General features: G+C 34.9%; 56 protein-coding genes and 2 other annotated features (1 of these 58 only partly in view). Of the genes, 14 read left to right on the forward strand and 42 right to left on the reverse strand.

The features are described from left to right. From rplL to pplA, 11 genes are all read right to left on the reverse strand, one after another. A protein-coding gene (rplL, locus tag BR52_RS09960) for a 50S ribosomal protein L7/L12 (RefSeq protein WP_034572192.1) crosses the window boundary here: on the reverse strand, positions 1 to 19 show its 5' end (the start). It extends 347 nt beyond the left edge of the window; only the first 19 of its 366 coding nucleotides appear in the window; it begins with the start codon at positions 17 to 19; its stop codon lies off the left edge, out of view. Positions 20 to 90: 71 nt separating this feature from the next. Further along, positions 91 to 591, reverse strand: a complete 501-nt coding sequence (rplJ, locus tag BR52_RS09965; protein WP_034572195.1) for a 50S ribosomal protein L10 — start codon at positions 589 to 591, stop codon at positions 91 to 93. Between the two features lie 136 nt (positions 592 to 727). Beyond that, positions 728 to 857, reverse strand: a sequence feature (ribosomal protein L10 leader region). A gap of 52 nt (positions 858 to 909) precedes the next feature. Continuing rightward, complete coding sequence (gene rplA, locus BR52_RS09970; protein WP_034572198.1) at positions 910 to 1,599, reverse strand: 50S ribosomal protein L1; 690 nt, start codon at positions 1,597 to 1,599, stop codon at positions 910 to 912. 107 nt (positions 1,600 to 1,706) lie between these two features. Beyond that, positions 1,707 to 2,132, reverse strand: a complete 426-nt coding sequence (rplK, locus tag BR52_RS09975; protein ID WP_034572199.1) for a 50S ribosomal protein L11 — start codon at positions 2,130 to 2,132, stop codon at positions 1,707 to 1,709. Between the two features lie 146 nt (positions 2,133 to 2,278). Continuing rightward, the gene (locus BR52_RS09980) at positions 2,279 to 3,157 is read right to left on the reverse strand and encodes an alpha/beta fold hydrolase (protein WP_034572201.1); all 879 of its coding nucleotides are present in this window, start codon (positions 3,155 to 3,157) and stop codon (positions 2,279 to 2,281) included. Between the two features lie 67 nt (positions 3,158 to 3,224). Further along, a complete protein-coding gene (nusG, locus tag BR52_RS09985; RefSeq protein ID WP_034572203.1) occupies positions 3,225 to 3,773 on the reverse strand; it encodes a transcription termination/antitermination protein NusG in 549 nt (182 codons plus the stop codon). Between the two features lie 156 nt (positions 3,774 to 3,929). Continuing rightward, positions 3,930 to 4,115, reverse strand: coding sequence for a preprotein translocase subunit SecE (gene secE / locus BR52_RS09990; RefSeq protein ID WP_034572206.1), 186 nt, complete (start codon positions 4,113 to 4,115; stop codon positions 3,930 to 3,932). A gap of 39 nt (positions 4,116 to 4,154) precedes the next feature. Then, on the reverse strand, positions 4,155 to 4,307 hold the full coding sequence (gene rpmG, locus BR52_RS12740) for a 50S ribosomal protein L33 (protein ID WP_074402359.1): 153 nt from the start codon (positions 4,305 to 4,307) through the stop codon (positions 4,155 to 4,157). 93 nt (positions 4,308 to 4,400) lie between these two features. Further along, positions 4,401 to 5,342: a 1,4-dihydroxy-2-naphthoate polyprenyltransferase gene (gene menA / locus BR52_RS09995; protein WP_034572208.1), complete on the reverse strand. Its 942-nt coding sequence runs from the start codon at positions 5,340 to 5,342 to the stop codon at positions 4,401 to 4,403. A 26-nt stretch (positions 5,343 to 5,368) separates the two neighbouring features. Then, positions 5,369 to 6,451, reverse strand: coding sequence for an FAD:protein FMN transferase (locus BR52_RS10000; RefSeq protein ID WP_115588656.1), 1,083 nt, complete (start codon positions 6,449 to 6,451; stop codon positions 5,369 to 5,371). A gap of 161 nt (positions 6,452 to 6,612) precedes the next feature. Then, positions 6,613 to 7,548 carry an extracellular electron transfer flavoprotein PplA gene (pplA, locus tag BR52_RS10005; RefSeq protein WP_034572214.1) on the reverse strand — a complete coding sequence of 312 codons (936 nt, stop codon included), beginning with the start codon at positions 7,546 to 7,548 and terminating at the stop codon, positions 6,613 to 6,615. 359 nt (positions 7,549 to 7,907) lie between these two features. On the opposite strand from pplA, the gene BR52_RS10010 reads away from it, so the two are divergent. From BR52_RS10010 to BR52_RS10020, 3 genes are all read left to right on the forward strand, one after another. Beyond that, positions 7,908 to 9,779, forward strand: coding sequence for an FAD-dependent oxidoreductase (locus BR52_RS10010; protein ID WP_034572216.1), 1,872 nt, complete (start codon positions 7,908 to 7,910; stop codon positions 9,777 to 9,779). Positions 9,780 to 10,092: 313 nt separating this feature from the next. After that, positions 10,093 to 10,650, forward strand: a complete 558-nt coding sequence (locus BR52_RS10015) for a Gx transporter family protein (protein WP_034572219.1) — start codon at positions 10,093 to 10,095, stop codon at positions 10,648 to 10,650. Then, entirely contained in the window at positions 10,650 to 11,630 is a 981-nt protein-coding gene (locus BR52_RS10020) for a polyprenyl synthetase family protein (protein ID WP_034572223.1), read from the forward strand. The genes BR52_RS10015 and BR52_RS10020 overlap by 1 nt, the downstream gene beginning before the upstream one ends. 151 nt (positions 11,631 to 11,781) lie before the next feature. Here the strand turns inward: BR52_RS10020 and BR52_RS10025 are convergent, their stop codons facing one another. The 11 genes from BR52_RS10025 to radA all read right to left on the reverse strand — a co-directional run bounded on the left by BR52_RS10025 (position 11,782) and on the right by radA (position 21,863). Beyond that, complete coding sequence (locus tag BR52_RS10025; RefSeq protein WP_034572226.1) at positions 11,782 to 12,372, reverse strand: sigma-70 family RNA polymerase sigma factor; 591 nt, start codon at positions 12,370 to 12,372, stop codon at positions 11,782 to 11,784. Positions 12,373 to 12,449: 77 nt separating this feature from the next. After that, a complete protein-coding gene (locus tag BR52_RS10030) occupies positions 12,450 to 12,977 on the reverse strand; it encodes an NYN domain-containing protein (protein WP_034572227.1) in 528 nt (175 codons plus the stop codon). A gap of 22 nt (positions 12,978 to 12,999) precedes the next feature. After that, positions 13,000 to 13,869, reverse strand: coding sequence for a 23S rRNA (guanosine(2251)-2'-O)-methyltransferase RlmB (gene rlmB / locus BR52_RS10035; protein WP_081890725.1), 870 nt, complete (start codon positions 13,867 to 13,869; stop codon positions 13,000 to 13,002). Beyond that, positions 13,859 to 14,278, reverse strand: a complete 420-nt coding sequence (locus BR52_RS10040; RefSeq protein WP_034572228.1) for a Mini-ribonuclease 3 — start codon at positions 14,276 to 14,278, stop codon at positions 13,859 to 13,861. Before BR52_RS10040 ends, rlmB begins: the two co-directional genes overlap by 11 nt. Further along, positions 14,271 to 15,686, reverse strand: coding sequence for a cysteine--tRNA ligase (gene cysS, locus BR52_RS10045; protein ID WP_034572229.1), 1,416 nt, complete (start codon positions 15,684 to 15,686; stop codon positions 14,271 to 14,273). Before cysS ends, BR52_RS10040 begins: the two co-directional genes overlap by 8 nt. Before the next feature lie 52 nt (positions 15,687 to 15,738). After that, the gene (gene epsC, locus BR52_RS10050; RefSeq protein ID WP_034572230.1) at positions 15,739 to 16,251 is read right to left on the reverse strand and encodes a serine O-acetyltransferase EpsC; all 513 of its coding nucleotides are present in this window, start codon (positions 16,249 to 16,251) and stop codon (positions 15,739 to 15,741) included. Between the two features lie 66 nt (positions 16,252 to 16,317). Beyond that, positions 16,318 to 16,532: a binding site (T-box leader), on the reverse strand. A gap of 24 nt (positions 16,533 to 16,556) precedes the next feature. Beyond that, entirely contained in the window at positions 16,557 to 18,029 is a 1,473-nt protein-coding gene (gene gltX / locus BR52_RS10055; protein WP_034572233.1) for a glutamate--tRNA ligase, read from the reverse strand. Positions 18,030 to 18,113: 84 nt separating this feature from the next. Further along, the gene (gene ispF, locus BR52_RS10060; protein WP_034572236.1) at positions 18,114 to 18,593 is read right to left on the reverse strand and encodes a 2-C-methyl-D-erythritol 2,4-cyclodiphosphate synthase; all 480 of its coding nucleotides are present in this window, start codon (positions 18,591 to 18,593) and stop codon (positions 18,114 to 18,116) included. Further along, positions 18,590 to 19,306 (reverse strand): 2-C-methyl-D-erythritol 4-phosphate cytidylyltransferase, encoded by a 717-nt coding sequence (ispD, locus tag BR52_RS10065; protein WP_034572238.1) that lies wholly within the window; start codon positions 19,304 to 19,306, stop codon positions 18,590 to 18,592. Before ispD ends, ispF begins: the two co-directional genes overlap by 4 nt. Positions 19,307 to 19,317: 11 nt before the next feature. Further along, positions 19,318 to 20,427 carry a PIN/TRAM domain-containing protein gene (locus BR52_RS10070; protein ID WP_034572240.1) on the reverse strand — a complete coding sequence of 370 codons (1,110 nt, stop codon included), beginning with the start codon at positions 20,425 to 20,427 and terminating at the stop codon, positions 19,318 to 19,320. A gap of 59 nt (positions 20,428 to 20,486) precedes the next feature. After that, positions 20,487 to 21,863 (reverse strand): DNA repair protein RadA, encoded by a 1,377-nt coding sequence (gene radA / locus BR52_RS10075; RefSeq protein WP_034572242.1) that lies wholly within the window; start codon positions 21,861 to 21,863, stop codon positions 20,487 to 20,489. A gap of 374 nt (positions 21,864 to 22,237) precedes the next feature. Here radA and BR52_RS10080 point away from each other — a divergent pair, with 374 nt between their 5' ends. Next, on the forward strand, positions 22,238 to 23,137 hold the full coding sequence (locus tag BR52_RS10080) for a helix-turn-helix transcriptional regulator (protein ID WP_034572244.1): 900 nt from the start codon (positions 22,238 to 22,240) through the stop codon (positions 23,135 to 23,137). A gap of 96 nt (positions 23,138 to 23,233) precedes the next feature. Here the strand turns inward: BR52_RS10080 and BR52_RS10085 are convergent, their stop codons facing one another. The 6 genes from BR52_RS10085 to BR52_RS10110 all read right to left on the reverse strand — a co-directional run bounded on the left by BR52_RS10085 (position 23,234) and on the right by BR52_RS10110 (position 29,360). Next, on the reverse strand, positions 23,234 to 23,521 hold the full coding sequence (locus tag BR52_RS10085) for a hypothetical protein (RefSeq protein WP_051915702.1): 288 nt from the start codon (positions 23,519 to 23,521) through the stop codon (positions 23,234 to 23,236). Between the two features lie 171 nt (positions 23,522 to 23,692). Continuing rightward, complete coding sequence (locus BR52_RS10090) at positions 23,693 to 24,085, reverse strand: hypothetical protein (RefSeq protein WP_034572246.1); 393 nt, start codon at positions 24,083 to 24,085, stop codon at positions 23,693 to 23,695. 94 nt (positions 24,086 to 24,179) lie between these two features. Beyond that, positions 24,180 to 26,477: a glycosyl hydrolase family 18 protein gene (locus tag BR52_RS10095; protein WP_034572248.1), complete on the reverse strand. Its 2,298-nt coding sequence runs from the start codon at positions 26,475 to 26,477 to the stop codon at positions 24,180 to 24,182. A gap of 435 nt (positions 26,478 to 26,912) precedes the next feature. Further along, positions 26,913 to 27,323, reverse strand: coding sequence for a VOC family protein (locus tag BR52_RS10100; protein ID WP_034572250.1), 411 nt, complete (start codon positions 27,321 to 27,323; stop codon positions 26,913 to 26,915). 131 nt (positions 27,324 to 27,454) lie between these two features. Further along, on the reverse strand, positions 27,455 to 28,204 hold the full coding sequence (locus BR52_RS10105; RefSeq protein ID WP_051915703.1) for a hypothetical protein: 750 nt from the start codon (positions 28,202 to 28,204) through the stop codon (positions 27,455 to 27,457). Between the two features lie 232 nt (positions 28,205 to 28,436). Further along, positions 28,437 to 29,360, reverse strand: coding sequence for a helix-turn-helix domain-containing protein (locus tag BR52_RS10110; RefSeq protein WP_034572253.1), 924 nt, complete (start codon positions 29,358 to 29,360; stop codon positions 28,437 to 28,439). Positions 29,361 to 29,799: 439 nt separating this feature from the next. Between BR52_RS10110 and BR52_RS10115 the strand changes: the two genes are divergently transcribed. Beyond that, complete coding sequence (locus BR52_RS10115) at positions 29,800 to 31,281, forward strand: AcpB/EbpR/MafR family transcriptional regulator (protein WP_034572256.1); 1,482 nt, start codon at positions 29,800 to 29,802, stop codon at positions 31,279 to 31,281. 36 nt (positions 31,282 to 31,317) lie between these two features. Here the strand turns inward: BR52_RS10115 and BR52_RS10120 are convergent, their stop codons facing one another. Then, positions 31,318 to 31,854, reverse strand: coding sequence for a dCTP deaminase/dUTPase family protein (locus BR52_RS10120; RefSeq protein WP_034572259.1), 537 nt, complete (start codon positions 31,852 to 31,854; stop codon positions 31,318 to 31,320). A gap of 124 nt (positions 31,855 to 31,978) precedes the next feature. Continuing rightward, a complete protein-coding gene (locus BR52_RS10125) occupies positions 31,979 to 32,701 on the reverse strand; it encodes an SDR family oxidoreductase (RefSeq protein ID WP_034572262.1) in 723 nt (240 codons plus the stop codon). Between the two features lie 127 nt (positions 32,702 to 32,828). Between BR52_RS10125 and BR52_RS10130 the strand changes: the two genes are divergently transcribed. Further along, positions 32,829 to 33,167 (forward strand): winged helix-turn-helix transcriptional regulator, encoded by a 339-nt coding sequence (locus BR52_RS10130; protein ID WP_034572265.1) that lies wholly within the window; start codon positions 32,829 to 32,831, stop codon positions 33,165 to 33,167. Between the two features lie 71 nt (positions 33,168 to 33,238). Here the strand turns inward: BR52_RS10130 and BR52_RS10135 are convergent, their stop codons facing one another. From BR52_RS10135 to BR52_RS10145, 3 genes are all read right to left on the reverse strand, one after another. Continuing rightward, positions 33,239 to 34,420: a NupC/NupG family nucleoside CNT transporter gene (locus BR52_RS10135; protein WP_034572268.1), complete on the reverse strand. Its 1,182-nt coding sequence runs from the start codon at positions 34,418 to 34,420 to the stop codon at positions 33,239 to 33,241. Positions 34,421 to 34,723: 303 nt separating this feature from the next. Beyond that, positions 34,724 to 38,659, reverse strand: a complete 3,936-nt coding sequence (locus BR52_RS10140) for a 5'-nucleotidase C-terminal domain-containing protein (protein WP_034573832.1) — start codon at positions 38,657 to 38,659, stop codon at positions 34,724 to 34,726. Positions 38,660 to 38,961: 302 nt separating this feature from the next. After that, positions 38,962 to 39,300 carry a zinc ribbon domain-containing protein YjdM gene (locus tag BR52_RS10145; RefSeq protein WP_034572271.1) on the reverse strand — a complete coding sequence of 113 codons (339 nt, stop codon included), beginning with the start codon at positions 39,298 to 39,300 and terminating at the stop codon, positions 38,962 to 38,964. Between the two features lie 318 nt (positions 39,301 to 39,618). On the opposite strand from BR52_RS10145, the gene BR52_RS10150 reads away from it, so the two are divergent. Continuing rightward, complete coding sequence (locus BR52_RS10150) at positions 39,619 to 40,329, forward strand: DNA alkylation repair protein (RefSeq protein ID WP_034572274.1); 711 nt, start codon at positions 39,619 to 39,621, stop codon at positions 40,327 to 40,329. Positions 40,330 to 40,372: 43 nt separating this feature from the next. Here BR52_RS10150 and BR52_RS10155 read toward each other — a convergent pair whose 3' ends face one another. Further along, entirely contained in the window at positions 40,373 to 41,809 is a 1,437-nt protein-coding gene (locus BR52_RS10155; RefSeq protein ID WP_034572277.1) for a 6-phospho-beta-glucosidase, read from the reverse strand. A 27-nt stretch (positions 41,810 to 41,836) separates the two neighbouring features. After that, positions 41,837 to 43,153: a PTS sugar transporter subunit IIC gene (locus BR52_RS10160; RefSeq protein WP_034572279.1), complete on the reverse strand. Its 1,317-nt coding sequence runs from the start codon at positions 43,151 to 43,153 to the stop codon at positions 41,837 to 41,839. A gap of 179 nt (positions 43,154 to 43,332) precedes the next feature. Here BR52_RS10160 and BR52_RS10165 point away from each other — a divergent pair, with 179 nt between their 5' ends. From BR52_RS10165 to BR52_RS10175, 3 genes are all read left to right on the forward strand, one after another. Then, entirely contained in the window at positions 43,333 to 44,037 is a 705-nt protein-coding gene (locus BR52_RS10165) for a GntR family transcriptional regulator (RefSeq protein ID WP_034572281.1), read from the forward strand. A 94-nt stretch (positions 44,038 to 44,131) separates the two neighbouring features. Next, entirely contained in the window at positions 44,132 to 44,851 is a 720-nt protein-coding gene (locus tag BR52_RS10170) for a YebC/PmpR family DNA-binding transcriptional regulator (RefSeq protein ID WP_034572283.1), read from the forward strand. A 103-nt stretch (positions 44,852 to 44,954) separates the two neighbouring features. Further along, entirely contained in the window at positions 44,955 to 45,803 is an 849-nt protein-coding gene (locus tag BR52_RS10175) for a PhzF family phenazine biosynthesis protein (protein WP_034573834.1), read from the forward strand. Between the two features lie 56 nt (positions 45,804 to 45,859). On the opposite strand, the gene BR52_RS10180 is transcribed toward BR52_RS10175, so the two are convergent. Next, positions 45,860 to 46,579 carry a pseudouridine synthase gene (locus tag BR52_RS10180; RefSeq protein ID WP_034572285.1) on the reverse strand — a complete coding sequence of 240 codons (720 nt, stop codon included), beginning with the start codon at positions 46,577 to 46,579 and terminating at the stop codon, positions 45,860 to 45,862. A gap of 103 nt (positions 46,580 to 46,682) precedes the next feature. After that, a complete protein-coding gene (locus BR52_RS10185) occupies positions 46,683 to 47,552 on the reverse strand; it encodes a class II fructose-bisphosphate aldolase (protein WP_034572287.1) in 870 nt (289 codons plus the stop codon). Between the two features lie 402 nt (positions 47,553 to 47,954). On the opposite strand from BR52_RS10185, the gene BR52_RS10190 reads away from it, so the two are divergent. From BR52_RS10190 to BR52_RS10205, 4 genes are all read left to right on the forward strand, one after another. Next, positions 47,955 to 48,650 (forward strand): ABC transporter ATP-binding protein, encoded by a 696-nt coding sequence (locus tag BR52_RS10190; RefSeq protein ID WP_034572290.1) that lies wholly within the window; start codon positions 47,955 to 47,957, stop codon positions 48,648 to 48,650. A gap of 15 nt (positions 48,651 to 48,665) precedes the next feature. Then, a complete protein-coding gene (locus BR52_RS10195; RefSeq protein WP_034572294.1) occupies positions 48,666 to 51,866 on the forward strand; it encodes an ABC transporter permease in 3,201 nt (1,066 codons plus the stop codon). A gap of 268 nt (positions 51,867 to 52,134) precedes the next feature. Continuing rightward, entirely contained in the window at positions 52,135 to 52,494 is a 360-nt protein-coding gene (locus BR52_RS10200) for a hypothetical protein (protein WP_034572296.1), read from the forward strand. After that, on the forward strand, positions 52,491 to 53,144 hold the full coding sequence (locus tag BR52_RS10205) for a hypothetical protein (RefSeq protein ID WP_034572298.1): 654 nt from the start codon (positions 52,491 to 52,493) through the stop codon (positions 53,142 to 53,144). Before BR52_RS10200 ends, BR52_RS10205 begins: the two co-directional genes overlap by 4 nt. 45 nt (positions 53,145 to 53,189) lie before the next feature. Here the strand turns inward: BR52_RS10205 and BR52_RS10210 are convergent, their stop codons facing one another. The 5 genes from BR52_RS10210 to BR52_RS10230 form a co-directional block, all read right to left on the reverse strand. Beyond that, positions 53,190 to 53,699, reverse strand: coding sequence for a QueT transporter family protein (locus BR52_RS10210; RefSeq protein WP_034572300.1), 510 nt, complete (start codon positions 53,697 to 53,699; stop codon positions 53,190 to 53,192). Positions 53,700 to 53,860: 161 nt separating this feature from the next. Further along, positions 53,861 to 54,619: a 3-oxoacyl-ACP reductase gene (locus tag BR52_RS10215; RefSeq protein ID WP_034572302.1), complete on the reverse strand. Its 759-nt coding sequence runs from the start codon at positions 54,617 to 54,619 to the stop codon at positions 53,861 to 53,863. A 61-nt stretch (positions 54,620 to 54,680) separates the two neighbouring features. Next, complete coding sequence (locus tag BR52_RS10220; RefSeq protein ID WP_034572305.1) at positions 54,681 to 54,902, reverse strand: DUF2829 domain-containing protein; 222 nt, start codon at positions 54,900 to 54,902, stop codon at positions 54,681 to 54,683. A 17-nt stretch (positions 54,903 to 54,919) separates the two neighbouring features. Further along, the gene (locus BR52_RS10225; RefSeq protein WP_034572309.1) at positions 54,920 to 55,882 is read right to left on the reverse strand and encodes a ribose-phosphate diphosphokinase; all 963 of its coding nucleotides are present in this window, start codon (positions 55,880 to 55,882) and stop codon (positions 54,920 to 54,922) included. A gap of 87 nt (positions 55,883 to 55,969) precedes the next feature. Further along, on the reverse strand, positions 55,970 to 57,394 hold the full coding sequence (locus tag BR52_RS10230; protein ID WP_034572311.1) for a helix-turn-helix domain-containing protein: 1,425 nt from the start codon (positions 57,392 to 57,394) through the stop codon (positions 55,970 to 55,972). Between the last annotated feature and the right edge of the window lie 277 nt (positions 57,395 to 57,671).

The raw sequence follows: 57,671 nt of genomic DNA on the forward strand, positions 1-57,671 counted from the left end.
GTTCAATGTTTAATGCCATTGTTAATTTCCTCCATTATTGGGTATATTTTTAGATTGCTTGTTTTGTTTCAAAAAAATTGTAACTCGTAATTAAGCCACTTCTTCTTTTGAATCTGCCACTGCTTTGAAAGCAAGTGCAGTATTTCTGACTGGTGCTTGTAGTACTGAAAGTAACATAGATAACAAACCTTCGCGATTTGGAAGTTTTGCAAGAGCTTCGATTTCTTCTTTTGAAGAAACTTTACCTTCAATAACGCCAGCTTTAATCTCTAATGCTTCAGCTTTTTCAGCAAATTCATTGATGATTTTTGCAGGTGCAATAACATCTTCATTACTGAATGCGATAGCAGTAGGACCTTTAAAGATATCTCCTAAACCAGATAAACCAGCTGCTTCAGCTGAACGGCTAAGAATAGAGTTTTTAATAACTTTCATCTCAACACCAGCATCACGTAATTGTTTACGTAATTCTGTAACTTCTTCAACAGTTAATCCGCGATAGTCAACAATGACGATTGAAGCTGCTGCTTCAAATTTCTTTGTTACGTCTTCAACGATTACTTGTTTTGTAGCGATTGCTGCTTGACTCATGTGTAAGTTTCACCTCCTGATAGATTGTCTGGGGATTTAAAAATAAGAACTATAAAAATCGTCTTAAGACCACTTCTATAAGACTCATTTTTTCACTTCTTTACCTACTCTGGCTTGCAAAACAAGTCATTATAGTCAAGAAAAGCAAAAAGCCCCATGTCACCTTAGACATAGAGGGATTATTGTATGTTTGCACATAGTATGATCCTCGGTAGGAAATTAAGACTTGCGTCACCTACTGTCTTCGGTAAATATTTATTAACCTAGATGATTGTAACAAGTACAATCATCTAGGTCAAGTAAAATTTTAATTAGTGATTATAAAGAACTTTGGTCAACTTTTACACCAGGACCAAAAGTTGTTGTTACAGTAATGTTTTTGATGTATTGACCTTTAGCTGAAGAAGGTTTAACTTTCAACATTGTATCGTTGATTGTTTTAAAGTTTTCAATTAATTTGTCAGTACTAAACGATACTTTACCAATTGGAGCTTGTACATTACCAGCTTTATCAACGCGGTAAGTTACTTTACCAGCTTTGATTTCGTTAACTGCTTTTGTAACGTCCATTGTAACAGTACCAGTTTTAGGGTTAGGCATTAATCCTTTAGGTCCTAGAACACGTCCTAGACGACCAACTTCACCCATCATATCTGGAGTAGCAACGATTACGTCGAAATCGAACCAACCGCCACTGATTTTTTGAACAAGATCAGATTCACCTACGTAATCTGCGCCTGCTGCTTCTGCTTCTTTAGCTTTTTCACCTTTAGCAAATACTAAAACGCGTTGTGTTTTACCTGTTCCATTTGGAAGAACAACTGCCCCACGAATTTGTTGGTCAGCTTTCTTAGGGTCAACACCAAGTCTATAAGCGACTTCTACTGTTGCATCAAATTTAGCAAAATCGATTTCTTTTACTAAAGCAACTGCTTCTTCTACTGAATAAGCTTTTGTAACATCAACTTGCTTAAGGGCAGTTTGATATTGTTTGCTTTTTTTAGCCATGTTCTTTTTCCTCCTTGATTGTGGTTATAACGGTTTTACCTCCCACTTAATCCTCAAAGCTAATAAATTAACTTATGAGTCGATACGTAAGAAGCGGTTAATGAAGATTAATCTTCGATTGTGATCCCCATGCTTCTTGCAGTACCTTCGACCATACGCATTGCAGATTCAACATTTGCAGCGTTTAAGTCAGGCATTTTTGTTTCAGCGATTTCTCTAACTTTATCGCGTTTAACTGTCGCAACTTTTTTAGTGTTTGGTTCGCCTGAACCAGATTCAATACCAGCAGCTTTTTTAAGTAAAACAGCAGCAGGTGGTGTTTTTGTAATAAATGTAAATGAACGATCTTCATATACAGAGATTACTACTGGAATGATTAGTCCAGCTTGATCAGCAGTACGAGCATTGAATTCTTTACAGAATCCCATGATGTTTACTTGTGCTTGACCTAATGCAGGCCCTACCGGTGGAGCTGGATTTGCTTTTCCTGCAGGAATTTGCAATTTAACTAATTTAACAACTTTTTTAGCCACGAGACATACCTCCTTGATTGAGTCCGTGATGTGGTTAATGGGGTTAATATTTCCCCTCCCACTTTCTTACATACGTAAAACGTACCTACATACTATATCAAATTCATTTGTGTTTTTCAACCTTTAAATTATTTTTTTTACGGTGTTTATTCTGACCATAAAAATTCGGCAACTGCCTTGTCAACGCCTGTATTTTCATGAAGCAGACTGTGGCTCGCTTTTATACCTGTAAATACCATTTCTCGGTAATCCGTCACTTGCGATTGATAAATGAATTTGGCTGACAATGCACTTGCAACTGAAACAGAGCCATCACTTTTCGTGCCATTTTCCTTATCACCAGCAATCGTCAAAACGGCTAGTTCGGATGGGATTTTTTCTTTTAAAGTATCGAAATTGGCAAAGCGCTCTGTCTGCATTTTGGGGCCGTTCTCTGTCAGGTCATAATCAGTTATGCCGTCTTCTCCAATTTCAAGACCGTTGATTGGCGCTGCAATTAGAACTAGTTTTTCTACCTCAGGATAAGCACCGTTTATCCCAACTGCCGTCACATAATTAGTTAATGCCACACCACCCATTGAATGTCCCACGGCGTTCACCTTTTCAATTCCATATTTTGTTTTTAAGGACTGCATTAATTCTTGTAGCCACCAACTTTGATTTTCTTCTGTACTTTTATTGTCCGCAAACAATATTTGAATCATTGGATTTTTTTCTTTTTTATTAAATTCTCCTTCATAAGTGATTTCTCCGTCACTTGTGATTGTTGCTATTAAAGAAGGAGTTGCTACTTTTTCTTTAGTCAGTCGCTTAATCATTCCACCGAATGAATTTTTGGTACCACTGTACCCATGAACAAAGATGGTAGGAATTGATTCGGATACCGTTTCTTTTTTTGCAACTTTTGCTCGTTCATTCTTTTGGGGCAATTTAGGTTGGCCTGTTGTGTCATTCCACTTTGAATAGAAAATAATGCTTCCAATTAAAATCATAAATACAAACAGAATTAAGCTTATTTTTTTCATAATGACCCTCCTTTTACAAATAGATAGAAAAAAAGTCCCTTTATTAAAAGGAACTTTCTTTATTCGTTTATAATTTGTCGATTTGTTCAAAATCAAGTTCGGTACTTGTTTCACGACCAAACATATCTACGTTTACTTTTAGTTTAGCGCGTTCCATGTCAATTTCAGTAATTTTACCCATCAATCCACTAAATGCACCTTCAATGATTGTGACTGTATCGCCCACTTCAAAGTCGATTTCTTGATGACGCGTGCTGATACCTAGACGACGTAAAATAACTTCAATTTCTTCTTTTAATAGTGGAGCGGGTTTACTACCTGCACCATGGGAACCAACAAATCCTGTTACTCCGGGAGTATTACGAACGACATACCATGAATCATCAGACATAATCATTTCTACAAGGACGTATCCAGGGAACGTTTTTTTCATGTTGATTTTTTCTTTCCCATTTTTTGTTTCTGTTTCTTCTTCTTCAGGAACTACTACGCGGAAAATGTAATCGTTCATTCCCATACTTGTTGCACGAGATTCGATGTTTGTTTTCACTTTATTTTCGTAACCAGAATACGTGTGTAAGACGTACCAATTTTTTTCTAATTCTACTGTTTCCACGATGAACACTCCTAAATTTTTATTTTTAATTTCATGGTATTATACCGATCATTTTAAATTCATACAAAAAAACCTTCAATATTATAAAGAAGGTTTCTTATCGCTTGTTTGTACAGTAAGTATACCATTACTACAGCATACTCGCTAGTAATTTAATTATTTTTTTAGAAATAAATCTAAAATTGATGTAATGCCATAATCAACAACCATAAAGAAGATTACAAAGAAAAACACAGTGCCGATAACGGTCATCATTGATTTTCTTAGTTCTTTTTTTGTTGGCCAAGTCACTTCATGCATTTCACGTTTAACGCTACCGAAATAGCCGAATAATTTCCCCATCTTTATACCTCCGAACGTTTAGTTTCATTTAAAAATAGTTTATTTTGTTTCACGATGTAATGTGTGTTGATTACAATATTTACAGAACTTTTTGATTTCTAGACGCTCTGTGCGATTGCCTTCATTTACTTTTTTAGCGTAATTTCTTGAACCGCATACTGAACATGCTAATGCTGTTTTCTTACTAGTCATTTTTCCACCATACTTTCTTTATGACCGATACTTATCATCTTATAATTTAACATTCCTTGTAAAATGTGTCAAATCAACTTTTATTATTTTTAGTTAAAATAACAAACTAAGGGCTAAAAATAACACTTGAGAACCATTTACTAGAATTAAATTTTTAATCGAGATGACGAAGGTTTCAGATTTCACTTGTTTTTTGCTAAAAATAGCTAGATTCTTTTTAACTGGAATAAAGCTGACTAATGCGCCTAGCATAATTGGATGATAGACACCGAAAATAACTGCTACAATAATCGCTACGTAAGATAAATAAATTAAAAAATCAAAAAGCTGAACCGCTAACTTTCTTCCTAAATAAAATGGCAGTGTGTAACGATGATTCGAAATATCCTCTTCTAAATCGCAAATATTGTTTGCTAGCATAATATTCGCAATCGTAAATACGGATGGCAATGACACCAGCAATACCGTCACTATTTCTAAATAATTACCACTTAAGATAAATTGATTATTTGGTAAAAATTCAAAAGCCAAAAGTGTGCCTTCTGTCAAATTGACATACACAGATATGAAAAAGATTCCAAACCCCATTGTCACTCCTGAGAACAGCTCTCCTAAAGGCATTCTTGACAGTGGGACAGGTCCAAAAGTGTAGAACACACCGATAAAGAAACAAATTCCGCCCATCAATAAGACTAAAATATCTGTGCGCCAAGTCAAAATAATCCCTAAGACAGCTGCAACCAACAACATCACCCATATCAACATGCGAACTAACTTTTCGGGTATTTTTTCTTGTCCAATCACATTAACGTTATCTTTATAACCTGCATTTTTCGCTTTTTGATAATCCATAAAATTATTGATTGCAGTCGTCGTCATATCAAATATCAACATTCCTGCAAAAAATAACAACGTATTAATTAGATTAAATTGCTTAAAATACACACTAGCAAATAATGTTCCTAGTAAAAATGGAAATAAACTTGCTAATTTTGTTTGAATCTCTACTAATTTTAAAAATGTTTTGAAGGACATAGATTTTCTCCCGTTCCTTTATTTTCTTATTTCAATGTGTCTCGTTTTTCTACCGTATAGGTGTCACTTGTTAATTTAAATACGCCATCTAATCCTTTTGAAAGATAGATTTTATTTTCTTTCGTCACAAAAATAGCTTCAACACCGTCTAACTTATCGACAAATTCTAAACCGCCTTTAACACCTTTTGAAAAGACAGCGGTTGATAACCCGTCACCATCAATTGATTTTTTTGAAACAATTGAAACACCTGCAATATCGTTATCAAATGGATAACCCGTTGTCCCATCCATTAAATGATCGTATTTTTTACCATCTGTTGGATCTTCATAAAAGCGCTCGTAAATGCCTGATGTTACAATCGAACGGTTGCTTTCTGGAATTGTGCCAATTGTTGTGCCTCGTGTTTCATTTGGATCTTGAATTCCGACATTCCAGTCTGCATCTGCTTTTCTTGGGCTGTGTCCTAAAACAAAAATATTTCCACCTAAATCGACAATTGCAGTGTCAACATCGTTTGCCTTTAAGACTTTCACTACTTCATCCGTAATATAACCTTTTGCAATAGCACCTAAATCCAATTGCATACCTTTTTCAGGTAAATAAACTGTTTTGTCTTTATCATTAAAAACAACTTTTTTGTAATCAATTAATGGTAGGACGGCATCAATTTCATTTTGTGCTGGTTTTCGAGCATCTGGAAAACCAATTCGCCAAAGATCCGTTAATGAACCAATCGTCATATCAAATCCGCCCTCTGACGTCTTGCTATAATGATAGGCTTCTTTTAATAAGTAATAGATGTCATCTGTTACCTTCACAGGAGCAACTCCCGCTTGATCGTTGATTTCATCAATTTCAGAGCCTTTTTCATTCACTGTAATTTTAGCAGCTAGTTCTTTTACTCGGTCAAATGATTTCTCTAAAACGTCTTCCTTGCCTTCGTTGTATATTTTCACATTGACAACTGTTCCCATTAAAAACTGTGTATCTGAATAAGGATCTTTAAGAATTGCAGCTTTTTTTTCTTCTTTTCCATCTCCACAACCTGCCAATCCGATTACTAAAACGAAGAAAAAGCTCATTAAAAGTAAGTGTTTGTTTTTCATCTTCATAATTGCCCCTTGTCTATCAGTCTCTATTTATCTTTTTCATTATAGTAGTGGCGCTATTATTTTACAAGTTTATCTACTAGCTGATTTCATAAGAAAAGGCCTTAGAGTGATCAATCCCCTAAGACCTTCAACTTTCATTCAATTAGTCGTTAGACTTATTTTTTTTCAGACATTACGATGTTATCTACAACGATTTTGTCTTGGCTTCCTTTTTCAGCAGCGTTGATTAATTGTGCTGCCCATAATTTGAAGCTTTCTGATGAGTGAGTTGCGCCACTTACGACTTCAACTTCACCTGGATTTTGTTTTTCAACTAATCCTTTGTTTAAAGCTGGGAAGTAATCTGCTGGTCCAACTTTAGCAATCTTAGACATGTTTTCTTGGTATTCTTTGTTTTCTGATTTTAATTCACCTTTATCGTTTGTACCATCGTATTTAGATTCAGTGATTTTGCCACCAGCAACTACCATTTCAAATGTTTCTGTCCAGCCGTTTGAAGCATTTTTAGTTTCTAATGAATACGTACCATCTTTAAGATCCGCATTGTTGTCGATTTCAATTTTATCAGTTTTACCAGCTTGAGCTGCTTGAACTAATTGTTGTGCGTAGTTTTTGAACGCTTCTGATGAGTGAGTTGCGCCACTTACAACGTCAACTGATGCTGCATCTTGAGCTTTAACTAATTCTTCGTTTAAAGCTGGAATGTAGTCAGCAGGTCCAATTTTTTCTTTTGTTTTTTCAGACATTGCTTTTTGGTAAGCTTTGTCTTCAGATTTTTTCTTGCCATCTTTATCTAAATAATCGTAATCAGATTTAGTAATTTTACCATCTTTAACAGTCATGCTGAAGTTTACTTTCCAGCCTTTATCGTCAAAGTTTTTTTCTTCAAGAGTGTAGGTACCGTCTTTTAACTCGCCACCAGCTGTTTTAACCATTTCTTTTGACTCTTCTTTAGAAGAATCTTTAGCTACTTCACTTGTTTTGCTATCTGAGCTGTCTTTTTTAGTATCGTTTCCGCCACCACAAGCTGCTAATACAAAAGTTGAAGCTAAAACCAATGACCCAATTGTCATTACTTTTTTGAATTCCATAATAAAATTCCCACCTTATCCTTTTTAGTTTACTTAAGGCTATTTGTAAACGCTATATGTTATGTTGTTCACAATGTCCGTAAGTACCTATTAACATCATACTCACTTTTTTATTTTTTGTCTATTTATTTCATCACGTTTTTAATTAGAATTTTATTATAATATTCGTTTTTTGTTCAAATTTGAACAATAGTTCACAAACTTTTTTAGATAACGAAAGTTTTATCTTTTATAACGAGATAATCATAGACTTAATTTATTAAATCTTGTATAATTAGTAAGGTTGTGAACCATTTAACTATAATTTATAGTTGCTATTATTATTTCTTAAAAATAACTATCTCAAAGGAGTGAAAAAAATGCCCGAAAAGAATATTGTTGTTATCGGCGCAGGTTATGCTGGAGTAGCTGCTACTAAAAAGCTAGCGAAAAAGTACAAAAAGAACAAAGATGTTACGATTACCTTGATCGACCGTCACTCATACCACACTATGATGACTGAATTACATGAAATAGCTGGTGCTCGTGTTGAGCCTAATGCTGTTCAATATGACTTACAACGTCTATTTTGTCGTTTGAAAAATGTTAAATTAGTAACAGATAATGTTACTGACATTAATCACGATACAAAAGTTGTTACAACTGAGCAAGGTTCATACAGCTATGATTACCTAGTATTAGGTATGGGTGGCGAACCTAATGACTTTGGGACTCCTGGTGTTAAAGATTTCGGCTTCACTTTATGGTCATGGGAAGATGCAATGAAATTACGTACTCATATCGAAGAAACAGTAGCTAAAGCTGCTAAAATTCGTGATGAAGCAACACGTAAAGCCATGTTAACTTTCACTGTTTGTGGTTCTGGATTTACTGGGATTGAAATGGTCGGAGAATTGCTAGAATGGAAAGAACGTCTTGCAAAAGACAATAAAATTTCAGCTGAAGAAATTACATTATATGTAGTTGAAGCTGCACCAACCATTTTAAATATGTTAGATCGTAATGATGCTGGTAAAGCAGAACGTTACATGACTAAAAAAGGCATTAAAATTTTAACTGACTCACCTATTGTTGAAGTGAAAGAAGATCACATCTTATTAAAATCAGGCGAAAGCATCCCAACTCACACATTGATTTGGACTGCTGGTGTTAGAGCAAACTCTGATACTGCTGAATTTGGTATGGAAGCAGCTCGCGCTGGACGTTTAGTTGCCAATCAATATATGGAAGCAAAAGATTTAAAAGACGTTTACGTTATTGGCGATCTAGTGTACTTTGAAGAGTTTGAAAATACTCCAACACCACAAATCGTTCAAGCCGCTGAATGCACAGCTCATACTGCAGCTGCTAACATCATTGCTGAAATTGACGGTACTGAAAAACATGAATACAAAGGAAATTATCAAGGATTCATGGTATCAATCGGTAGCCGTTATGGCGTTGCTTGTTTATTTGAAAAAATTCACTTAAGTGGTTTCTTAGCTATCTTAATGAAACATATTGTTAACTTGAAATATTTCTTTGATATTCGTTCAGGATACTATGCATTCCAATATATTATGCATGAATTCTTCCACATTAAAGACAAACGTAATATCTTCCGTGGTCATTTATCTCGTTATGGTAACGTGCTATGGAGTGTTCCACTGCGCGTATTCTACGGTAGCATGTGGCTCCTTGAGGCTGGTAAGAAAACCTTTGGATGGTTTGGTGGAGAATCATGGTTTGGCGATTCAGTAAAACTGCCATTTGCTTGGTTGCAAGAAGCTACGAGTGGTGCATCTGAAGCTGCCGGTGGCGCTGCTGATGCTGTTGTTGAAACTGCAAAACCTGTATTCGGTTTTAGTTATGCATATGGCGAAGAACCTATGATGGTCTTTGAGAAAGCTCCTAAATGGTTTGAATGGATGATGGAAAAAATGATTCCAACTCCTGAAGTTGCATTATTCTTCCAAAAAGCTATGACAATCATTGAGTTATTAATTGCACTTGCTATTATTGCAGGTCTATTCACTTGGTTAAGCAATGCTGCTACAATTGCATTAGTAATCAGCTTCGCATTATCAGGTATGTTCTACTGGGTAAATATTTGGTTTATTTTCGCCGCTATTGCATTAATGAATGGTTCTGGTCGTGCCTTTGGTTTAGATTATTATGTGATTCCATGGGTACAAAAAGTCGCTGGAAAATGGTGGTATGGTACACCTAAATCCTTATACGACGGAAAATAAGTCATTAATTAATGGTTTAAGGCAGATGAAAAATGCTGCCTTAACCATTCTTTTTTTTACAAAATCAACTAAAAAAATAGGAGAGAGAAAAGAAATGTATTTTTTTAATACCATAAAAAAAGCTTTTCATCATTTTCTTTTTTGCCTCTTGTTCTTTTTTATTTGCACCAAACTACTATGGAACTAAAATCATTTTGCTTTCATTCATCAACAACGAAAAATGAACTCTGTCTGTTATCACCCTGCAGATAGAAACCACAAGAGCGATTTGATAAACTAAAAGATGACTGTTCATTAAAGGAGGAAAAGCGAGATGACTCGAAATCAAAAGATTGTTTATATTGCTTTACTAGCCGCACAAGGAGTTGTAATTGGGCTTATCGAACGCAGCATTCCCTTTCCATTTGCTTTTGCTCCTGGAGCAAAACTTGGCTTAGCAAACTTAATTACGATTATTTCTATTTTTACATTGCCAGTTAAAGACAGCTTTACGGTTGTCTGGATGCGACTTTTACTGACCACATTATTAGGTGGAACCTTATCGACATTCATGTATAGTTGCGCAGGTGCGTTATTGAGTTACGTTGGCATGCTAGCAGTAAAACAATTGGGACCAAAACGCGTAAGTATTATTGGAATCAGTGCGACTGGTGGCATTTTACATAACGTGGGTCAACTGATGATCGCCAGTTGGATTGCTCAAACTTGGACAGTCATGCTCTATTTGCCTGTATTGGCCTTTTTAGGTATCTTATCTGGTATTGCCATTGGCATTGCAGCAAATTATTTAATAGAACATGTCCAAACATTACGCGATTTTAAAGCGATGTATCATCCATTTTCTGACCATCACATGAAAGGAGAATCGTAATGAAGATTCATCCACTATGGGAAGCTTACCCTGAACTTAAATCAGAATTAGAAGCGACCGTAAATTTAATGGAAAACAGCATCACAATCCGAAATAAAGATATTGAAAAAACAATTATTGAGTTGATTCATTCCGGCGGCAAGCTACTTCGACCTGCCTACACCATTTTATTTTCAAAATTTGGATCTAAGCCAGATTCAGAAAAAATTCAAGCCGTGGCTGCCGCACTGGAAATCTTACACATGGCGACATTAATCCATGATGATGTTGTTGATGACTCTCCCCTTCGACGTGGCACACCTACCATTCAAGCTAAGTATCGTAAAGACGTTGCTGTCTACGCAGGTGACTATTTATTTACCGTCTGCTTTAAATTATTATCAAAATATTCAAGTTCAATCGAAAGTATTCAAATCGATACTAGAGGTATGGAACGTATTTTGATGGGCGAGCTGGATCAAATGCATTTGCGGTACAATCAGAAAATCACGATGAGACAATATCTAACACAAATATCGGGTAAAACAGCTCAACTTTTTGCTTTAAGTTGTTTTTCTGGCGCGTTAGAAGGTGGTTCTACTGAAAAGTTTGCTCGTTCTTGTTATTATATAGGCAGCCATATTGGCATGGCTTTTCAAATTATGGATGACATTCTTGATTACTCGCAATCAGCTGAAATATTTGGCAAACCTGTTTTAGAAGATGTACGACAAGGTGTTTATAGCGCTCCATTGATTTTTGCACTTCGTAAAAACCCTAAAGCTTTTGCTCCTTATCTTTCAAAAAAAGCGGACATGACCAATGAAGACATCCAAACTGTTCACCAACTTGTAGTAACCCTTGGTGGTGTATCTCAAGCACAAGAACTCGCTGAAAAATACACACGTAAAGCTTTAAAGGGCATTGATAAACTTCCTGATATCCCTGAAAAAGAACAAATTAGCGAGATTACTAAAAGTCTTCTAGGCCGACATTTATAAGTCTATGACTCTATAAAAAAATAAAAATATCTTGATGAAATTCAGAAGAACTGAAAATCCTCAAGATATTTTTTCATATATATGGGAATCGTACTAGTCACGTTTTAGTGTTGGAAAGATATTTTTAAAGTAGACGAAACTATTCTTTTGATTATCCATCAAAACTTTTTCGTAATTTTTGCCGACATCGATCTAATGCATTTCGTACTTTCAATACCTCACAATCAAGATTTTTTGCGATCTTCTCTAATTCTAGGTTTGCTAAATAGCCATTAAACACTTGTCGTTCAAATGAAGAAAGTGTGTCATAATAAGCTGTCACATTTTCACTTATCATCATCTTATCGTATGCTGTCACTTGTTCTTCTTGGTTGGCTATGTACTTGGGTGCATGATTATTTTCCAACATTTCATCTAAAGAATCAGATAGCCGATCTGCTCCTCTTTTTTTAGCATTTTCTTTACGAATCAAACTAAATAAATGATGCTTTAAATTAAGTTTATAAAAATTCCCAAATGTATGACCCTTACCTTCCACAAATTGCTGAATGGCTTTAAAAAATACCATTCGTGCTTCTTGTAAATAATCCTCTTCTTCTAAGTATTTAAAATAGTACATGTTGCTTAGCTTTTTTGTTAATGGTAAATAACGGAGGAACAATTGCTCAAATTCTTCTGTCTGGCCTCTTTTTATTGCTACAATCAGTTCCCCATCACTCTTTCGTTCATTGTTACTGTTCATTTGAATGCCCCCTTTTAATTCAACACTAGAAGGGAACGATTACATATTATTAATAGAAAATAACGTTTCGTTAACAATCACTCTTTTTTAGAAAGATTTTCACGCAACTCTTCTAGCGTTGTTAGTTGTTGGGAATCCCAAGGTGTATTGCGACGCATTGTTTTAGAATGAAAACTTACAGTTTCTGCTTTAATTGCTTGTTTGGCACGTTTTAAATCACGATAAAGTTCATTGGCTGATTTTCGGAGCGCGCCTTTAGAAAAGACAAGCCATTGTTCTGCCATATCGCTTGTTGCTACTGTTACTTGGGTCAATCGATTATTTTTTTCTTCAACAATACGTTCAATATAACTATCCGCAGTTTCTCCTTCTTTCGTGAAAATAACTGTAACTAAATATTTTTGAAAGGATGTTTGGATTCCAGGAACAAATTGTGCATCAAATACGACAAGAATTTCAATACCCTCGTAACGTTGGTAATTAGATAATTGATGGAGCAATTGATCTCTGGCTTCTTCCATCTCATCTTGGTTTTTCAGCTTTACAAGCTCTGGCCAAGCGCCAATCATATTGTAACCATCCACAATCATTAATTCTTTTTTCATACGTGATGCACCTCCTTGTTAGTTAGATTTGATTGCGACCGCGGTAAACTTCATACATCAATAGGCTGGTTGCAACACTTGCATTTAAACTTTGAACATGACCTACCATTGGAATCGTAACAATACCGTCCATTTGTTCTTTAACTAAGCGCGAAATTCCTTTTCCTTCATTACCAATTACTAAAGCAATTGGTAACGTTGTTTCCCATTTACGGTAATCAACACCTGCCATATCGGTTCCGTAAAGCCACACACCGCGTTCTTTCAGTTCTTTGATTGTTTGTACCAAGTTCGTAACGCGAGCAACGGGGACGTGTTCAATAGCCCCTGTAGAAGCTTTTGCCACTGTAGCTGTCAATCCAACCGCTCGACGTTTAGGAATAATGATTCCGTGAGCACCACTAGCATCTGCTGTTCTCATGATTGAACCTAAATTATGTGGATCTTCTACTCCATCTAATAAAATAAAGAATGGATCTTCGTTTTTTAAAGTGGCAGCAGCAAAGAGATCATCCAGTGTCGCATATGGAAAAGCGGCAGCAGCAATAACAACGCCCTGATGATTTACACCATCGACTAGATTGTCTAATTTACTTTTAGGAACTAATTGAATTTGGGCGTTGCGTTTTTTAGCAAGACTCATAATTTCATTCATTTTAGATCCCGTCAAACCTTCTTGTAAAAAGACTTTATTGATATCTCGTTCTGATTTCAAAACTTCAATTGCTGGCATTCTGCCTGCTACTAAATCACGCTCTTCTTCTGTTTCTTCAATTTCAGCCACGTGTTTTGGTTCGCTTTTTTTGAACGTTCGTTGCGGTTTGTTATTTGATTTAGGACGGCGATTCTGTTGTGTTACTTTTTTACCAAAATTATTACGCTCATTTGCCATGTTGATCTTCCTCCACTTTCTTAATACACCATTGAATCAATTCTTCCATTCGTTCGGTTTGCTTTTCTAAGTGTAAATAACCCATCAAAGACTCAAAACCTGTCGCTACTCGATAAGTAGTGATATCAACATTTTTAGCAGATGTATGACTTTTTCCATTCCGTCCACGTTTATACATTAATAGTTCCGTTTCTGAAAGCAAGCCTTCTTCTGCTAACATTTCTTTCATTAAATAATTTTGCGCTTTTGCTGAAACAAATCTTGTTGCAGCTTTGTGTAGCTGATTCGGTCTTGTTTGACCTTGGTTTACTAAATAATCGCGTATATAGATTTCGTAGATGGCATCACCCACATAAGCTAAAGCTAAACCATTTAATAAACCCCAGTCTTTTTCATTCGTTTTATCCACGTCTCCATCTAGCTCCTTGTGGGGTATCATCGATAATGATGCCCTCGTTTTTTAATAAATCTCTAATTTCGTCGCTACGAGCAAAGTTTTTAGCTGCTCTGGCTTCTGTGCGTTCCAATAATAAGGCTTCAATATGAGCATCTAATAGCTGAGTTTCTTCTTCTAAAATGATTCCAAACACAGTCAGTAATTCTTTTAACATTCCTAACATCGCTTCTACGACTGCTTTCGAAACTTCTTTTTGTTCACTGTAAATGTTCATCATTTTAGCTAATTCATAGACCACCGTAATGCCATTTGCTGCATTGAAATCGTCATCCATTTCCACGATAAATTGTTCTTTAATTGTCGTTAATTTATCAAAAAAAGATGGATCTGTTGGCAACTCTAAAACAGAGTCACTTAAACGGTAATGTAGGTTTTCATAAGCTGTTTTTAATTTTGCTAAATTGACTCTTGCTTCTTCAATGGCTGTTCCACTATAGGCAATTGGGCGACGATAATGAGTGGTTGCCATAAAGAAGCGTAGAATCTGTGGGTCTACTTCTTTTATCATATCATGGACTAAAACAAAGTTGCCTAATGATTTACTCATTTTTTCATCTTCGGCACCAATTGTGACAAATCCGTTGTGCATCCAGTAATTTGCAAAGGGATGTCCTGTTTTCGCTTCACTTTGTGCAATTTCATTTTCATGATGAGGAAATTCTAAGTCTTGTCCGCCACCATGAATGTCAATCGTATCACCTAAATATTTTGTTGCCATTACCGAGCATTCGATATGCCATCCTGGACGTCCTTGTCCCCAAGGTGATTCCCAGCTGATTTCATCGGCTTTAGCTGATTTCCACAAGGCGAAATCAATTGGATCTTCTTTGCGTTCATTTTCGCTAGATTCCAAACGATTGCTTGCTCCGATTTCTAATTCATCAATCGTTTTATTGCTTAGTTTTCCATAATTTTTGAATTTACGTGTACGGTAATAAATATCTCCTGCTGATTCATACGCATATCCTTTTTCGATTAAAGCTTCAATAAATTGGATAATGTCTGGCATATTTTCCATTACCCGTGGATTTGACGTTGCTTTTTCCACACCTAACGCAGAGGTATCTTCATAGAAGGCAGAAATAAATTTATCTGCTACTTCTGGTGCTGTAATGCTTAATTCTTTGGCTGCTTTAATAATTTTATCGTCAACATCAGTAAAATTCGACACAAAATTCACTTCGTAGTCACGAAATTCTAAATAGCGACGAACCGTGTCAAAAGCAACTGTACTTCTAGCATTTCCAATATGAATGTAATTGTAAACGGTGGGACCACAAACATACATTTTAACTTTCCCAGCTTCTAATGGGACAAATTCTTCTTTTTTTCTAGTTAATGTATTGTAAATTTTTAACATTATTCTCACTCCGATCTTTTTAGTGAACTGATTTAAGTAATCTTACTAGTCGCTAGCCTCTTTTAACTACTTTCGCTGGAATTCCCACAGCCGTTGTGTTGGCTGGAATGTCCTTTAAGACAACTGCTGACGCACCAATTTTAGCGTTTTTTCCAATTGTAATTGGACCTAATATTTGTGCATTTGCCGACAGCAATACGCCATTTTCAATCGTTGGATGGCGTTTGCCTTTATCTTTCCCAGTTCCACCCAATGTTACTCCATGAAAAATAATTACGTCATCTCCAATAATCGTAGTTTCTCCAATTACTATTCCCATTCCATGATCGATAAAAAGTCTTTTTCCAATTGTTGCTCCTGGATGAATCTCAATTCCAGTCAAAAATCTGGCAAATTGAGCAACTATTTTAGCTAACAAAAAGAGATGTTTTTGGTAAAGAAAATGAGCCATTCGATAAAATAAGAGTGCATGGAAACCAGGATAGGTTAATAAAATTTCCAAATTGCTTTTGACTGAAGGGTCATTTTGTTTAACTACCGCAAAATATTCTCTTATGGTTCTCATCCTCCGCTCCCCTCCTTTTGAAAGTCTTTCTCTAAGTAAAGTAAAAAAAAGCGCCTTTTAATTAACTTAAAAGACGCTTTTGCGTGGTTCCACTTTTTTTTATAGGCACTTCAAAAAGTTCCTACCTCAGACACATTAACGGATGTGAACCGACAATTGTCTACTTGATTCGACAATGTAACTCCGAGACGCATTTCAATTAGGTTGGAACGTCTGTTTGCACCGATTCAGACTCTCTTTAGAACCAACATTAATTTACTCCTTCTCATCACTGTTTTAACTATTAATTTAGTATTATAGTCTGTTTAAGCTAAATTTGCAATAGCTGCTTCTAAATGAGCTTTTGCTTTAGCACGACCTAATAATTCAATTGTTTCACCAAGTTCTGGACCATGTGATTGACCTGTTACAGCTACACGAATTGGCATAAACAGGTTCTTTCCTTTAATCCCAGTTTCTTTTTGAACAGTTTTAATACCAGCTTTAATGCTAGCAACATCAAACGTTTCAATTTCATCCAACACTTTGTGGAAGGCTTCCAAAACAACTGGTACCGTTTCGCCAGCTAATACGTCTTTGGCTACGTCATCTAACTCAGGGACGTCACTAAAGAATAGGCTAGAAAGTTCAACAATTTCAGCACCATAACTCATTTGTTCGTGATATAAGCTAACTAATTGACGCACCCACTCAATTTTTTCAGGAGTTGGATTTTCTTCAACTAAGCCAGCTTTGATTAAATGAATTAATGACAAGTCTGTCAATGTATCTAAATCAGTTGCTTTAACGTATTGATTGTTAATCCATTCTAATTTTTTAGCGTCGAAAGCTGCTGGAGATTTGCTTAAACGTTCTGGATCAAACATTTTGATAAATTCTTCTTTACTAAAGATTTCATCTTCTCCAACTGGTGACCAACCAAGTAACGTAATAAAGTTAAACATCGCTTCTGGCACATAGCCTAAATCACGGTATTGTTCAATAAATTGTAAAATACTTCCATCACGTTTGCTTAATTTTTTCCCTGTTTCGCTGTTAATGATCAAGGTCATATGACCAAATGTTGGAGGAGTCCAACCGAATGCTTCATAAATCATTAATTGTTTGGGTGTATTTGCAATATGGTCATCTCCACGTAACACATGGCTAATTTCCATGTAATGGTCATCAACTGCTACAGCAAAATTGTAAGTCGGTACGCCATCACGTTTAACAATAACAAAATCGCCACCAACACTACCTGATTCAAAGCTAATTGGACCTTTTACTAAATCATCAAAACTATACGTTGTATTTTGTGGTACACGGAAACGAATGACAGGTTTTAAACCAGCTGCTTCTTTTTCTGCTTGTTGTGCAGGTGTTAAATTAGCGCATTTCCCAGCATAATGAGGCATTTCACTACGAGCTCTTTGAGCGTCACGTTCTGCTTCTAATTCATCTTCTGTACAGTAGCACTTATAGGCGCGATTACTCAATAGTAACTGTTCTACTAATGGATCATAAATGTCACCACGTTCTGATTGACGGTACGGGCCATAGTTGCCTGGATTTGAAGGACCTTCATCCCAGTCCATGCCTAACCATGTTAAATTGTCTAACTGACTAGATTCCCCATCTGCAATATTTCTTTTGGCGTCAGTGTCCTCGATTCTTAAAATAAAATCTCCACCATTGTGACGCGCAAACAAGTAATTAAATAATGCTGTACGAGCATTTCCAATGTGTAAATGTCCCGTTGGGCTTGGTGCGTAACGTACACGGATTTTCTTAGTCATAATTGTTTCCTCTTTTCTTATTTTTAGGTTGTTGACTTGCCTTCATTTAAAAAGCCAAGCAACTCCCTTATTGACTTAAACTAATTATACCTTTTTCTCTAATAAACAAACAGCCATAGCGGCTATTCCTTCTTTACGACCAATAAATCCCATCTTCTCAGAAGTAGTCGCCTTGATGTTAATCCTTGTCATTACTGTTTGACAATCATCGGCAATATGCATTTTCATTGTTTCGAGATAAGGTTGCATTTTAGGACGTTCCGCTACAATTGTAGCATCTATGTTCCCTAATGAATAGCCTTCTTTACTTAATATATCCCAAACTTCTCTCAGTAAAAATCGTGAATCACAGTTTTTATACTGTTCATCTGTATCTGGGAAGAAATGACCGATGTCACCTTTTCCAGCTGCACCTAATAGCGCATCAATAATGGCGTGCAACAACACATCGGCATCTGAATGTCCTAGCAGACCTAATTCATAAGGAAGCTTGACGCCACCAATAATACACTCTCTTCCAGATACTAATTGATGAACATCATAGCCTTGTCCGATTCGCATCATGATTTTCTACCGTCCTTATCTTCTGTTCTTCGCTTCAAAAGTACTGCTTCACCAATCAACATATCTTCTGGGGTTGTTAATTTGATGTTATCATAATCTCCTGTCACTACAGCCACTTTCCCTCCGTAATGTTCCACTAAAGAAGCATCATCCGTTCCAAAGAATCCTTCTATTTTAGCATTTTGATGCGCAGATTTGATTGTTTTAATTAAAAAACCTTGTGGTGTTTGAACTTGCCAAAGCGATTCTCTTGGAATTGTTTTTTCTACAACCTGATTGTGCACACATTTTATCGTATCCTTTACAGGTACCGCAACAATTGCCGCATTTGTTTGTGTCATTTTATTAACAAGTTCATCAACAACCTTTTGTTCAATAAACGGTCTTGCTCCGTCGTGAATTAAAACAAATCCCTCTTGATTTTTTAAAGTTGCCAATCCATTATACACGCTATCTTGTCTTTCCATTCCGCCAACTACAATCGTAATTGGCGTTTTTGTTGAACCAAATTTTTCACTGATTAATTTTTCTAATAACAATTGCTCGTTTTTTTCGACAACTAATACGATATGCAGACATTTCTCATCTTGCAGAAAAGTTTCTAAGCTATACTCGATTACAGGTCGATCAAGTATACACAGTAAAATTTTATTCGTAGAAGCCACCATCCGCCTACTTTGACCAGCTGCTAGTAAAATTAGCTCATAGTCCATTGCGACCGCTCCTATTCTTTATCTTTGATTCCTCTTTGTGCGTGAACAGGTTTAGCAAAAATCATTCGTCCAGCAGCTGTTTGAAGAGCACTTGTTACAACCACTTCAATCGCTTTATTCATATAAAATTGACCATCTTCAACAACAATCATAGTCCCATCATCTAAATAAGCTACACCTTGGTTCCGCTCAGTTCCTGCTTTTACAACCATCACATTCATCGTTTCTCCTGGAATAACGACTGGCTTCACAGCATTTGCTAACTCATTGATATTAAGCACAGGAACATTCTGAAACTCGCTAACTTTATTCAAATTAAAATCATTCGTTACTACAACGCCATCTAGTAATTTTGCTAATTTGATTAACTTACTATCTACTTCTGTAATATCTTCAAAGTCTCCATCGTACATTTCAACGTTCATATCTGACTCTTTTTGCAATGCATTTAAAATATCTAAACCACGGCGCCCTCTCACTCGTTTTAAGCTATCAGCAGAATCTGCGATATATTGCAATTCTTGTAGCACAAAATTGGGAATGAGCAGTGTCCCTTCAATAAATCCTGTTTTGGCGATGTCATAGATACGTCCGTCAATAATGACGCTAGTATCCAAGATTTTATACTTACGATAACTCTCATCATATTTACGTTCTAACATTTGACCTTCATCGTCTGAATTTTTCTTAGGTTTGGATTGAAATAATTTACGCCACTCTTCACGTCTTGTTGTTCCAATTCGGTATCCTAGATATGCAAAAATCACATAAACTAAAATTGGCAATGTACTGCTTAAAACTGGCCATTTTAACCCAATCAAAGGCATCGTCACTAAAAAGGCTACTAATAAACCGATAATCGTTCCGATACTACCAAATAGCAAATAACTTGCACTTAGCTGATTTAAATACGCTTCTGCTTTTTTCACACCACGTTCAATATACTTCACGAGAACAACTGAAATTAGTAAAAATATAATGGCTCCAAACAAAATATTCGTGACAGTATTATTAAGTAACACATTTGTTACATTGAATAGATTCCAGACATCTGGTAGAAAACTTGCTCCGATACTTCCCCCAATAATGACTAGAATCGTTGTTATGATTTTTTTTGTCAAAGAAATTCCTCCTCTATTTAAAGGTGCCTTTGCAAAAAACGGCACCCTTGTTATTATGCTTAATTTTCACCAAAGGCCTTTCTTAAAGTATCTGCAATGGTGGTCACACCAACAATTTCAATTTCTTTTGGAAAAGTCCAACCACCAATGTTGTTTTTGGGAATGAACATGCGTGTAAATCCTAGTTTAGCTGCTTCTTGAACTCTTTGATCAATCCGACTAACACGTCTAATTTCCCCTGTTAAACCAATTTCTCCAATAAAACAATCTGTGGATTTGGTTTCTTTTTCCCGATAACTTGAAGCAATGCTGACGGCTATCGCCAAATCGATAGCCGGTTCATCTAGTTTAACACCGCCTGCTGCTTTTAGATAAGCATCTTGATTTTGCAACAACATGCCTGCTCGTTTTTCTAAAACAGCCATAATCAACGATACTCGGTTATGATCTAACCCGCTAGCCGTGCGTTTTGCATTTCCGAAAACGGTTGGCGTAATCAACGATTGAACTTCAACTAAAATAGGACGAGTCCCTTCCATTGCAGCAACAATAGCAGATCCCGTTGCACCTGCTAAACGCTCTTCTAAAAAGAGTTCAGACGGATTTAGTACTTCGATTAATCCACCATCACGCATTTCAAAAATTCCAATCTCATTAGTCGAACCAAAACGATTTTTTACAGCTCTTAAAATTCGAAATGTATGGTGTCGATCGCCTTCAAAATAAAGGACTGTGTCTACCATATGTTCTAACATTCTGGGTCCTGCGATTGCACCTTCTTTTGTCACATGACCGACGATAAAGATAGCAATATTATTGCTTTTGGCAATTTTCATCAAGTCTGCCGTGCTCTCGCGTACTTGACTCACACTTCCAACAACACTTTGAACATCTGGTTGGCTCATTGTTTGAATGGAATCAATAATCACGTAGTCAGGTTTGATGTCTTCTATCGTTTGACGAATGGCTGCCATATCTGTTTCTGGGTAGATAAAAAAGTCTGATCCTTTTACTTCTAATCGATCTGCTCGCATTTTAATCTGACTTGCACTTTCTTCTCCTGAAACATATAAAACTCTACCACCTACTTGATTTAATTGAGCAGACACTTGAAGTAATAGGGTTGATTTTCCAATACCTGGATCGCCACCAATTAAAACAAGTGAACCTGGAACTACCCCGCCACCAAGAACACGGTTAAGTTCACCTAATTTTGTTTTGACTCTTGGTTCTTTTGAAACAGTTATATCTTGAATTGCTTCAGCTTTAGCTGCCTTCCCAGACATGCTAACACGGCTTCTGCGATCGTTTTTGTCGGTTTCCATTTCTTCCATCATTTGATTCCACGCGCCACAACTTGGGCAACGCCCCATCCATTTAGGAGTTTCGTAGCCACAAGCTTGACACACAAATTTCGTACTTTTTTTCTTGGCCACTTCTTTTTATCCTCCTTATATCTAATCGAAAAACATACTAAGTTCATTTTAACATAGAATTGTTTCAACTAGATGAAAAAACCTTGAAAAAAGCTTTAAGAAATCGTTATTTTGTTAAATACTAACTTAAATTTTTATAAAACAATAAAAGTCGCTTTCATTTTGTGTTTTATCCGTCTATTTACGATTTCTTCATCGTTCTTATTGTCCGTTAAAATAATGGTTTTCTTTTAATTTTTTAGCTTTTTAGCATTATTTTTTCTGTTGTTCGCTTTTATCATGCCTGTAAACATGGTAATATAATAATAATCGTTATTATTATTCCGCCAATTATTTTCTCTCTACATAGATAACCCGTTGAGAGGGGCTTTTACATGATCATTCTGGGGAAAAAAATCAAGAAAATTCGTAAACAGCAAAAGTTGACACAAAAAGATTTATCTCAAGGGATTTGCACGCAGGTGACTATCAGTAAAATCGAAAATTACGATAAGTTACCAAACCTAATTATTTTAAATAATATTTGCAAACGTTTAGGTATTCCCATTAATGAGGTTTGTATCGAAAATTCAAACGACCATTCAAATTATGTCTTTTTCCAATCTTTGGAAGAGTTTTGCGACAACCAGCAATACCTAAAAGCACATCAGTTCATTGAAAAGCACAATCCAAAAGTAAAAAGTTTTACATCTTTGGAAACAAAATATTACAATTATTTTTTGGGTTTAACACAACTTTATGTATTTAAAAGTTTAGAAGACAGTCTTTATTATTTCAATTTAGTTTTATTAATGGAGAATCCAACGGCTATGATTGATTTTGTTGATGTACTAACAACCAACGCAATTGGCGTTGCTTATCAACTCCAAAAAGACAGTGTAAAAGCTTTAACTTATTTTGAAAAATCAATTAAGCAGCTCCAAAAGTTCGATCAAGTAGATGCCATTCCTTATCAACAGTTGATTCATCTGTACTTAAATACAACTGAATTTTTCAATTCTAATCAACAATATACTAAGACTTTTAAACTCTATAAACACGCTCAAAAAATAATTCAAAAACAAAACCTTACAAAACGAGTAGACGAGCTTTATTATGAAATGGGCAATACCTTTTTTGCTATCAATGATTCCAAACAAGCCAATAAGAATTACTTACTGGCGTTAGCTACAGCCTATTTAAATGGCAACGAAACATTGCTTACTAAAATAAAAAGCAAGCTAATTGCCTCACCATTCAATCAAGTTTTAGCGTTATTTGAGGAGGATATTTAAGTTTATAGACCACTTAAAAAAGGATACACACTAACAGGAAATTCATTCCATGTTTTTAGTGTCTATCCTTTTTTGTGTCTTGCTGAGATTGTTTCTTTAAAAGTGTACTCTTGCAGTTAATTTATCTTCAATACTTAAATTTTCATAATATTTAGGTTCCCACGTTTTTTCTGTCTTTTTAGAAAAAGCCATAATTGATTTTTCAGGAACGACTACTAACATATCCCCGTTTTGTTCTGCGATAATATCCATGAATTCATCTTTTTTAATGATAATCCGATATGCTTTTTCAGGATGTTCTGGCGAGCTCACCAAATGTCCCTTTGCTAAAAGACCTTCACTCCAAATAAAATCTAATAAATCTTTTTTAATCTGTGCATCCATCCTACACAACCCCATCCTTGATAAATTAAATAACCATTCTTAATAACTAATTTTACAATTATATTTTCATGTTTGTTCTTTCTGAAAATAAAATAGCATTTTCTATGTGATTTGTAAAGGTATCGTGATGGTTTTCACATGATTTTTTAACCGTTCCTTGAATTTATTTAGTTAAATATCAAACAAATGTGTTTTATAATCACTGTATAAGGTTCCATTTTGTGAAGTAAATTGTAAGATTTGGCATTTAGCTGATGGATTTATTTTTTGAGAGATTTGAATGTGTTGAACTTCTTCTTTTGTTAACAAATGGATATGACCATTAATTGTTACACTTTTAAAAATTGTTTGGTTATAATAGCAAATGATTCCTGTCACAGGCAATTCAAAAAATGATGCCTCAATTTGATAGTTTGTGATATCAAAATAAAATGTTTTTAATCCTACATAGCTGATTGGTGTAACCAATCCCTTCATTTCAGGTATTCCTTCATGAGTAATAATTCCTAGCACAACTACTTTACACTGCTCCCACAGTTCTAACGAAATTCTTTTAACAGTCATTTTTATCAATCCCCCTACTGTTCTTAAAAGAAATATAAAGATGAAAGGCACTATCTTTATTCGGATAGGCTTTCATCTTTATAGATTTAAGTTCTTACTTAATTAGTTCCCAAGGTCCTCCGACTTCTGCTCCTGGTGTATTGCCTTGTGTCCACCATTTAGCTTTATATTGGTGGCCTTGATAAGTGACGATATCTCCACCAACATAGACTTTCGTTGCACTCCATTCATTGGTTGCCGGTGGTGGTGTATCCGTTGTTTTTACAACTAAAGCTGCACTTGCTGCTGAACTATTTCCAGCTGCGTCATAAGCTTTAACTGTATAATTGTAAGTGGTTGATGCTTTTAAATTAGTATCTGTAAAGCTCACACCGTTTGTAACATTGCTAACTTCCACTCCATCACGAAGTACTTTGTAACCTGCAACCTTTATATTATCTGTTGAAGCAGACCATGTAACAGTTGCTGTCGAACCCGTTACATTGCTTGCTACTAAATTAGTTGGAATGCTTGGTGCTACAGTATCACTTGGATCGGGTGGTGTTACTTCGCCATTACCTGTATAAATATCTTGCTTACCTAGCTCAACGCCATTTTTTGCCATTCGTTGAGTTAAACTAATTTTTTGAATATTTTTAACATCAACTGTAGCTGCACTTGACTTCAAACGGAATTTATATGAGGCTCCTTGTGGAATCGTTTGACCGTCATAAACAGATGAAAGGTCAATTGCAGTCATGCCATTTGCTGTTGTTACTGTTCCAGCAGTATAATCACCCGCCGTTAGTGTTTCATTTGCGCTTGTTGTTAAATAGAATTTTGGAGTTTTAACCGTTTCAAAAGCAAGTTCTGTTAATTTTAGAACTTCATTGCTTTCATTTGCAACTTCATTGTTTTTGATTGTAATTTCGTATCCTGCTCCATTTTCGTTATAAGGCGTGATGGTTGCTTGAACATTTAAATTTGTATAAACGATTGGATTACTCGGAATTGCAGTGTTTCCTAATAGGCCTGTTTTAATCGCTTTTGTCAATTCATCGCGTTTTGTTGAAGTCGTTGGTTTATCTTGTGACTGCATCCACGAAATGATTCCACCTAGCTTTTTATCCTTTACATATTGCGATTTATAGCCAATTGAGCGTGTATTGTCATAACTGAAAAATTCACCCGTATCTTTACTGTATAAATAAGGTGCTTTCGCCACGTCATCCCAATATTCAGTCAAACCTGTCGTCGCTTTTTTCAACGCATCGATGCTACGGTACGCCCAAACACCACCAGCTCGTCCACCATCACCAGAAGTTAAAGGTTTTTCATTTTTAGCACCATAGGTCAAAGATAAATCAGCATCTTTATTGTTTTTTTCTGCAGCTTGGAAAAGTCCTGGTTGTAATGGGTCATTTCCTTGCGCTACCTTATTCCAGCCCCTTGTATAGAAAGCGGAGCCAATAACAATTTTATCTGGGGATGCACCTTTGTCTTCAAGATACTTAACCGTTTGATCGACAGACAGCCCACTGTTGTATTGAGGGTCTTTTGGATTGCCATATAAAGCTGTATGGTGCGCACTTTGATTGCTCCAAGCGCCATTCATGTCATAGGTCATAACATTTGCAAAATCAACGACTTTAAATAAGTTGGCCACGTCAATTCCTGCTGCTAGTGTTCCTTGAGATGCAGGTAAAGCAACAGTTAGTTCATATTTTTTGCCAATTTCAGTTCCTTGCTTTTCTAAGCCTGCACGCAAATCTTTTAATAGTGTAATATAGTTGTCTTTGTCTGCTGGTGTTGCATTTGGAGTTCCTGTATCATTTTTATTATCTACAGTGTCTGGTTGTCGAACAGAAGTTGGATATTCCCAATCAATATCGACAAAATCCATGTTTGTATATTTAACAAATTTCATAGCATTGGCAACAAAATTCGCTCTTGCTGTTGGGTTTGCAGCAACTGTTGAAAAGTTTGCTGATTTTGACCAACCGCCAATTGAAATCCCAATTTTCATATTTGGATTGCTTGCACGTAAATCTTGGAGGGCATTTAATACGCCCGCATTTGCTCCACCCCATTGAACGCCTTCTTGTCCAACTGGTGCACCGACTGCTGCATCTTTATCTGTAAATTTAAAATTCCCATTGCTATCAAAATCCATAAAAGCAAAATTCAAATGTGTTAATTGATCTGCTGGAATATCCTTTGGATAAAAGTTTCCTTCTCCACCCCAGATTGACCAATCACCATAATACATCACGTTGCGGTAAGGAGCTGTTTCTGCTGCCTGCACTTTTTCTGGTGAAGCAATCGCTACCGTTACAACTGTTGAAGCAGCTAATCCACATGTTAACAAAATAGTAGCAAATGTTCCAAAAACTTTTCGATTCATTTTCTTCATTTTGACACCTCTTTTAGTTAGTTTTCTATTAGAGTCTAATAGAATTGTAGCTTTTTAAGAAAACGCTATCATTTAAAGTTTTCTTAACTCCATATCTTTGAATATTATTGAGAACACAGTTTAATCTTCTTTTTTATTAAAGCTGATTAAATTACAGAATAATACGTCACCCCTCCTTTACATATTTTGCCATCCCAATTATGTACAAAGCAATTATCGTGCCAAATGAAATACCGTGTATTCCCTCACTTCACACTTACACAGAGAGCTTACACAGTATTATATATTTTTACACATACGAATTACTTTATTACACTAAAGTAATATTTATTTGAATAAAAATAACAAAACACCAATATATTTTTCAAAATAAATGATAGTTTAAAAAGAGTCGATTTCTTGGAAATAATATCCAAAAAATCGGCTCTTTTTACTTTATGATAGATTAAATTGCCATCCAATGCCAAACTTATCGATTACTTGACCATACTTCTTAGACCAAAATGTTTCTGTCAAGGGCATCGTTATTTTCCCACCTTCAGCTAATTGATTAAATTGAGTAGTTAACTGAGTTTCATCGGATGTATCAATGACTAAGGTAATATTATCGCCCGGCTTATACTCCATAAAATCAGGAACATCAGCGAACATGACTTTCGTACCTTCCATTTCAATACTGGCATTCATGATGAGCTTTTTAGTTGCTTCATCCATGGGAGGTGCCCCTTCCATTTCAACTTCTCCATAGGTCATAATATCCTGACATTTTACTGAAAATACTTTCTCATATAATTCGATTGCATCTCTTGCTTGATTTTTGAAATTTAAATAGATATTTAAAGGCATGATTGGTTCCTTCTTTCTATTTATTTTAATTAAATTGAGTATAGCACAGAGTTTAAATAAAAGGATAATGATATCTTCAAAAAAAAATAATCTTAACCAAGACGCACGTATGGTTAAGATTATTTGAAAGATTATTTACGTTGGAAATCTAATGAAGGATTTGCAAATACTTGATTTTTCAACACAAGTGTTTCACCTTTTAACATCCAGTTAATATCAGATAGTTGGTAATGAAAGAGATCGTTTAGTTTAGTATCACCAAAGCTTGATTTGATTCCTTCTTTTGTATAGCTTAAAATAACTTCCTTAGCTGTTTCTTTCTCAACTTTTACTAATTTTGTTTCTTTTTTCATCGCTTCAATATTTTCTTTAGAAATATCTTTTTTAGACAATGATAATTTCACTTTGGTGTTCGTTACATCATACTGATTAACACCTTTACGACTTAAGTTGCTTTCAAAAATTAAATCTAAGCCTTTGGTTCCATTCATATCAACAAAACGAAATTCTGAATCTTTGCCTTTGTTCACAATTTTAAAAGTTCCTGAAGCACTGGAACCCGTCCATTCACCTGAAACCTTGCTAAAGAATGGGAACACGTAATAAGTAAAGATTAGTGCTGCGACAATCATAATTCCCAATAGACTATATAAAATTGGCCCCATGTATTTAGCTAATTTACTTTTAGGTTCTTCTTCAAGTTCTTCATCTGAAAAATCTTCTAGATCATCTTCAAACTCCTCTTCTAATTCACTTGCTTCAACAACTTCTTCTTTTTCAATAAGTACTTGCTCTGCTTTTTCAGTAGTCTCTTCACTTGCCATTTCCTCGCTATTTTTTAACTCGTTTTGCTCTTCTTGATTATTGTTTTTCTCTGTCATTTGCTTTCCCCTTATTGTGTTATTGTAATCATCTCTTTTAAATTAAAACTAGAGTTATTCACTAATTCTCATTATATCTTATTTTCAGTAAAAATGTATCTTTACTTGTAATTTAAATGAACTAAATTTAATGAAACAATAGAAACCCTTGCTACACCAAGCGGTCAGATACTTTTTTCTTTTTTCAATCTATCTTTCAACTAGAAAAAAACAGCAACCGTAAATTGCTGTTTTATTTAAATTTTAAATTATTTTCTTTTGCTAATTTCATTTTCATTTGAATTAACGGTTTCGTTTCGGCCAAGATTTTTTTATCCGCTGAACTAATCGTGCTTAAGATGTTTTTTTCTTGAACCAGTAGTAACCCAAAATATAAAAAGTAGACTTCTTCTGTTTTGACCTCATCATCAATTTCAGTTGTTTCGTAAAGAGAAGCTAATTGCTCTTTTACTTTTACAAATTGTGGGTCTTGTTCCGCAACTATTTGGTACAAAGAATTTTGATCCACTGTTTGTTGTTTTTTAACTTGTAGGTAACAGATAGCCATCCAATAAAGGAATTTTTCTTTTTCAATTGGTGTTAACGTAATGTCTGCTTCCATCCCTTTTAGCTTATCTTCTAATTCGATTCTAAGTTCTTTTCCAAAAGGCCAATCTTTTCCTTTTAGAACCTCCCAGTAGAAATTGTAAAAGAAAAACCGAAGTGCTTGTTTATTGCCTTTTAGCGCTAATGTTTTTGAATCAAATTGAAAATTATACTCCGCAATGTATTGTGCTACTCTTTCTTTCGCACGGTAAACATAATTATAGCTACAGTAATATGCTTCTGCAAAATCATTTAATGTTGCTTCTTTTGATTGAAATGATTCGTTAAGTAATAAATAGAAAGTAGAATTTTTTCTAAGAGCAACATAGACGTTTTCCATTTCAAAAGTTGGATTTTTACTAAATGAAATTGTATCATTTTCAATTGTAATGTTTAGTTGGTCTGCCCAGGTTTCTATAAAATTTTGAAGTTGCATCAGTTCTAATAGTAAAACTTTTTCACTTATATTTAAATAGGCACTACAAGCGTCTACTGATGTCTTTTGAGTTACTGCCAAATAGTCTAGTAAAGCAAGTTTTCTGCTGTCTTTTTGTTCTATTAGTGACTTCATTCTACCAATCCTCTTCTATATTTTTTTATCTAGACAACTTTCACTGGTTTTCTATTTAGGTTTTAATTATTTTCTGTTAAAATGAAGCTACTATTTATTGAAAAAACCGATTAGAGTCACCTGTCGTATCAACAATCCTACAGCTTTTTTATAGCTGTATTCTCATTATATCCGATGACAGATTAATTAGGAAGATTCATTTTATGCTTTTTCTTATAGCAATTATCAGTTTATACCTTAATTAATATTATATACACTCGCATAAACCGTTTACATTCATTGGAATTTAATAAAAAAAAAGATGTTTTTTTGCATAAAATTGAATTAAAAAAACAAAAAAATTGAATAATCGCGTTTTTTTATTCAATTTGTGTATATTACGACATAAATTGAACTAGTTAAGCTCTTACTCATCTTTCATTTTCTAGGAGGTTACATTTTGATACGGTTACTAAATAAAGATGCCTTAAATAAATTAAAATTATTTTATCTTTTAAAGGAATCTGACGAAATTCAAACCATTTCATCAGTATCTAAAAAATTTAGTCTAGATAAGCGAACAACTCTTAGATTGTTACAAGCTTTTCAACAAGATATTCTTCAATTTTGTTTAGAAAAGGATATTCATTTAGATTTTCAAAACGAGCGTAACATTATTTTTACGCTTGTTGATTCCTTTGATCCTCAAATACTCTATGTAAATTATTTAGAACAGTCCATCAATTTTAAGGCTTGTTTAGATATTTTCAACCAAGATTTTACGAACATCTCTCAATTTTCTGCCAAGCACTATCAAAGTGTTTCAACCACTAAACGTTATTTGGACAGCTTAAAACGTTTAGTGAAGCAATATGATTTAACTTTGGATCTTGCAAAAAATCAAATGATTGTTGGTAAAGAACATCAAATTCGCTACTTCTACTATACTTTTTTTTGGGAATCGTATAGCTCTACACAATGGCCCTTCCCGGATATTGATTTGCATAGATTACAAGTAACTCTTCATGATATTACAAAGAATTTTAAAAATCTTCCCATTCCTGATGTTAATAAAATGATTGTCTGGATTGCAGTTTCTCTAATTCGAATTAAACAGGGTTATGTCATTGATTATGAAGAAGACTATCAACAATTTCAAAACCACAATCTTTCCTACGACCAATTCCGAGAATTTGCACTGACTTTAGCTGAAACTTTAAGTTTGCCTGCTGAATTATTGACGAAATACGAACTGCAGTTTTTGTATTTTTCATTAGCGACCACCAGCTCTTTTTCTCATCATGATTTTTATTCAGTTGTTGATATTGATACAAATCATGAATTTGTACCTGTTACTGCTAGTCAAATATGGATTAAACGATTCTGTACATTTTTTGAAATCTCGTTAACTCCGAACGAGTATTTCTACCTTTATACAAATTTACTCTCTCTACACAGCCGCGCACTATATTTAATTGGACCTAGTAATGTTTATGGTATTTTAGACAATGGTTCTAACATTTTTAAGCGTTCTCCAGATAACTATGTGAAAATTAAACAATTCTGTTTAAAATTAGAAAGAGATGAACCTTATTTTTCACTTATTTTTAAACGCAACAATCAATTGATCCCACAGTATTTAATTTTAGTCCTTGATTTGCTAAAAAGAAAAGAAAAACCCGTTTCGATTTACCTTGCTTCTGGTTTAAATGTCATCGAACGAGACTCTTTACAAGAGCAAATGAAAGATTTAAATCCTTTTCCGATTGTATTTAATGAACACATCGAAGATATTGATTTGATTATAACCGATGTTTCAATACCTAAAATTTTTAGTAAAGATATACCTGTTTTTCATTGGAATCCGATTCCTACTAAAAAAGATTTAAAATTAGTAACTAAGCTTCTTTCTGAATTGCATTATGTAAAAAATAATAAATAAAAAAACATCCCATTAAACATATGGGATGTTTTTTTGCTAGTTGCCTGAAGAACCAAATCCGCCTGTGCGTTCTGTTTCAGATGTATCATTATCTACTTTCAAAAAGGGTAAAAAGATGCCTTGACCTACTCGTTCACCTTTTTTAATAACTTTATCTGTTAAACCAAAATTGATAAATTGAAACATAATATGTCCTTCATTAGCATCATTGCCATAATAATCTGCATCGATTACACCAACACCATTAGCTAAAATCAAGAAATTTTTCAAGGGATTACCGGAACGGTTTGCTAGCTGCAAATATTCTTCAGCCCCCATATATGCTTTGATGCCAGTTGGTACTAACACGGGTTTTAAAAATTTTTGATCTTCCATCGTAATCTCTGTATCTTTAAATGCATTCGTTACTTCCCAAATCACATTTTTTACTAATGTTTTCCAAAAAGTAGGAATGACAACATCTTCCGATGCTTCAAAATCATAACCTGCTGCTTGTTTAGTAGCTCTTGTTGGGAGATTGATTCCTTGATCTTGATACTTACTTATTACTTCAAATCCTCTTTTTCTGGTCATTCTAATGGCTCCTTTTTAATGATACTATCAAATCCTATTTTACGTTCTACTAGATACGCAATCCAATTTATTATAGCAAAGATAGCACTAAGAAGCGAAACATTATTCAACAACTTAAAAATGATTAGGCGTCTTGTTTCGTAGCAGCAATCAGCAATTCTCGAATAATCACTTCTTGTGGCAAATCATACATGAATTTAACAGATTCAGCCACGTATTTAGGATTCATTGAAGTCCCACCCATCGTTGCTTTCCATTCTTGATAGCCTTCTTTGATACTATCGCTAGTAGTATGACCCAACAGTTCCGTCTCAGCAGCCCCTGGCGCAACTAGCATTACTCGAACGTTAGTGCTAGCTACTTCCTCTCGAATAGTTTCTGTTAAGGCATGAACACCAAACTTCGACGCACTGTAAACCGCATGATTGCCAAAAGTTTTACGACCTGCAATGGAAGAAATATTTACAATCGAACCGGCATTTCTTTCCATCATATCTTTTAGTACAATTTTACTTCCATTTAAGACTCCTTTGATGTTAATATCCAACATCATTTGCCACTCATCACTATCTTGTTCCCATACATTTCCAAGCAACATCATGCCTGCATTGTTAATTAATAAATCAACTTTCCCGTATTTTTGTTCTGCTTCACGAACAGCTTTTTCAAATTCACTAGCATCTCTCACATCTACTTTTCGAACAAGAGTATTTGGCAAATTAAATTGCTCCATTAAGTCTACACGACGTCCAATTAATAATAATGGATGCCCCGCTCTACTAAATAAATAAGCCATTTCTTTTCCAAAACCACTACTTGCACCCGTAATCACAATTAATTTTTTCATTTCATTTTCCTCTTTTCGTGTATTTATCTTCTTAGTATATTATACTGTTAGAAGATTACTAGTACGCACTTGTTTTTCACTAAGGAACCTTTTAGTAACGATATACTGGTTTAAAGGAGCGAAAAAAATGTATTTAAATGAATTTGATGCCACCATGAAATTAATTCAAGGCAAATGGAAAATTATGATTCTATATGAACTTTATGAAAGCAAAACCGTTCGTTTCAATGAACTTCAAAAATACATCGAAAAAATCTCACATAAAACATTAACCAATCAACTACGAGAACTAGAACAAGACCAACTTATTCAACGGAAAATCTTTAAGGAAGTTCCTCCTCATGTTGAATACTCTCTGACAGAAAGCGGACAAAGTATGATTCCTGTATTGGATGTTATTTGTAATTGGGGATTGGAACATATTTCTCATGATAAAATCCAGCGTTTATTATGTAATGAAGAATAGAAAAAGTCAGTAATCTGAGGCAAAATGCCATTGAGATTACTGACTTTTTATTTGCATGATTATCTTTCAGCTTAAAATAACAAGCCTGCAACAGCAGCTGATAAAAAGCTAACTAAGGTTGCTCCAAATAATAATTTTAATCCTAATTTCGCTGCTACATTTCCTTGACGTTCATTTAAGCTCTTAATTGCGCCTGAAATGATACCAATCGATGAAAAATTAGCAAATGAAACTAAAAAGATAGAGAGAATTGCCATTGAACGGTCTGAAAATTGAAGATTTCCCATTTTTAGGTTGGTCATTGCCACAAATTCATTGGAAACCAATTTAGTTGCCATAATGCTTCCTGCATCAATGGCTTCGCTCCAAGGTATTCCCACTAAAAAGGCTAATGGTGAAAAGGCATATCCTAATACATTTTGGAAAGAGATTCCAAAAACACCTTCAAAAATGGCATTAATCATTGCAATTAATGCAACAAAACCAATCAACATCGCTCCAACTGTAATCGCTACTCTAAAACCATCCATAATATATTCGCCCAGCATTTCAAAGAAGGTTTGTTTTTCTTCATTTTGAACTTCCAACATATCCTCTTCTTCAGAAACTTCATATGGATTTAATAACGAAACAATGATAAATCCGCCAAATAAATTCAAAACTAATGCTGTAACGACATATTCTGGTTTTAACAACATCATATAAGAACCGACAATCGACATGGAAACCGTAGACATAGCTGAAGCACATAGCGTATACAGACGTTTTTCAGATAATAAATCCAATTGCTTTTTGACTGAAATGAAAACTTCTGATTGACCTAAAATAACAGAAGCGACTGCATTATACGACTCTAATTTACCCATACCATTAATTTTACTTAAGCCTAGACCTAGATATTTAATAATAAATGGCAGTACTTTGATATATTGTAAAATTCCAATCAAAGCTGAGATAAACACGATGGGCATCAACACTGCTAAGAAAAATGAATTCCCTTTTGGATTGATGACATCACCAAAAACAAAATTTACTCCTTCTGAAGCATACATAAGTAATTGGCCAAATCCATCTGCAATTCCAGAAACTAAGTAATTTCCTACTCCAGTATTCAACAATATGTACCCTAGTACAAACTGTAAAACCAACATCGTAAAGATTGGTCGAAATTTGATTTTTTTACGATCTTTGCTAAATAACCATGCCGTTCCTAAAATCAGAAAAATACCGATAACTCCAATTAAATACTTCATCAAACTCCCCCTCTTTACTTGATAGATACGATGTTCTATCGAATTTTGCTAAAGGTTTTTTTAATGCTCAAACTTTTCCAAAAAAAAATAGCCTTACATTTGGCTAATAGGCTATTTTTATGAAATTAAAAACCAAATCGGTTTACGTTTTTTCATTATAAAAATAAATTCCTCATGCATTTGATATTATACCATAGATTTAAAAAAACAGGTGGTTTAAAATAAATTTTATTCGCTATTTTTTAAAATAAAAAGGGTCAGACGTGACTATCTTGTCTGACCCTTTCATCAATTATCCACTTATCAAGATGTTTTTTTTCGTCTACTATTGCACCATAGCCCTACACTTGTCAAAGCAAGTAAAGCAAAACCACTTAGCAACTCGTTTCCCTGTTGTTCTCCTGTTGCTGGGAAATTCCTCTCTGTGTTAGAAATTTTTTCTTGATTGTTGGTATTCGTGTTCCAATTTTGATTGCCAGCTGGTTTGTTACTTTGATTTCCAGTTCCTGGACTAGTTGTTTCTTCTCCAATACCCGATTCATTATTACCTGGGACTTCGGGTTTTGGTTTATTCGCATTTAAAAAGTCTTCTTCCGTCATTGAAACAATACGTGCACCTGGAAATTCCGTAGCATATTTCGACAAATCAACCGTTCCTTTAGTTGAAACGGCACGAAGCGTACCGGCTGATTTCAGGTAATCCATCACAATCATTTCCATGGATGGCCCTTCTTCACGTTCCCCACCTAGCATTGTAAAGCCATCGCCTCCTGCTGCTAGGAAATCATTTGTTGTAACATAGTAAGTTTTCATTTTGTCTAATGGCTCGTATTTGCCTGTTTGTTTATTTAGCAATTCTACTCTTAAAATGCGTTCGCCTGCTGTTTTAGCTTCTGGATCCGCGCCTTTTTTAGTAGAATCGTAATAGACACGAATCGATTCTGATGCCTGTAAGAAGCCTCCATTAGCTCCTAATGCTGGAAGTCCATTGTCATCTAAAATGACCTTGCCTTCTTTATCTGTTCGTGGCATTGAACGAAGTGAATGCTCGAACAGTTGATATACTTGATCTCCAGTTGCTGCAACTTGCGAAATAATATTCCCAAATGGTAGAACTGCAATGACATCTCCCTTTGTCACGGGTCCTTGCAATAAGCTTGCACGAATACCCCCGCCATTAATGACTGCAAAATCTGAGGGGTGAGCAAAACCAGTTTGACCGTAATCATACAAAGCATCACTAATTAAGTTTCCTAAATTCGTTTCTCTTGTACGAACATTGTCTCGCTCGCCATTAAGTGTAAATGGATTATAAGGAATCACTACTTCTGATGTTCCTTCTGCAAAGTTTGTTTTAGCAGTTTCTACAATGGCTTGTACTGTTGGATCTGGTACTAATTCAGCTAAACTAGCTGCTGGTGTTAGAGAAGCATTTAATGAGCTTGGATTTTTCCCAAAGTCTGCTTTTACAATCCCAACATTGTTTAAATAATTACCCGTTTGCGCAAGTAAAACATTGCCAAATCGAAGACCTTCTTTTAAGGCTGTGTGAGAATGACCATCTAAAATGACCATATCAAAATCGCTAAACGCCGGATCTTCACTTAAAGACTTAGCTAGAGTGTCGCTTCGCCACTTGGTTGGCGTCGTTTCATCTACTCCTAAGTGACTTAAAAATACATACGAATCCGCTTTTCCTTTAAGTTCCGTTAATAGTTCTTTTGCTTCAGGAATTGGATCTGTAAAGGTCACACCTTCAACATTATCTGGATGTGTTTTTGTTGCTGTTTCAGGCGTAGTTAAACCAATAATCGCGTATTTACGTCCCGCTTTTTCAACAATCGTATAGGGTTCAAATGAACGTGCCCCATCTTTGTACACATTTGCCGATACTATTGGAAAGTTTAACGCGTTTTTGTATGCCATAGCCACGTCGTAACCAAAATCAAATTCATGATTCCCGACTGTCATCGCATCATATCCTACCGCATTCATTGCGGCTGCCATATCTAATCCTTGACGATAATTTGAAAGTGGCAAACCTTGGAAAGCATCTCCTGCATCGACCATTAGGGTTGGCTGAATTTGATCTTTATAAGTTTTTAATTTAGCTACTCCAAGTGTGTTGTTTTTAAGATCTGCATCCATTCTTCCATGCATGTCATTTGTGTGCATAATTGTAAAAGGTGTTTTTTGATTGATTATTTCTTCTGGAATTTTTCCTTCTGCAATTAGTTTATTAACGTTTAAAGATTCAATATTAGGTGTTCTACCTGTATCGGATTGTTTAACTTCGATATTACCAAGGTTAACTTGTTCAACAATATAGGGTCTTAGATAATGAGTCAAATCTGCCCCAATGATTTCCCAATTGTTTTCTAATTCTTCAGTTGGATCAATGGTACCTTTGGTTTTAACATAGTCTACAATCGCACTTCTCAAGGTTAAAGGATCTGATGAATAATAAGGTTCAGCAGTAATAATGCCGTCACTTTTGAGACCTTCGTAGCGGTAATTATTGATAGCTAATTTAAAGGAATCCGTATCGTTAATTGCTTTCCCTTGATAGGTCAAGTCAGTAATTCTTGAGTTTACTGGTTTCGAAATGTCAATTTTATAGTCAACTCCAGAAAACATGTCGTAATTGTATACGCGAATATTTTCATTAAAGCTAACTGTAACGTCCCCTGCTTGGTATTGATTGTAGTAAGCAGCTTGCCGTTCCATATAGTTTTTTAATTGAGCACCAGTAATTTCTACACCTACTAATGTGTTCGCATATTTATAGATATCAAAAATCGTTGCAAAAGTAACAGGGCCTGCTGGCAACGAGCTAGACGCTTTGAAAAGAGCGGCTGCTGAAATATCTGCTCCTGTTACTTGCTTTTGTACATTGTTAATTAACGAAATCATTGCTGTTGGTTTTATTTGTGCTTCCGGGATTCCTTTAACTTCTTCTTGTGGTAAGAAATCCGCTGTTGCTGTTGCAATCGGGTCTTTAATAAATTGATTGACTGTTTCGTGGTAGCTGTTTGTTAAAGTCTTTAATTTTTCATCTGCTGGATATTTAGCTGTTTTGACAACTTCAACAGAACTGCTTTCTACATTCCATTTTTCAGTATCTACTGTTTTTGAAACGGCTAAATCAATTTTTACTACACCAGTTCCAGTGTCTTGTGCGCCACCAACTGGTTTTTCAGTTCCATTACTATCTTTAATTTTACGTGCGATGTCTTTATGATCATGTCCTACTAAATAGGCATCAATCTCTGGCACTTCTTCAATGACGTTAATAGCTGCTGCTTCTGGATCTCGATTATCTAAACCTGCATGAATTGATGCAACAATAATATCCGCCTGTTCTTTTTCTTTTAGTAGCTTAACTTGTTTTTTAGCTTCTTCTCTTAATGATTTAAATTCTAGAGAATCGACTTTCCCTCCATCCCACACTGGAATATGTGGAATTGTTAAGCCTAAAATCGCAACTTTAACACCATTAACTTCTTTAATGCGATAGGCATCTACAAAATGTTGCCCATCAGCTTTTTTGTACGTATTTGCTGATAATAGTGGGAAATTAGCTTCATTTTGTATTTTTTTTATTAAATCTAAACCGAAATTAAATTCGTGATTGCCTAACGTCATGGAGTCATAATCCATGTAATTCATTGCCGCAATCATGGGATGGATTTGAGTTAATAGTTCTGGTTTCACATTGTAAAGGTCATCGGTTAAGAGTGTTCCTTGAATATTGTCACCATTATCAATCAATAGTGTGTTTGGATTTTGTTTTCGTGTTTCTTGAACGAACGTACTGACTTTTGCTAGTCCTACATTTTTTTGAGCTGAATCCTCATAAGACCAGTCCCACAAATTCCCATGTACATCGGTTGTTCCTAAAATCGTCAATGTCTGTTTTTGAGTCTCTACTTCTTTTGGTTGTTCTTCCACAACAGGAGCGTGAACGTCCTTACTTACAGAAGGTTCAAGCTCTTCTTTTAGAAATGGTTCTTCTTTGACAACCTCTTTCTTAGCATCTGATTCAACTGCACTAGGAACTTCGGTATCCGCTTTCAATTCCTTTTCAACCGGCTCGTTCGTTTCGCTACTTGTTGCAGTCTGTGCTTCTCCAATCGCTGAAACCGTCGGTGCCATTCCCCCAAATACCATTAGCGTTACCATTACTAAATGAAGCATAAATTGCTTCGTATAACGCTTGCCAACTTTTTTATTTTCCAACACAACATCCCTCCATCTATTGTTTTGAGCGACAAAAATTAAGGATAGAAATACTTATATGTCACTTTTTTCATTTTTTATATACTAAATGAAGCCAGTTTTTCATACCATTAGTTCTACCAGTCAATAAAATCTGTTCTCCCTTTCATTTTAGCAGATTCTTTTAAAATATCTATCAGTTTTTGATGTTATTTTTGTATGAATGTTGTAAATTGGTCTATACATGTAACCGTTATCTTTAAATTAAAAAAAAACAGCGGAAAAATAGCTTACCTTAGCTACTTTTCCGCTGCCTTAACTGATTAAATCTTTTTAACAAATTCAGATTTTAATTTCATTGGACCAAAGCCATCAATTTTACAATCAATGTTATGGTCTCCATCAACTAAACGAATATTTTTAACACGTGTTCCCATTTTTAATGCAGATGAGCTTCCTTTGACTTTTAAGTCTTTGATTACAGTAATGGTGTCTCCATCATTCAAAATATTGCCGTTAGAATCTTTGATAACGTTTTGCTCATTCGTTTCTTCGTTTGATTCTACACTCCACTCATGACCACACTCTGGGCAAACCAAAAGGCTACCATCTTCATAAGTATATTCTGACTGACATTCAGGACAATTTGGTAAAGATTGCATGTATGTTCCTCCAATAAGTTAGTAATCTCTATTATAATACATCTACATGATAATTACGACCTGTTCATCAACTTTTAAAATGTTATAGAGATAAAAAAGTTCACGGACTCTTTTATCTAATTCGTACCGTTCTTATTTTGAAACAATTTTACTTTCTTTAATAATGTAGCGCATCGTTTATTTGTTATAAATGATCTATTTTCCATATTTATACTATTAGAAATAGTGTCAGTTCTACACGTAAGATAGATTTAATAGAAATATACCCTAACCTCCTTTATAATAAACTATACGATAGTACAAATTAAGGAGATTCTAATGAATGTAATAGAGATAATGACACAGCTTGCTGAACTTGGAACCGAACAAACAAAAAAAACATTTATCCGACATGGAGCACCAGGTCCTTTATTTGGAGTGAAAATTGGCGATTTAAAAAAACATCTTGTGAAAGAAGTTAAAAAAAATCAACAACTTGCTTTAGATTTATTTGATACTGGCAATTCAGATGCCCAATATTTAGCTGGCTTAGCTATCAATCCTAAATTAATGACAAAAAATCAATTAGAACATTGGGCAAATACGTCTAATTGGTCTGCCATCAGCGAAGCGATTGTAGCTAGCGTTGCTGCGGAGAGTCCTTACGCAATCGAATTGGCTTTAAAGTGGATTCATTCAGATGATGAATTACTTGAAGATACCGGCTGGAGTTGTTATGGAAAGTTTCTCTCCATTGCTCCTGACACCGCCATCAATCATCAAGAAGTACTTCTTTTATTAAATACGATTGAACAGACCATTCATCAAGCAAAAAATGCTGTTCGCTATACTATGAATAGCTTTGTAATATCAGTTGGTTGTTATTGCCCTTCTTTACTCGATAAAGCAAAAAAAACCGCACTTACTATTGGAGCTGTAGACGTTAGGATGGGGGACACTGCTTGTAAAGTTCCTCTCGCTATTACAAACATCGAAAAAGCAGTTCAAATGAATCGTGTTGGCAAGAAACGAAAACGAGCTGTTTGTTAATTAAAATCAAAAAAGGAACTTCGTATTGAAGTTCCTTTTTTGACTACAATTGTTCTCCATTACTAGCAATGACTTCCTTATACCAATCAAAGCTTTTTTTCTTAGAACGTTGCAACGTTCCGTTCCCCTCGTTGTCCTTATCTACATAAATGAATCCATAACGTTTCTTCATTTCTCCTGTCGTAAAGGAAACTAAATCGATGCAACCCCAAGGCGTGTAGCCCATCAACTCAACGCCATCTATTTCAACCGCTTTTTTAAATTCTGCAATATGCGCTTTTAAATAGTCAATGCGATACCCGTCGTCACAACTTCCATCTGCTTTTAATTCGTCAATCGCACCGAAGCCATTCTCGACAATAAACAACGGAATTTCGTAGCGTTCGTATAACGTATTTAGTGCATACCGCAACCCAACTGGATCAATTTGCCATCCCCAGTCACTCGCTTCCACATGAGGATTTCGTACTGAATAGTGATTGCTTCCATCTAGTGACTTACTGTTGTCATTGTTCGCATCTGACTTCACTGCATTTGACATATAGTAACTAAATCCTAGATAATCAACTTTCCCACTAGCTAAAATGGCTTCGTCACCTGCTTCCATTGCAACATGAATGCCATCCCGTTCCCATTTTTTGAGAATATAATTTGGATAGTGACCACGAATATGAACATCCGTAAAGAAGAAACGATCATGCATACTTTCTGTTGCTAGCATCATATCATTAGGAGCACAAGAATATGGATAAATTGGCACAAATGAAGCCATACACCCTATTTGAAAATCTGGATTGATTTCTTTTCCTTTTTTAACGACTAACGCACTCGCAATCAGCTCATGATGTGCTACTTGATACAACACTTCTTCTGGATGAGCAAATTCAGAAAATTTCACTCCTGAACACGTCCAACCAAAAATATCATTACTTGTATTCATTTGATTGTTAATTTCATTAAACGTCATCCAATACTTCACCTTCGATTGATAACGTTCCATTACCGTTGTTGCGTATCGTACGAAGAAATCTACTACTTTTCTATTATAAAAACCACCATACTCTGTTGCTAAATGATACGGCATTTCAAAATGACTCAAGGTGATTACCGGTTCAATATTGTATTTTAATAATGTATCAAACAGCTTATCATAAAAGGCTAGGCCCTCTTCATTTGGAACAAGCTCATCCCCCTTTGGAAAAATACGCGACCATGCAATACTGGTTCTAAAGCACTTAAAACCCATTTCTGCAAATAATTGGATATCCTCTTCATATTTATGATAAAAATCGATGGCTTCATGATTTGGGTAATATTTCCCAGGTAATAATCCTTCTGTAATCAAACGCTGTTGGTCTTTCGTTCCTGCCGTCAAAACGTCTGCGATACTCATCCCTTTGCCACCTTGATTCCAACCGCCTTCTAATTGATGGGCAGCAACTGCGCCACCCCATAAAAAATCTTTTGGTAAACTACACATTATAAAAACTCCTTTTTACTATTTATTTTAAGCTTCTGTTACTGATTCAGCACTTACTTCTGACGTTTGCATTTCTGCGTCATATGCGATTTTATCGGCTGATTTAAAGAATGGGTAATAAATAACCATAGAAATTACAATTTGAACGATATTCAGCAACGCTCCTCGCCAACCACTTACTAAAAAGCCAGCAATCACAGGAGGTGTTGTCCATGGAATATTCGTGCCATTTGTATAGGGGACTAAACCCGTTTTCATTGAAAAATACGCTACAATACATAAAACAAGCGGCGTCAAAATAAATGGAATCATCATGATTGGATTTAGAACAATCGGAATCCCAAAAATCAAGGGCTCATTAATATTGAACAACCCTGGTCCAAAGGCTAGTTTTCCAAGCGCCTTAAATTGACTTGATTTTGCAAATAATAAGATTAAAATAGCTAAACCAAATGTTCCACCAAATCCACCAATTTTCATAAAATTAGAATAAAATTGATAGTTGACAATATGAGGCAATGCTTCACCTGAAGCAAAGGCTGCTTGATTGTCTGCTGTCAAGGATAACCAAATAGGTTGCATAATCCCGCCGACTACATTGGAACCATGAATCCCAAAACACCATAACAGTGCTTCAAATAGTGTAATCAATAGCGTAGCAGGTAACGTGCTTCCTAGACTTGTTAACGGAACTTGTAAATAATGGAAAATAAACGCTTGCATTGTACCAAACTCAGTAAGACTAAACAAAATACGTACTAAGTTAAAAATAATAATAACAAAAAGTGCTGGAATCAAGGCTGAAAATGACCGAGAAACATTGGCTGGAACTGAATCAGGCATTTTGATTTTCCAACCCTTTTTATCAATAAAATGAACAATTTCAACCGCCGCTACTGCTGTTAACATTCCTAAAAACAATCCACTTGCGCCTAAATTACTTAATGGGATTCCCATTCCGAGAGCTCCGTCTTTAAACTCAAATGTTGGTGTTAAAATTAAGAAAGCAACGACTACCGATGAAATACACGAAATGCTGTCCATTCCGTAGGTTTTTGCTAAACTTCGAGCCATTGCAATAATGACATAAAAGGTCATAACATTCATCGTCATGTCATACGGAACAGTGAAATAGGTTGTCCAATTTTCACCTAATAGCGATGCCATAAACTCTGGATAGCCTGTAATTGGTAAATTAGCAACTAATAAAAAGAATGACCCAATAATTAATAATGACATGACTCCAAAAAAACCATCTTTAATTGCCGTAATGTACCGATTGTTGTCGAGTTTAACTGCAATGGGTGTCATTTTCTCCTCTAATACCGTCATAAATTTTTCCATCTTTGAATCCCCCTATTTTTTATTTTTAAAAATAAAGCGCTTTCTTTTGATGGTTTCATTATAATTCATTGGTACTAATTTTACAATACCCAATCACTTTTAATTATTCTCAAACGTCTTTGCCATTATCTGCTATAATAAATGCATCAAGCACTATTAATAGAAAGGAAATACCCTTTATGATTAAATATAAGGTGATCGCTGAAGAAATCGAACGCCGTATCAGACAAAAAGTTTATGAAGTAAATACAAAATTGCCAACTGTGGATCAATTAATGATTGATTTTGAAGCAAGTCGGAATACCATTCGAAAAGCCATTGAAATTCTTTCTTTAAGAGGGCTAGTTTACCAAGTCCAAGGAAGCGGTATTTACATTCGCAAAGCAGAACAAGAAGATTGTATTAATATCGGAAATGTTAAAGGAATCAGCAAAGATTTCCTTCAAAAAACAATCCGTTCAAAACTTTTAGACCTAACCCTGATTAAAGCCGACGAAGATCTCTCTAAGAGGATGAATTGCCCAATTGGGACACCTATTTATCGTTTGAAACGGCAACGTTTTAGCGACGAAAAACCCTTAAGTATTGAGTACACCTATTACAACAAAGAAATCATTCCCTATTTAAACCAAGAAATCGCGGAGAAATCAATTTATTCTTATATTGAAGACGATTTAAAATTATCCATTGGTTTTTCTGACAAATTTATTCATGTCAGCAAGTTAACTGCCGATGAAGCCTTTCTGTTAGACTTGCCAGTGGGAGATCCCTCCTTGATTGTCAAAGAAACCGTTTATCTAGCAAATGGCTTACTGTTTAACATTTCTACGGTAATCTATAACTACCTTGAAGCGCATCTCTTTTTACAATCAGAACATTACTAAGAGTTATTTTCAAAAAAAACTTAACAAATCATGGACTTCCAAGTATAATAACACAGTAGAACACGAATCGAATAAATGAAAGCGAGTGAAAAGAATGGGTCGTAAATGGGCAAATATTAAAGACAAAAAAGCATCAAAAGACAAAAATACAAGTCGTATCTATGCTAAGTTTGGCATTGAAATTTATGTAGCTGCAAAACAAGGGGATCCAGATCCTCACTCTAACCAAAAATTACGTTTTGTTATTGAACGTGCTAAGACTTATAACGTGCCAAAACATGTCATTGATCGCGCGATTGAAAAAGCGAAAGGTTCCGGTGATGAAACTTACTCTGAATTACGATACGAAGGATTTGGTCCAAATGGCTCAATGATTATTGTTGATGCCTTAACAAATAATGTGAATCGTACGGCCTCTGATGTTCGTGCCGCTTATGGTAAAAATGGAGGAAATATGGGTGTGAGTGGTTCTGTTGCCTATCTTTTCGATAATACGGCCGTTTTTGGAGTAGAAAATCGTGATGCTGACGAATTGCTTGAGTTATTGATGGAAGCCGATGTTGACGTTCGTGACGTTGCTGACGAAGACGGTCAAACCATTATTTATGCTGAACCTGAAAACTTCCATACTGTTCAAGGAGCATTAAAAGAATTAGGAATTGAAGACTTTACCGTTGCTGAAATCGAAATGATTCCACAAAATGAAGTGACTTTAGAAGGTGAAGATTTAGAAAAATTTGAGAATCTGATTGATGCTCTAGAAGATCTAGAGGATGTTCAAAAAGTTCATCACAATGTAAACTTAGAAGATTAAAAAAATGATAGGCAAACTATTTTTAGGCACATCTATGCTTGAAGATAGTTTGTCTCTTATTTTATTATCAAAAATAGTGATTATACTACAGGGAAGGTGTCTTATGAAACTACCGGTTTATGTTGCAAGTGCATTTAGTAAGAATCAAGGCGGCGGAAATAAAGCAGGTGTGGTATTGATGGAAAATGAGTGGTTGACCACTATCCAAAAGATGGCAATCGCTAAACAACTGGGTTATGCTGAAACTGCTTTTATATCAGATTCTGACATTGCCGATTATAAATTTGAGTATTTTACACCAAAGGAAGAAGTTGATTTATGTGGTCATGCTACAATTGGTTCTTTCGTCATCTTGATGCACTTAAAGAAACTATTTAAAAATTGCTATACAATAGAAACCAATAGCGGTGTGCTTAGTATTTCCATACAAGATGATGTCTTGTTTATGGAACAAAACAAACCACTATTTTATGATGTTGTGCCTGGAAATGAGTTTATTGACTGTTTTGACATTGAAGCTATTGACAGTAAAATGCCCATTCAAATTGTTTCCACAGGTCTAAAGGATCTGTTAATTCCTATCAAAAGCGAAATCCAACTACATGCACTTCAACCTAATTTTGAAAAAATTAAAGAAATCAGTAAGAACTATCAAGTTATCGGAATGCACCTATATACCATTGATGACGATCGCATCATATGTAGAAACTTTGCTCCCTTATACGATATCAATGAAGAATCCGCTACTGGCACTTCAAACGGTGCATTAGCTTGCTATCTTTATCAACAAAACGATTTAAAAAAAGAACTTTACGTATTTGAACAAGGTAATTCTCTAAACGCTCCTTCCGAAATATTGGTAAAACTAACAACCACTCACACAAATGAAATAGAACAAGTTTATGTTGGTGGCAAAGGCTATTATTGCGAAACACTCTATATAGAGTGTTAGTAAAAAGGCTGTAAAAAACACTCCTAAAATCAGGTTGGTGTTTATTACAGCCTTTTTTATATAAAGTAACGCTGATAGTTTTCCAGCTCTTCATTCGTCAATGCTCGATAAGAACCCTTTTCTAGTCCTTCATCCAAAACCAATGTCCCCATAGCTACTCTCTTCAAATACGTTACTTTTTTCCCAACAGATAAAAACATCTTTTTAACTTGATGGAATTTCCCTTCACTAATAGCTAATAAAACGCGACTTTCATTCTCAATAGTCTCTAAAATACGCAATTCAGCAGGTTTGCATTGAATACCGCCATGAAAAATAATCCCTTCTTTAAATGCTTGAACATCTTCATCTGTAACAGGTTCATTAACAATTGCTTCGTATTTCTTTATCACTTCTTTTTTAGGAACTAATAACTGATGCGCCAATTGACCATTATTCGTTATTAACAATAAACCTTCCGTATCTCGATCTAAACGACCTACCGGAAATAACCCTGGTCGTTGATCTTTTTTCGAAATCAAATCAATAACGGTTTGATTGTTAGCATCACGCACCGCACTAACAACTCCTGCTGGTTTATTTAACATATAATACACATGCGCTTGATAGTGGACTTGTTTTCCTGAAACAAGGACTGTTTGTAATTCAGGATCGACGTTATAACCATCTGTTAAGACCAACTCACCATTGATACGGACTTGCTTTCGTTTAATTAATTGCTTCACTTGATTCCTAGAGCCATAGCCTGTTTCAAATAATAATTTATCTAACCGCATAACATACTCCCTTTTTCTTCTATGTAAAAATCAGCAATGGTCTTCTTAAAGAAGCCCATTGCTGATTTTATTGTTTTAGCTTCAAATAAGCAAGGCTTAAAAATTAAGCTTTACCAGTTGAACCAAACCATTCAATTCTTTGTTTAACTAACTCAGTAACTGCAGTAGTTCCTGGTTCTAATAATTTACGAGGGTCAAAACCTTTACCTTGTTGGTCTTTACCTTCTTCGATATATTTACGAGTTGCAGCTGCAAATACTTCTTGACACTCAGTATTTACGTTGATTTTTGAAACGCCAAGAGAAATTGCTTTTTTAACTTGTTCTACTGGAATTCCTGAACCTCCGTGTAATACTAATGGTAAATGTCCACCAGTAATGTCTGCAATTGCAGATAACGTTTCAAAGCTTAAACCTGTCCAGTTAGCTGGGTATGAACCGTGGATGTTACCAATACCAGCAGCTAAGAAATCAACGCCAAGATCAGCGATTAATTTACATTCTTTAGGGTCAGCTAATTCGCCTGAACCGATGATTCCGTCTTCTTCTCCGCCGATGCTTCCAACTTCACATTCAACAGAAACGCCTTTAGCATGTGCTTTAGCAATAACGTCTTTAGCTTTTTCCATGTTTTCTTCAAATGGTAAGTGAGAACCATCAAACATTACTGAAGTGTATCCAATTTCGATACATTCAAGAGCTGCTTCGTAATCACCGTGATCTAAGTGAAGTGCAACAGGAACAGTGATTCCCATTGAATCAATTAAATCTTTTACAAGATCGTAACAAACTTTGTATCCACCCATGTATTTAGCCGCACCCATTGAAGTTTGGATCATTACAGGTGAGTTAGCTGCTTGAGCTCCCACTAAAATTGCTTTTGTCCATTCTAAATTGTTGGTATTGAATGCACCTACTGCATATTTACCTTCGCGTGCTTTGTTTAACATTTCTGTAGCTGATACTAATGCCATAATCTAATTCCTCCTAGTGAAATATCTATAGTACGTATTACTTAAATCCTAGCTCAACTAAAGTTAACTTCAGTTTCAAAAGAATTCAGGAATCTACACCTCATATTGTATCAATATAAGTGCAAAATTTCCATAATGTTTGCTAATATTTTTACAAATAACGTGATTTCAATGAATATCGTCACAAGAAAGCGCTATTCCGAATGAAATTTGCCATAAAGATCATCACAAAACCCGATTTTTACATTTTTTTTAATTCTCGAAATTAGCGAATACTTAAATAATTATCCTCCTGAAATTTATGTTATGATATTAAGAAACGGACATTATTATTAAACGCGTTATTTTACTATTCTAGTATCAACCTTAACAGATACGATTCATACTATAAAGGAGAACAAAATGATCAAAGTAACTGGCTTAACTAAAAATGCTTTCTCTGAACAAAAGAACAAAAAAATTCTCAACAATGTAACCTTTCAAATTAAAACAGGTGAAACTATAATTATCACTGGCCCTGCTGGTTCAGGGAAAACAATCCTTTTAAAAATTCTCGCTAGTTTAGAAAAATCAGACGCGGGAAAAATTTTAGTCAATAAAAAATCAGTAGCTGCACTGAATGATAGACAGCTCATGCATTACCGAAAGGAAGACCTCGGTCTGATTTTTCAAGATGTACCATTAATCGATTCTCTTACCATTAAAGAAAATCTTGAACTAGTAGCTACTCAGGCTCCTTTTTCATATGACATCACCTATATTCTGGCGCAAGTTGGCATTCATGAAGAATTAGATCGTTTTCCAACTGAACTTTCAAGTGGCGACTATCAGCTTGTTCTCTTAGCAAGAGCACTTGTCAAAAAACCAAAACTTTTATTATTGGATGACCCATTAAGTTCATTGGATTCTCATTCAGCACAAACTATTTTGACTCTCCTTCAGGAAACCGCTAAAAAACGAGGAACAACTATTGTTCTTACGACGAAACAAACACAATTGATTCCATATGCAGATCGTGTGTTTACCTTATTAAAAGGGCAAATCACATCTATTAAATCCAACAAAAAACCAGCTAAAACAGCTGATTTAATATGGTAGGGAGGAATTGATTTCATGCGCAATTTAAAAAATGAATGTGTTCGTGAATTAGAGGAATCTAAGAAGCTTTTGCTAACTCTTTTCTTTTTATTTTTGTTAGGAACTAGTCTATTTATTGGTGGCCAAGCCATTTATCCAAATATGCTGAAGACAGCCAATAACTATTATCAAACGTATCATTTACCTGACACCACAGTCAAATCAGATGCTGGCTTCACCTCAGAGGACTATACTACTATAAAACAGAAAGCAAAACTGACTACAAGCTATCTAGGATACTCCGAATTTGCCATTAGCGACTACAAGCAACAAGTTACCTTGATTCGCTCAATTTCTGAATCAAATACGCAACAACAAAAAGCACCTTATCAACTTAAGCAAGGTACCTTCCCTCGCAAAAGTGGTGAAATCGCGCTAGACCAGAAGATGGCAACCATTTATCCTCTAGGTTCGAAGATTACTTTTATAGATGATCTCAATCAGCAAACTAAAAAGCAGTTAAAGAGAACAACCTATCAAGTCGTCGGATTTGTTTCAAGTCCTGAGTTTATCCAAACATCCGTCCGTGGCTATAGCCCAATTGGAAATGGTGAAATTGCTTTTATTTCAGTTATTCTTGAAAAAGATTTTAACTTATCAAACAAAAACAATCTAGTCTTGACTTACCAAGCAACTAAAAATAAAGTACATTATCAAAATCCGTACCAGCAAAAACTCTTTGAACAAACGAAACAAACGCGAACTACCATGAATCAACTAGGCATTCAAAAAATGGAAGAAGCAAAAGAGGCCTTACTTACAAAGCAAGTGGATATCGATGAAAAAATTTCTGATTTAACAGCCGAACTAGACAATCAAAAAATGGAAGTAAGCGACTCAGAAAAAATAATTACTGAACAAAAAACCGCCTTAGAAGCTGAGAAAAAAGAGCTTTCTCAACAACTGACAACATTAGAAAATGAGTTAATCAGCGCACAAGCTACCTTTCAACAAAACGAACAACTACTCACTGCAAAAATCCAAGAAGTTGAAACGATGACCACTGCTATCGAGGAATCAGAAACGCTTATGGCAGAAAATCAAAATAACTTAGAGGAGTTTACACAGCTTGTTGAGACAAATCAAGAGCAGTTAGCTACTTATCAAGATTCATTGGACAATGATTATAAAAAAATCAAACAGATTCAGAATCCTACTCAACAAAAGGATGCACAGCAAAAATATGATGCTCGTCTAAAAAAATATCAAACTGAACAAACAAAAGTAGCAACTCAACTCAATCAATTGGAGACGGCTAAAACACAATTCGCTACCAATGAAGCTACTTTATCGCAACAAAATGACTTACTAAACACTGCTCTTGATCAATTGAGCCAACTTGAAGAAAACTTTACAGATAGTGAGTCTGACTACGAAACTAAATTATTTGAAAAAGAAGATATCCAACAATCACAAAATGAATTGACGACCACAGATTCTGAAATGATTGCAGATGATGAGCAAAATCTAGCGGAATTAAAAGAAACCCTCACCCAACAAAAAGCAGCCCTTGAAGCTGAAATAAAAAAAGAAACTTCCGAAAAAAATCAAGTTGACAAACAAATCAAACAAATGAAACCACCTACTTTTTCTATTGATCATTCAATTGAAAATACTGGGTATGTTGCCTACCAAAAAGAGTTATCACGTTTAAAATATATGACTCAAATTCTGCCATTCATTGTTTATGGACTAACTTTAATTTTAGCCCTGGTCTTAATAGTAAATGCCTTAAGAAAAAAACGACAACACAGTTATATTTTAAAGGTGCTTGGTATTCATCCATTTACTATTTTTGTACCTACTTTATTATTAAGTACAAGCATTGCTTTAATTGGGCTGATAGCTGGTTGCTTTATTGGCACCTACGGGATTCCCACAGCTGTCTTTAAGCTCTATCAAAAGAGCTATTTGATTGATCATTATCAATTTATCCTTAACTATCAACGCTTAGCAATTGCTCTTGGGCTTACTTTGTTGACTTGTATCCTACCAATTTTTTATTATTCTGTCGCACCTTTTCATAAAAAAACAACTAAATCGATCCATTTAATTGGGACACTTGTCATCCCAATCACTTTTGTTGTGGCACTTTTATTTGTAGGGATGAATACTTTACAAACGGTTCAAGATAACTTCCTAAACGAATACCCAACTACATTGGAAGTGAAACTTCATACATCACAAAACAAAATTAACAATCACGATTATTTAAAAATTCTTCATTATTATTCAATTAAGCCTCCTTCACTTATTCACAAAGAAGATATTCGCTTAGCAAACGCATCCTCACTTTCTTTGATTGTCCCAAAAGAAAAGACGAGCATTGCTGATTCACTTCCAACTAAAGGAGCTGCTTTAACTGAAAAAACAGCAGCAAATCAACGCTTAAAAGTTGGTGATGCTATTATTTTTTATGATACACGAGGCGAAAAGCACTCCCTTATCATTGAAAAAATCTTAAAAACAGAACAAGAAGCACTCTATCTTTCAGCAACTTCTTATGAAGATGTATTTACGAAACAAAGTACCTTTGATACGTTACTACTAGCATTACCTGAGACACTTAATCAAACAATTGGAACACATCTACTTGATTTAGACACGGTTGAATTTAAAGGACTGCTTTATGAAAGGTTGGAAAAATCGGCTCAACTTTCCACTCCCACAGAAGCAAATAATCGTTTAGCAACACTTTTATTAGGTTTGCCATCAGTTACTGAAGTACATCCGGTAAACAACGCTTTACAAAATGAATCATTCAAATCACTTCGTAAGCTGATTAGTGTTTTTGTTTTAATTGCTATTTGTTTAACAGCCCTTACGTTATACAGTTCATTTTATATTCAATTGGCTAAGCAAGCAAAAGAGAGTCAGATTTTAAATGCTTTAGGATTTGAAAAACAGAAGATCAACGCCTCTATTTTAAGGAAAAGCTATCCTTTTATCTTAATTGGTTGCTTCTTAGGTGGAATCCTTGGCATGGTACTATACACACTTATCTCTAAAAAACTACTCTTAAGTTTACCCATTAGTTTTTCCATTATGAATTATATTTGGACACTTTTAATTGTATTTTTATTCTCCATATGTGTTATAAAATCCCTCAACAAATCACCCTTTAATTTAAATAAATTACGAGCTACTATCCAAAATTTCTTTCTAAATTACCTTTAGTAAGTTCTATATTATTAAAAGAACCAACTGATTAGAATCAGTTGGTTCTTTTAATATCATTTATATCTATCGTTATTTTATTTAGGATTATTTGACACAATGGATACAAATTAGTGTAAAACGTGATATAATATAAAAAAATACTCCAAAAAAACTTATGGAATATATTTGAACACCAATGAACAATTCTTACATCTAAGGAGGGGTTTAAAATGATTGATTTTCATCCCACTTTTCAAAAAAAAGACAGTATGTTGAGGGATTTAATATGAGTCTAAAAATACAAGCAACTTGCAGAGCATTACAAAAACAATTAGCAGCTAAGGAAACAGAGTCCCGCCGTTTAAGGACAACACACTTAATATTAGAGCATGCCTTCCTAGATGCTCAATATTTTTCAAAAAAAGAGCAATATCTTTGGGAAAAAGTTCTTCACTTATGCAAAGGAACGAGTTCAGAAATAAGCGTCTATCAAGAATTAGAAAAATTAGAAAAAGAACGTCATTATTTCCAACAACAACTGCTAATTGGTGAAGAAGAACTTAAACAAATCCGATTAAATGTTCGGTTTGAACAACAGCAATTGGAACAGACCTATATTCAATTAAGGAATGAGAACCAAATATGACTAAAATAAATTATCAAGAAATTCAAAACTTTTCAAAGGACCTTCCTTATTTAAAAGAAACAGCATCTCATTATTTAAAAAAAGCTACTTTAGTGAATCAGCAGTTTTTAAATCATGCAGGACTACCCGAAAAAAATTTGGAAGTGATGAGATCCTGCTATGAAAATTATCAATTAATGGCTAAAGCTATTGTAGATGCTTTGACGACATTGAGCACTTATTTTAAAACCTATCTCTCCGTTTTAATTGAAACCGTAACGGATCCTGGTACCAAGTTGAAGCTTGATGAATTGCATCACTTGCAAATTGAACTCTCACAACTACAACAAGAAAAAGTAGCTTTTATGGAAAACATGTCCAAAACCTTCAGTGACGTTCCCACTCTAAAAAAATTATTCACTACTGAAGTTCAGAATCAAAAAAAGAAAGAAATCGATTTAATTCAACGTCATTTTGATTTTGAAAAGACTACTCAAAAACACTTTAGCAACATTCAACTAACCATTTCAGCTATTCAGCATGGGCTCCTTTTTCTAAAGAACTATTCTTCTTTTGATGCCATTGATTCAACATCCTTGTTATTAAATCCAACTAAGCTTTCATGGTACAATCAACTTTTTGAATTTAATAAAGTGCATGAAAATAGTTAATACATCTCTTATCACCTGTCTACATTTGACAGGTGATTGGATCTATTAAATAGATAAATCAATTTTTTTATTGACCAAATGCATCAACGCACCACCTAAACTCATCGAAATTAACTCTCCTAACCCAACAACAAACCAAGTTGACCAAAAAGGCAGTTGATAGAAAAAAGCTAGCTCTCCTGCAACAGTAAACATTGAGCAGCTAAAAATAAGTGTTGTTGCAACAATTTTCCATATTGGATGAGCAATTTTCCCCGCAACAAAAGAAGCGCATAGTAACGTCAGAAACGTTGCACTACCGCCAATAACAACATCAACAATTCCTAGTGGTGAAGCTAAGTTTGCAATCATGACCCCTAGCGTGACTGAAAGAATATAGCGCTTATTGTAAATAGCTAAAAAATTAAAACCTTCTGAAAGTCTAATTTGAATAGCCCCAAAGCTAATTACTGAAAGAAATACGGTAACTGCAACATATAACGCGGTCACCATCCCCATTTTTGAGATAGCCGCAATAGACCACCTTGAAGATTGTCTTGTTTTTGATTGATTCATTTTTAGTTCTCCTTTATAAAATAGTTCGTTCATTTAACTATTTTAGTAATAACTACGACCAAAGGAAATGATTCACGTTACTGTTGAACCAAAAGTGTCATAGTGCCAATAGAATATTTATTCGCAATTCTCATTATACACGATTGAGGCAAATTAAGAACTTATTTTCCTAACCAGCCGCCATCGATTGGAATGATCGTCCCATGAATGTAATCTGATTCTGGGCTCGCCAAGTATAAAGTTAAATTAGCAACTTCATAAGCTTTCGCCCACCGTCCAGCTGGAGTTTCTTTGGCTACCCATTTTGCCATTTCACCGTCGCCTTCAAAATCTGCTTGATTCATTGGCGTTTCAATCGCACCTGGCGCAATTCCATTTGCTCTTATACCTAATTTTACATAATCGTAGTCCAACTGTTTTGTATAGCCGACAATCGCATGTTTAGACGCCGTATACGCTGCACCACCGCCGCCTGCTACAAATCCTGCAATTGACGCCATATTCACAACAACACCTTGTTTTCGTGCTAACATATGTGGAAGAACAGCATTTGTCACCAAATAAGTTCCTTTTACATTTACATTCATAATATGATCCCATAAGGTTTCGTCAGTCTCTAATGTCGGAGCATAGCCATCTAAAACGCCTGCAGTATTCAATAAAATATCAATCTGTGTAAATTGCTCCACAGCCTTTTTAACAGCTGTTTCAACTTCATTTTTTTTTGATGTATCGCCAATATAATAGGCAAAATGAGAATTATCTTGAAATTCTTTTATCTCCTGTATTCCTTGTTCTGCAATATCCATCCCGAAAACGTACGCTCCTTGTTTTAAAAAGGCTTTTGCTTGAGCTTGTCCAATGCCTGATGCAACTCCTGTAATAAAAACAACTTTCTCTTTAAATCCTTTAAAATCCATCTTATTTCCTCCTCGTATAACATGACAAAAAGCCCACAAAATTTCATGGACTTTTTAGTAATTATTGAACGATTTCCCAGTCTTCCGCTAATATATCACAGACAGTTGGCGTAAACATTGTATAGCCTTCACCTGTTACATTGATTAGAAAATAAGGATTCATTTTTTCGGCTTGATGAGTACTTTCTTTTTCAAGAATAACGTATAATTCAGCGCCCCCCCAGCCACTACGAATGACTTTTTCGCCTTGTTTTAAATGGGGTAGAATTTTTTCAAATGTCATGGGTTAAACTCCTTTTATCACAATTTAAATAATGGACTTAATGGTTTGTTTTCATGGATTCCTTTGATTCCTTTACCAATTAGCTCTGAACTCGTAATCACTTCTAAATTAACAAGTTGCTCTTTGCCGGTAAAATCAATTGAGTCTGTTACACATATTTTTTTAATCGGCGCCTCTTTCAAAATTCTAGTTGCACCATTTGAAAATAAACCGTGGGATGCACAAGCATAGACCGCTTTAGCGCCATTATCCATTAAAATAGTTGCCGCACTGGCTAGCGTTTCACCAGTATTGATCATGTCATCTACCATAATACATGTCTTACCTTGAATATTTCCAATCACTGAGCCTAATTTTTCGCCATGCTCGTCTATACTTTGATCAACAATTGCTAATGTTGCATCCAAGTATTCTGAAAGCACACGAGCTCGACCAACTCCGCTATTTTTAGGGGATACCACAACAACATCTTCACCTGACAAGCCGCAATCTTGATAGTGTTGAGCAAATAACGGCATCGTAAACAAATTATCGACTGGAATATCGAAGAAACCTTGCAATTGTACCGTATGCAAATCTAGCATGAGCATTCTTGTTGCACCCGCTTTTTGTAGCAAATTAGCCACCAATTTAGCAGTGATTGGTTCTCTTGGTTTTGCCGTTCGGTCTTGTCTACCATATCCATAATATGGCATAACGATATTGATAGTTTTTGCGCTAGCTCGTTTGAGTGCATCAATCATGATAAGTAATTCTAAAAGATGATCATTAACTGGATAATTAGTTGATTGAATTACGTAAACATGATCACCACGAATACTTTCTTCAATATTGATCTGAATTTCTCCATCACTGAATTGTTTTACTGAAGATTTTCCTAATTGAGTGCCAACAACATTGGCAATTTTTTCAGCTAATGGCTTATTTGAATTTAAACTAAATATCTTTAACGATGGATCTTTATAACTTTCTATGATCATTACCCCCACTACTTTTTCTTTTATTTTAGCGAACTTTTATAAAAAATGCTACTTGATTATCAAAAGAAACAAAAATTTACTAATCTACTAGTGATCTAATGACCATTTAAAATTTTCCCAATCTCCTTGAGTCGGTTGGATGTGCCACTGTAACGCTCGAGAAATCGTTGATGGAACTTCCTCCAAGACATCTGAGATCACTATATCTACACCCTCATGCAATGTTTCTTCAATTTTGAGGTTATAATAACCAAATTTCAGTATTTCTCGATCAATAGCCATTTTAAAACTCTGTCCTAATGAAAAATCCGTATAGATTTTTAATTCAGGATTACAAATTTCAGCAGGTACTAAATTAATAATGGCATAATAATAATGGAACCTTAAAAATTCCTGACTCTCTATGGAAACTTTTCCTTTTATATCACAAAATAAACTTTGACAAAAGTGAAATAGCTTAGGATAAACTGAAAAGGCTTGTTCTCTTTCTAGTATGAGCTGATTCATGCTAACCACATTTTCGAAATAGTAAACGTAATAATGTAAAACTGTCAGTTCCTTTAATAACTCTTCCTCTACAGTTTTTGGTAACTTATCAACATTAAAATACGTCATAAAAGCCTTTATAAAATACTCATTAAAAAAACAGACCTCTGGATTTTGTAAGACTTGTTCGTCTAAACTTTGGAAGCAGTTTTCTCCTATTAATAACGCAATCAGATAATTCGTTTCCAACTCATTTTTTTTACCTGTTAAATTCCATTCTTTTTCTAGAAATTGTGAAATAGAATTGTAAACAGATGCCACAGCTTCTGTAGGTACTCTTTTTTTTGCAACTTTAGAGTGGAGTAAAAAGAATTTTCCTTCTAGTCGCATGCATCGGATACCAAATAAATAATTAATTTTTAATTTTACAGATGAACTGATTTTTAGCTGTTCTTCTTTCATCAACAGTTGGATCAGTCTTTCTTCACTCGCTTTTACTTCTTCAGGAAAAGGGAATTCTTCCTTGCTGAAAACCAGGTAATACATCTGCATAAAAAAACTACTAATATCCACTTCATCTCCTACTATTTTAAATGAGTTGGATAGCTTTAATTGATAGCTTTCTAGGAGTTCTTTAATTGCTGCTACTCGCCGATAAATATTGGTTCTACTCACGTAATTATCATATGAAAACTCTGTAATTGAAATAAATTTATTCCGGAATATATCATCCAAAATCATAAAATCAATGGACTCTTGCAAATAGATAGAGGCTAATTTTATTCTTCCTAATCCTATTTTAGTTACAAAAATAGTTCGATTTCCTATTTTAAAAACAATTTGATCCATTAAATCATTCAACTCAACATCTACTAAAAACTCCTTAAGGACACTATCAAAAATAAAATCTGATACATTCAAAGAATCCGATAACATGGTAAATGGCAACTCTTTATTTAAATTTTCTTCCAAAAAATCGAGTAAGTCTAGTACTCTTTGTTTTCTTTTATCTAAATTTAGTTCCATATAACGTTCCTTCCCCTTCAAACTTCATCCATAAGATGATCGCTTTTATTTAACTCAATAAGCTTAAAACCTCATTGAATTCAATTTCTACACGGTATCAAATTTCTTGTTGCTCCGCTATACTTATTAAAAAAAACTCATAATGCGAAATGCAATCGTTAATAATAGCTCTTTTTAAATAACCTAAATTAAATTCGTAAATGACGACAACTATAACTTTAGTCGAGCTGGATAAAGTGGGTGGAAATTTTATAATTCAAACTTCTTTACTTGTTTA

It is taken from the genome of Carnobacterium divergens DSM 20623 (genome assembly GCF_000744255.1).
GTDB classification, from domain to species: Bacteria; Bacillota; Bacilli; order Lactobacillales; family Carnobacteriaceae; genus Carnobacterium; species Carnobacterium divergens.

Excerpts from the sequence above, each read along its gene's own strand:
- BR52_RS10095 (WP_034572248.1), bottom strand. The coding sequence starts at position 26,477 with ATGAAGAAAATGAATCGAAAAGTTTTTGGAACATTTGCTACTATTTTG.
- BR52_RS10030 (WP_034572227.1), bottom strand. The coding sequence starts at position 12,977 with ATGAAAAAAGAATTAATGATTGTGGATGGTTACAATATGATTGGCGCT.
- BR52_RS10120 (WP_034572259.1), bottom strand. The coding sequence starts at position 31,854 with ATGACCAGAAAAAGAGGATTTGAAGTAATAAGTAAGTATCAAGATCAA.
- rpmG (WP_074402359.1), bottom strand. The coding sequence starts at position 4,307 with ATGACTAGTAAGAAAACAGCATTAGCATGTTCAGTATGCGGTTCAAGA.
- BR52_RS10100 (WP_034572250.1), bottom strand. The coding sequence starts at position 27,323 with ATGCCTTTAAATATCTATTTAAATTTCAAAAATCAAGCAAGAGATGCA.
- BR52_RS10195 (WP_034572294.1), top strand. The coding sequence starts at position 48,666 with ATGCGCAATTTAAAAAATGAATGTGTTCGTGAATTAGAGGAATCTAAG.
- rlmB (WP_081890725.1), bottom strand. The coding sequence starts at position 13,869 with ATGGCAAATGAGCGTAATAATTTTGGTAAAAAAGTAACACAACAGAAT.
- BR52_RS10220 (WP_034572305.1), bottom strand. The coding sequence starts at position 54,902 with ATGACATTTGAAAAAATTCTACCCCATTTAAAACAAGGCGAAAAAGTC.
- BR52_RS10125 (WP_034572262.1), bottom strand. The coding sequence starts at position 32,701 with ATGAAAAAATTAATTGTGATTACGGGTGCAAGTAGTGGTTTTGGAAAA.
- BR52_RS09980 (WP_034572201.1), bottom strand. The coding sequence starts at position 3,157 with ATGAAAAAAATAAGCTTAATTCTGTTTGTATTTATGATTTTAATTGGA.
- BR52_RS10130 (WP_034572265.1), top strand. The coding sequence starts at position 32,829 with ATGTATTTAAATGAATTTGATGCCACCATGAAATTAATTCAAGGCAAA.
- BR52_RS10210 (WP_034572300.1), bottom strand. The coding sequence starts at position 53,699 with ATGAATCAATCAAAAACAAGACAATCTTCAAGGTGGTCTATTGCGGCT.
- BR52_RS10150 (WP_034572274.1), top strand. The coding sequence starts at position 39,619 with ATGAATGTAATAGAGATAATGACACAGCTTGCTGAACTTGGAACCGAA.
- BR52_RS10090 (WP_034572246.1), bottom strand. The coding sequence starts at position 24,085 with ATGACTGTTAAAAGAATTTCGTTAGAACTGTGGGAGCAGTGTAAAGTA.
- BR52_RS10205 (WP_034572298.1), top strand. The coding sequence starts at position 52,491 with ATGACTAAAATAAATTATCAAGAAATTCAAAACTTTTCAAAGGACCTT.
- BR52_RS10085 (WP_051915702.1), bottom strand. The coding sequence starts at position 23,521 with ATGGATGCACAGATTAAAAAAGATTTATTAGATTTTATTTGGAGTGAA.
- BR52_RS10155 (WP_034572277.1), bottom strand. The coding sequence starts at position 41,809 with ATGTGTAGTTTACCAAAAGATTTTTTATGGGGTGGCGCAGTTGCTGCC.
- rplA (WP_034572198.1), bottom strand. The coding sequence starts at position 1,599 with ATGGCTAAAAAAAGCAAACAATATCAAACTGCCCTTAAGCAAGTTGAT.
- BR52_RS10175 (WP_034573834.1), top strand. The coding sequence starts at position 44,955 with ATGAAACTACCGGTTTATGTTGCAAGTGCATTTAGTAAGAATCAAGGC.
- gltX (WP_034572233.1), bottom strand. The coding sequence starts at position 18,029 with ATGACTAAGAAAATCCGTGTACGTTACGCACCAAGCCCAACGGGACAT.
- BR52_RS10010 (WP_034572216.1), top strand. The coding sequence starts at position 7,908 with ATGCCCGAAAAGAATATTGTTGTTATCGGCGCAGGTTATGCTGGAGTA.
- BR52_RS10170 (WP_034572283.1), top strand. The coding sequence starts at position 44,132 with ATGGGTCGTAAATGGGCAAATATTAAAGACAAAAAAGCATCAAAAGAC.
- BR52_RS10180 (WP_034572285.1), bottom strand. The coding sequence starts at position 46,579 with ATGCGGTTAGATAAATTATTATTTGAAACAGGCTATGGCTCTAGGAAT.
- BR52_RS10000 (WP_115588656.1), bottom strand. The coding sequence starts at position 6,451 with ATGAAAAACAAACACTTACTTTTAATGAGCTTTTTCTTCGTTTTAGTA.
- BR52_RS10165 (WP_034572281.1), top strand. The coding sequence starts at position 43,333 with ATGATTAAATATAAGGTGATCGCTGAAGAAATCGAACGCCGTATCAGA.
- BR52_RS10190 (WP_034572290.1), top strand. The coding sequence starts at position 47,955 with ATGATCAAAGTAACTGGCTTAACTAAAAATGCTTTCTCTGAACAAAAG.
- rplJ (WP_034572195.1), bottom strand. The coding sequence starts at position 591 with ATGAGTCAAGCAGCAATCGCTACAAAACAAGTAATCGTTGAAGACGTA.
- ispD (WP_034572238.1), bottom strand. The coding sequence starts at position 19,306 with ATGGACTATGAGCTAATTTTACTAGCAGCTGGTCAAAGTAGGCGGATG.
- BR52_RS10215 (WP_034572302.1), bottom strand. The coding sequence starts at position 54,619 with ATGGATTTTAAAGGATTTAAAGAGAAAGTTGTTTTTATTACAGGAGTT.
- BR52_RS10025 (WP_034572226.1), bottom strand. The coding sequence starts at position 12,372 with ATGAACAGTAACAATGAACGAAAGAGTGATGGGGAACTGATTGTAGCA.
- BR52_RS10080 (WP_034572244.1), top strand. The coding sequence starts at position 22,238 with ATGATCATTCTGGGGAAAAAAATCAAGAAAATTCGTAAACAGCAAAAG.
- BR52_RS10145 (WP_034572271.1), bottom strand. The coding sequence starts at position 39,300 with ATGCAATCTTTACCAAATTGTCCTGAATGTCAGTCAGAATATACTTAT.
- BR52_RS10110 (WP_034572253.1), bottom strand. The coding sequence starts at position 29,360 with ATGAAGTCACTAATAGAACAAAAAGACAGCAGAAAACTTGCTTTACTA.
- BR52_RS10020 (WP_034572223.1), top strand. The coding sequence starts at position 10,650 with ATGAAGATTCATCCACTATGGGAAGCTTACCCTGAACTTAAATCAGAA.
- pplA (WP_034572214.1), bottom strand. The coding sequence starts at position 7,548 with ATGGAATTCAAAAAAGTAATGACAATTGGGTCATTGGTTTTAGCTTCA.
- ispF (WP_034572236.1), bottom strand. The coding sequence starts at position 18,593 with ATGATGCGAATCGGACAAGGCTATGATGTTCATCAATTAGTATCTGGA.
- epsC (WP_034572230.1), bottom strand. The coding sequence starts at position 16,251 with ATGAGAACCATAAGAGAATATTTTGCGGTAGTTAAACAAAATGACCCT.
- BR52_RS10105 (WP_051915703.1), bottom strand. The coding sequence starts at position 28,204 with ATGACAGAGAAAAACAATAATCAAGAAGAGCAAAACGAGTTAAAAAAT.
- BR52_RS10200 (WP_034572296.1), top strand. The coding sequence starts at position 52,135 with ATGAGTCTAAAAATACAAGCAACTTGCAGAGCATTACAAAAACAATTA.
- BR52_RS10135 (WP_034572268.1), bottom strand. The coding sequence starts at position 34,420 with ATGAAGTATTTAATTGGAGTTATCGGTATTTTTCTGATTTTAGGAACG.
- BR52_RS10225 (WP_034572309.1), bottom strand. The coding sequence starts at position 55,882 with ATGATCATAGAAAGTTATAAAGATCCATCGTTAAAGATATTTAGTTTA.
- BR52_RS10230 (WP_034572311.1), bottom strand. The coding sequence starts at position 57,394 with ATGGAACTAAATTTAGATAAAAGAAAACAAAGAGTACTAGACTTACTC.
- secE (WP_034572206.1), bottom strand. The coding sequence starts at position 4,115 with ATGGGGAAATTATTCGGCTATTTCGGTAGCGTTAAACGTGAAATGCAT.
- menA (WP_034572208.1), bottom strand. The coding sequence starts at position 5,342 with ATGTCCTTCAAAACATTTTTAAAATTAGTAGAGATTCAAACAAAATTA.
- BR52_RS10015 (WP_034572219.1), top strand. The coding sequence starts at position 10,093 with ATGACTCGAAATCAAAAGATTGTTTATATTGCTTTACTAGCCGCACAA.
- BR52_RS10185 (WP_034572287.1), bottom strand. The coding sequence starts at position 47,552 with ATGGCATTAGTATCAGCTACAGAAATGTTAAACAAAGCACGCGAAGGT.
- BR52_RS10160 (WP_034572279.1), bottom strand. The coding sequence starts at position 43,153 with ATGGAAAAATTTATGACGGTATTAGAGGAGAAAATGACACCCATTGCA.
- cysS (WP_034572229.1), bottom strand. The coding sequence starts at position 15,686 with ATGTTAAAAATTTACAATACATTAACTAGAAAAAAAGAAGAATTTGTC.